This window comes from Streptomyces sp. NPDC050619 (assembly GCF_040654815.1).
GTDB lineage: Bacteria > Actinomycetota > Actinomycetes > Streptomycetales > Streptomycetaceae > Streptomyces.
Genome location: NZ_JBFAIR010000051.1, coordinates 1 through 57,671 on the forward strand (window position 1 = coordinate 1; position 57,671 = coordinate 57,671).

47 protein-coding genes and 3 pseudogenes (1 of these 50 running past the window's edge) are annotated in these 57,671 nt (G+C 71.4%); 31 read left to right on the forward strand and 19 right to left on the reverse strand.

The window, feature by feature from the left end; all coding sequences use genetic code 11:
• The 4 genes and pseudogenes from AB0I77_RS47740 to AB0I77_RS47755 all read left to right on the forward strand — a co-directional run.
• Positions 1-216 (forward strand): annotated as a pseudogene (locus AB0I77_RS47740) (hypothetical protein); the annotation flags it as partial.
• Between the two features lie 149 nt (positions 217-365).
• A pseudogene (locus tag AB0I77_RS47745) lies at positions 366-1,706 on the forward strand (aldehyde dehydrogenase family protein); the annotation flags it as partial.
• A gap of 688 nt (positions 1,707-2,394) precedes the next feature.
• Positions 2,395-2,679 (forward strand): annotated as a pseudogene (locus tag AB0I77_RS47750) (alcohol dehydrogenase catalytic domain-containing protein); the annotation flags it as partial.
• A gap of 59 nt (positions 2,680-2,738) precedes the next feature.
• Entirely contained in the window at positions 2,739-3,314 is a 576-nt protein-coding gene (locus AB0I77_RS47755) for a zinc-binding dehydrogenase (protein WP_363289237.1), read from the forward strand.
• A gap of 171 nt (positions 3,315-3,485) precedes the next feature.
• Here AB0I77_RS47755 and AB0I77_RS47760 read toward each other — a convergent pair whose 3' ends face one another.
• The 7 genes from AB0I77_RS47760 to AB0I77_RS47790 form a co-directional block, all read right to left on the reverse strand.
• The gene (locus AB0I77_RS47760) at positions 3,486-4,973 is read right to left on the reverse strand and encodes a UDP-N-acetylmuramoyl-L-alanyl-D-glutamate--2,6-diaminopimelate ligase (protein ID WP_363289283.1); all 1,488 of its coding nucleotides are present in this window, start codon (positions 4,971-4,973) and stop codon (positions 3,486-3,488) included.
• Positions 4,974-5,243: 270 nt separating this feature from the next.
• Complete coding sequence (locus tag AB0I77_RS47765) at positions 5,244-5,396, reverse strand: hypothetical protein (RefSeq protein WP_363289238.1); 153 nt, start codon at positions 5,394-5,396, stop codon at positions 5,244-5,246.
• A 143-nt stretch (positions 5,397-5,539) separates the two neighbouring features.
• Positions 5,540-6,406: a dioxygenase gene (locus AB0I77_RS47770; protein WP_363289239.1), complete on the reverse strand. Its 867-nt coding sequence runs from the start codon at positions 6,404-6,406 to the stop codon at positions 5,540-5,542.
• Positions 6,399-7,532: a maleylacetate reductase gene (locus AB0I77_RS47775; protein ID WP_363289240.1), complete on the reverse strand. Its 1,134-nt coding sequence runs from the start codon at positions 7,530-7,532 to the stop codon at positions 6,399-6,401. The genes AB0I77_RS47770 and AB0I77_RS47775 overlap by 8 nt, the downstream gene beginning before the upstream one ends.
• On the reverse strand, positions 7,529-8,821 hold the full coding sequence (locus AB0I77_RS47780) for an MFS transporter (RefSeq protein ID WP_363289241.1): 1,293 nt from the start codon (positions 8,819-8,821) through the stop codon (positions 7,529-7,531). Before AB0I77_RS47780 ends, AB0I77_RS47775 begins: the two co-directional genes overlap by 4 nt.
• Complete coding sequence (locus AB0I77_RS47785; RefSeq protein ID WP_363289242.1) at positions 8,818-10,368, reverse strand: bifunctional 3-(3-hydroxy-phenyl)propionate/3-hydroxycinnamic acid hydroxylase; 1,551 nt, start codon at positions 10,366-10,368, stop codon at positions 8,818-8,820. Before AB0I77_RS47785 ends, AB0I77_RS47780 begins: the two co-directional genes overlap by 4 nt.
• A 28-nt stretch (positions 10,369-10,396) precedes the next feature.
• On the reverse strand, positions 10,397-11,377 hold the full coding sequence (locus AB0I77_RS47790) for an amidohydrolase family protein (protein ID WP_363289243.1): 981 nt from the start codon (positions 11,375-11,377) through the stop codon (positions 10,397-10,399).
• Positions 11,378-11,583: 206 nt separating this feature from the next.
• On the opposite strand from AB0I77_RS47790, the gene AB0I77_RS47795 reads away from it, so the two are divergent.
• Positions 11,584-12,375: an IclR family transcriptional regulator gene (locus AB0I77_RS47795; RefSeq protein ID WP_363289244.1), complete on the forward strand. Its 792-nt coding sequence runs from the start codon at positions 11,584-11,586 to the stop codon at positions 12,373-12,375.
• Between the two features lie 5 nt (positions 12,376-12,380).
• Here the strand turns inward: AB0I77_RS47795 and AB0I77_RS47800 are convergent, their stop codons facing one another.
• Complete coding sequence (locus AB0I77_RS47800; RefSeq protein WP_363289245.1) at positions 12,381-13,190, reverse strand: PaaX family transcriptional regulator C-terminal domain-containing protein; 810 nt, start codon at positions 13,188-13,190, stop codon at positions 12,381-12,383.
• A 182-nt stretch (positions 13,191-13,372) separates the two neighbouring features.
• Between AB0I77_RS47800 and AB0I77_RS47805 the strand changes: the two genes are divergently transcribed.
• From AB0I77_RS47805 to AB0I77_RS47835, 7 genes are read left to right on the forward strand one after another with little or no spacing between them, the layout of a single operon-like run.
• Positions 13,373-14,908, forward strand: coding sequence for an FAD-dependent monooxygenase (locus AB0I77_RS47805; protein ID WP_363289246.1), 1,536 nt, complete (start codon positions 13,373-13,375; stop codon positions 14,906-14,908).
• A gap of 2 nt (positions 14,909-14,910) precedes the next feature.
• A complete protein-coding gene (locus AB0I77_RS47810; RefSeq protein ID WP_363289247.1) occupies positions 14,911-16,956 on the forward strand; it encodes an acetate--CoA ligase family protein in 2,046 nt (681 codons plus the stop codon).
• Positions 16,957-16,967: 11 nt separating this feature from the next.
• Positions 16,968-18,641 (forward strand): AMP-binding protein, encoded by a 1,674-nt coding sequence (locus tag AB0I77_RS47815; RefSeq protein WP_363289248.1) that lies wholly within the window; start codon positions 16,968-16,970, stop codon positions 18,639-18,641.
• On the forward strand, positions 18,631-19,755 hold the full coding sequence (locus tag AB0I77_RS47820; protein WP_363289249.1) for a cupin domain-containing protein: 1,125 nt from the start codon (positions 18,631-18,633) through the stop codon (positions 19,753-19,755). The genes AB0I77_RS47815 and AB0I77_RS47820 overlap by 11 nt, the downstream gene beginning before the upstream one ends.
• Complete coding sequence (locus AB0I77_RS47825; RefSeq protein ID WP_363289250.1) at positions 19,752-20,588, forward strand: fumarylacetoacetate hydrolase family protein; 837 nt, start codon at positions 19,752-19,754, stop codon at positions 20,586-20,588. Before AB0I77_RS47820 ends, AB0I77_RS47825 begins: the two co-directional genes overlap by 4 nt.
• Positions 20,585-21,283, forward strand: a complete 699-nt coding sequence (locus AB0I77_RS47830) for a maleylpyruvate isomerase family mycothiol-dependent enzyme (RefSeq protein WP_363289251.1) — start codon at positions 20,585-20,587, stop codon at positions 21,281-21,283. The genes AB0I77_RS47825 and AB0I77_RS47830 overlap by 4 nt, the downstream gene beginning before the upstream one ends.
• 34 nt (positions 21,284-21,317) lie before the next feature.
• A complete protein-coding gene (locus AB0I77_RS47835; protein ID WP_363289252.1) occupies positions 21,318-22,055 on the forward strand; it encodes an alpha/beta fold hydrolase in 738 nt (245 codons plus the stop codon).
• A gap of 38 nt (positions 22,056-22,093) precedes the next feature.
• Here AB0I77_RS47835 and AB0I77_RS47840 read toward each other — a convergent pair whose 3' ends face one another.
• From AB0I77_RS47840 to AB0I77_RS47855, 4 genes are all read right to left on the reverse strand, one after another.
• Positions 22,094-23,017 (reverse strand): proline/glycine betaine ABC transporter permease, encoded by a 924-nt coding sequence (locus tag AB0I77_RS47840; RefSeq protein WP_363289253.1) that lies wholly within the window; start codon positions 23,015-23,017, stop codon positions 22,094-22,096.
• On the reverse strand, positions 23,010-24,218 hold the full coding sequence (locus AB0I77_RS47845) for a betaine/proline/choline family ABC transporter ATP-binding protein (protein WP_363289254.1): 1,209 nt from the start codon (positions 24,216-24,218) through the stop codon (positions 23,010-23,012). The genes AB0I77_RS47840 and AB0I77_RS47845 overlap by 8 nt, the downstream gene beginning before the upstream one ends.
• 5 nt (positions 24,219-24,223) lie before the next feature.
• A complete protein-coding gene (locus AB0I77_RS47850) occupies positions 24,224-25,192 on the reverse strand; it encodes a glycine betaine ABC transporter substrate-binding protein (protein WP_363289255.1) in 969 nt (322 codons plus the stop codon).
• 72 nt (positions 25,193-25,264) lie between these two features.
• Positions 25,265-28,375 carry a DUF3604 domain-containing protein gene (locus AB0I77_RS47855; protein WP_363289256.1) on the reverse strand — a complete coding sequence of 1,037 codons (3,111 nt, stop codon included), beginning with the start codon at positions 28,373-28,375 and terminating at the stop codon, positions 25,265-25,267.
• A gap of 303 nt (positions 28,376-28,678) precedes the next feature.
• On the opposite strand from AB0I77_RS47855, the gene AB0I77_RS47860 reads away from it, so the two are divergent.
• From AB0I77_RS47860 to AB0I77_RS47915, 12 genes are all read left to right on the forward strand, one after another.
• Positions 28,679-29,650 (forward strand): LysR family transcriptional regulator, encoded by a 972-nt coding sequence (locus AB0I77_RS47860; protein ID WP_363289257.1) that lies wholly within the window; start codon positions 28,679-28,681, stop codon positions 29,648-29,650.
• Positions 29,651-29,919: 269 nt separating this feature from the next.
• Positions 29,920-30,318, forward strand: a complete 399-nt coding sequence (locus AB0I77_RS47865; RefSeq protein WP_363289258.1) for a cold shock domain-containing protein — start codon at positions 29,920-29,922, stop codon at positions 30,316-30,318.
• A 132-nt stretch (positions 30,319-30,450) separates the two neighbouring features.
• A complete protein-coding gene (locus AB0I77_RS47870) occupies positions 30,451-30,573 on the forward strand; it encodes a putative leader peptide (RefSeq protein ID WP_363289259.1) in 123 nt (40 codons plus the stop codon).
• A 77-nt stretch (positions 30,574-30,650) separates the two neighbouring features.
• Complete coding sequence (locus AB0I77_RS47875; RefSeq protein ID WP_363289260.1) at positions 30,651-31,520, forward strand: glutathione S-transferase C-terminal domain-containing protein; 870 nt, start codon at positions 30,651-30,653, stop codon at positions 31,518-31,520.
• 115 nt (positions 31,521-31,635) lie between these two features.
• Positions 31,636-31,785 (forward strand): hypothetical protein, encoded by a 150-nt coding sequence (locus AB0I77_RS47880; protein ID WP_363289261.1) that lies wholly within the window; start codon positions 31,636-31,638, stop codon positions 31,783-31,785.
• Positions 31,786-31,960: 175 nt separating this feature from the next.
• Positions 31,961-32,944, forward strand: coding sequence for an amino acid ABC transporter permease (locus tag AB0I77_RS47885; protein ID WP_363289262.1), 984 nt, complete (start codon positions 31,961-31,963; stop codon positions 32,942-32,944).
• The gene (locus AB0I77_RS47890) at positions 32,941-33,726 is read left to right on the forward strand and encodes an amino acid ABC transporter ATP-binding protein (protein ID WP_363289263.1); all 786 of its coding nucleotides are present in this window, start codon (positions 32,941-32,943) and stop codon (positions 33,724-33,726) included. The genes AB0I77_RS47885 and AB0I77_RS47890 overlap by 4 nt, the downstream gene beginning before the upstream one ends.
• Positions 33,727-33,798: 72 nt before the next feature.
• Entirely contained in the window at positions 33,799-34,821 is a 1,023-nt protein-coding gene (locus tag AB0I77_RS47895; RefSeq protein ID WP_363289264.1) for an ABC transporter substrate-binding protein, read from the forward strand.
• A gap of 41 nt (positions 34,822-34,862) precedes the next feature.
• The gene (locus AB0I77_RS47900; protein ID WP_363289265.1) at positions 34,863-35,573 is read left to right on the forward strand and encodes a GNAT family N-acetyltransferase; all 711 of its coding nucleotides are present in this window, start codon (positions 34,863-34,865) and stop codon (positions 35,571-35,573) included.
• The gene (locus AB0I77_RS47905) at positions 35,570-35,752 is read left to right on the forward strand and encodes a putative leader peptide (RefSeq protein WP_363289266.1); all 183 of its coding nucleotides are present in this window, start codon (positions 35,570-35,572) and stop codon (positions 35,750-35,752) included. The genes AB0I77_RS47900 and AB0I77_RS47905 overlap by 4 nt, the downstream gene beginning before the upstream one ends.
• 75 nt (positions 35,753-35,827) lie before the next feature.
• Positions 35,828-37,024: an LLM class flavin-dependent oxidoreductase gene (locus AB0I77_RS47910; RefSeq protein WP_363289267.1), complete on the forward strand. Its 1,197-nt coding sequence runs from the start codon at positions 35,828-35,830 to the stop codon at positions 37,022-37,024.
• Between the two features lie 20 nt (positions 37,025-37,044).
• A complete protein-coding gene (locus tag AB0I77_RS47915; protein ID WP_363289268.1) occupies positions 37,045-38,418 on the forward strand; it encodes an NtaA/DmoA family FMN-dependent monooxygenase in 1,374 nt (457 codons plus the stop codon).
• Positions 38,419-38,546: 128 nt separating this feature from the next.
• On the opposite strand, the gene AB0I77_RS47920 is transcribed toward AB0I77_RS47915, so the two are convergent.
• Complete coding sequence (locus AB0I77_RS47920; RefSeq protein WP_363289269.1) at positions 38,547-39,632, reverse strand: M12 family metallopeptidase; 1,086 nt, start codon at positions 39,630-39,632, stop codon at positions 38,547-38,549.
• A 99-nt stretch (positions 39,633-39,731) separates the two neighbouring features.
• Here AB0I77_RS47920 and AB0I77_RS47925 point away from each other — a divergent pair, with 99 nt between their 5' ends.
• Positions 39,732-41,483 (forward strand): LuxR C-terminal-related transcriptional regulator, encoded by a 1,752-nt coding sequence (locus AB0I77_RS47925; protein WP_363289270.1) that lies wholly within the window; start codon positions 39,732-39,734, stop codon positions 41,481-41,483.
• Positions 41,484-41,575: 92 nt separating this feature from the next.
• Here the strand turns inward: AB0I77_RS47925 and AB0I77_RS47930 are convergent, their stop codons facing one another.
• Positions 41,576-44,143, reverse strand: a complete 2,568-nt coding sequence (locus tag AB0I77_RS47930) for a CHAT domain-containing protein (protein WP_363289284.1) — start codon at positions 44,141-44,143, stop codon at positions 41,576-41,578.
• Between the two features lie 162 nt (positions 44,144-44,305).
• On the opposite strand from AB0I77_RS47930, the gene AB0I77_RS47935 reads away from it, so the two are divergent.
• The 3 genes from AB0I77_RS47935 to AB0I77_RS47945 are packed head-to-tail and all read left to right on the forward strand — an operon-like array spanning position 44,306 to position 46,892.
• Positions 44,306-45,736, forward strand: coding sequence for a S8/S53 family peptidase (locus tag AB0I77_RS47935; protein WP_363289271.1), 1,431 nt, complete (start codon positions 44,306-44,308; stop codon positions 45,734-45,736).
• A 59-nt stretch (positions 45,737-45,795) separates the two neighbouring features.
• Positions 45,796-46,371 carry a sigma-70 family RNA polymerase sigma factor gene (locus AB0I77_RS47940; protein ID WP_363289272.1) on the forward strand — a complete coding sequence of 192 codons (576 nt, stop codon included), beginning with the start codon at positions 45,796-45,798 and terminating at the stop codon, positions 46,369-46,371.
• Positions 46,372-46,376: 5 nt separating this feature from the next.
• A complete protein-coding gene (locus tag AB0I77_RS47945; protein ID WP_363289285.1) occupies positions 46,377-46,892 on the forward strand; it encodes a hypothetical protein in 516 nt (171 codons plus the stop codon).
• A gap of 62 nt (positions 46,893-46,954) precedes the next feature.
• Here AB0I77_RS47945 and AB0I77_RS47950 read toward each other — a convergent pair whose 3' ends face one another.
• The 5 genes from AB0I77_RS47950 to AB0I77_RS47970 form a co-directional block, all read right to left on the reverse strand.
• A complete protein-coding gene (locus tag AB0I77_RS47950) occupies positions 46,955-47,752 on the reverse strand; it encodes an N-formylglutamate amidohydrolase (RefSeq protein ID WP_363289273.1) in 798 nt (265 codons plus the stop codon).
• A 129-nt stretch (positions 47,753-47,881) separates the two neighbouring features.
• Positions 47,882-50,101 carry an NADP-dependent isocitrate dehydrogenase gene (locus AB0I77_RS47955; protein ID WP_363289274.1) on the reverse strand — a complete coding sequence of 740 codons (2,220 nt, stop codon included), beginning with the start codon at positions 50,099-50,101 and terminating at the stop codon, positions 47,882-47,884.
• Between the two features lie 86 nt (positions 50,102-50,187).
• On the reverse strand, positions 50,188-51,282 hold the full coding sequence (locus AB0I77_RS47960) for a mechanosensitive ion channel family protein (protein WP_363289275.1): 1,095 nt from the start codon (positions 51,280-51,282) through the stop codon (positions 50,188-50,190).
• A gap of 192 nt (positions 51,283-51,474) precedes the next feature.
• Entirely contained in the window at positions 51,475-53,004 is a 1,530-nt protein-coding gene (locus AB0I77_RS47965; protein WP_363289276.1) for an amino acid permease, read from the reverse strand.
• 99 nt (positions 53,005-53,103) lie between these two features.
• On the reverse strand, positions 53,104-54,099 hold the full coding sequence (locus tag AB0I77_RS47970; protein ID WP_363289277.1) for a hypothetical protein: 996 nt from the start codon (positions 54,097-54,099) through the stop codon (positions 53,104-53,106).
• A gap of 341 nt (positions 54,100-54,440) precedes the next feature.
• Here AB0I77_RS47970 and AB0I77_RS47975 point away from each other — a divergent pair, with 341 nt between their 5' ends.
• From AB0I77_RS47975 to AB0I77_RS47985, 3 genes are all read left to right on the forward strand, one after another.
• Positions 54,441-55,880, forward strand: coding sequence for an FGGY family carbohydrate kinase (locus tag AB0I77_RS47975; protein WP_363289278.1), 1,440 nt, complete (start codon positions 54,441-54,443; stop codon positions 55,878-55,880).
• Entirely contained in the window at positions 55,877-57,283 is a 1,407-nt protein-coding gene (locus tag AB0I77_RS47980) for an FAD-dependent oxidoreductase (RefSeq protein WP_363289279.1), read from the forward strand. The genes AB0I77_RS47975 and AB0I77_RS47980 overlap by 4 nt, the downstream gene beginning before the upstream one ends.
• A gap of 182 nt (positions 57,284-57,465) precedes the next feature.
• Positions 57,466-57,671, forward strand: partial view of an FAD-dependent oxidoreductase gene (locus AB0I77_RS47985; protein ID WP_363289280.1) — the start only. 1,021 nt of this gene lie beyond the right edge of the window; the window shows 206 of its 1,227 coding nt (coding positions 1-206); the start codon lies at positions 57,466-57,468; the stop codon falls past the right edge of the window.

The following is a 57,671-nucleotide window of genomic DNA, read 5'->3' on the forward strand; positions in this document are numbered from 1 at the left end:
AACATCCCCTGGGCGATGACGCCCGAGGACGTGGCGTCGGCCAGCCTGGCCGGGCTGCGCCTCGGTGAGACCGTCTGTGCCCCTGGTCTGGAGGGGCAGGACTCCGCACTGGATGCCTTGCTCACCGCGGAGACCGCTTTTGTCGCGGGCGGCAACCAGCCCACACTCGCGGCTCGTTACGCGGATCTGCCCTCAACTCTTGGCGCTGAGTCATGAGAGGGTCACCAGAGAGTCTGCGATTTCTTCCCGGTACCGGAGCCGAGTTCGCCCGGTACCCCGTGGCCGGCGAGGAAGAAGCGGCCGCAGCCGTCGCTGCCGCCCGTTCGGTCTCCGGGCCCTGGTGAGACCTCGGATTCGAGAGCCGCGCGGAGCGGCTGCGCGCGTGGCGGCGGGAGATGGCCGTGAGCGGTGAGGAGGGGGCCGCCCTCATTCACGCCGAGAACGGCAAGCCCCTGGACGACGCCCGCGTGGAGGTGCTCGGGATTCTGGAGCACGTGCAGTACGCCATCGAGAACGCCGAGCGCGTGCTGGGACGCCGGGAGGTACCCGGCAGCCCCACCGTGCCCAATCAGCGTGCGTGGGTCGAATACCAGCCCTACGGCGTCGTCGGTGTCATCGGCCCGTGGAACTTCCCCCTGCTCACGCCGGGGGCCATCCTGATCGAGGCGATCGCGGCCGGAAACGCCGCCATCCTCAAGCCCAGCCAGATCACGCCCGGTGTCGGGGAGTGGCTCGTCCGGGCCTGGCGGCGTGCGGTCCCCGACTTCCCGAACGCCCTCCAGTGCCTCAACGGGTTCGGGGCCACCGGCGGAGCGCTCATCGAGGCCGGCCTGAACAAGCTCGCGTTCACCGGCAGCGTCACCACCGGCAAGACGGTGGCCGCCCAGTGCGCGCAGACCCTCACCCCCGTTCTGCTGGAACTCGGCGGGAAGGACGGCGTCATCGTGGCCGAGGACGCCGACCTGGACGAAGCCGCCAAGCACGTCGTATGGGGCGCCCTGCAGAACACCGGGCACGGCTGCATCAGTCTCGAAGTGGCCTACGTCGTCAAGTCGGTTCACGACGCGTTCGTCGAGAAGGTCAGCGACCTTGCCCAGCAGGTACCCGTCGGAAGCGACGAGGACGCGGAGATCGGGCCGGTTCCCCTGCCCACCCAGATCCCGATCATCCGGGAGCACATCCAGGACGCTCTCGAGCGCGGCGCGACAGCCACCGTCGGTGGCGTCGAGGCAGTGGGGGAGCGCTATGTCACCCCCACCATCCTCGTCGGCGTGACTGCCGACTCCCTGGCGGCGACGGAGGAGACGTTCGGGCCCACGCTCGCCGTCGTCAAGGTCACCGACACCGATGAGGCCGTCGCGCACATCAACGCCGGCCGGTACGGGCTGGGCAGCGCCGTCTTCAGCCGCGACCGCGGCGAAGCCGTCGCCCGTCAACTCCGCGTCGGAATGACCAGCATCAACGACGCCCTGGTGTTCTCCATCAACCCCGCGGTGCCCTTCGGCGGTCGCGGCGACAGCGGTTACGGGCGCAAGCAGGGCGAGGACGGCTTACGGGAGTTCGCGTACCCGCACTCCTTCACCGCCAAGACCGGCCCCGCTCAGTTCTCGGCCACCACCTTCGGCAGGCCCGCGGGCGCGATGGCGGGAGCCCTCGCCGGCGTGCGCGACAGGATCCTGGCCGAGGGCGGCGAGAGGACCGACTGATCAAAGCCGCCGGACGTCGGCCGGCCGATGGTGCGAGCCGACCACAAGCAGCCGACCACCAGCAGCCGACGTCCTGACCGCCGCCATACCCCCGACGGCCGCGGCTCCAAGGGCCATCGGACCACTCGGGAACAACGCGCACCTTCGTGGAGTGCGACAGCCATGGGCAGGACCCCGGCAACCACCCGCGCACCATCGAGGGAGAGCGGACATGTCCGACGCACGTCCCTTCCAAGCCGTGACCCCACCCGGCGAGCCCCCGACCTCGGCCACCCGGCGAAGATTCATCGCCGCGATCGCCGCGACCGCCGCTGCCTCAGGAGTCGCCGTGGTTGGCGGCCTGGCCGCGGGACAGCCCGCGCTCGCGGCAGAGGCGGTGCTCGGCAGGCGTCCCGAGGCCGCAACGCCAAAAAGGAGAAGAAGATGCGCATCGTGGCCGTGGAAGAGGCGTTCTCCGTTCCCGGAGCCATCCGGCAGGAGGTAGCGATCCGTCAGCACATGGGTCCATCGACTACCCGTTCGAGTCCAGCGCGGAGGCGGTCGGATTCCTGCGCACCGCACCGTACGCACCCGCCGACCTCGCGCGCATCGCGCACGGCAATGCCGACCGCGTTCTGGGGCTGTGAACGACCGACAGCCCGCGTAATCCCGCTTTTTCCTCACCCACGGTTCGATCAGAGGAGTCACGATGCCGAAAGCAGTGCGATTCGCGGAGTACGGGGGCATCGACGTCCTGAACGTGGTCGACGTCGAACGGCCCGGGCCCAGCGAACGCCAAGTACTCGTCAAGGTGGTGGCCGCCGGGATCAACCCGGGCGAGGCCGTGATCCGGCAGGGGTTCTTCCACGACAGGTTTCCGGCGACGTTCCCGTCGGGTCAGGGCAGCGACCTCGCCGGGATCGTCGAGGAACTCGGCGCAGGAGTCACCGGATTCGACGTCGGTGACGAGGTGATCGGCTTCACCAACCAGCGGGCCAGCCACGCCGAGTACGTGATCGTGGAGGAGGACCAGCTCACCCCCGACCGGCGGGCGTGCCGTGGGAGCAGGCAGGTGCGCTGTTCATCGCCGGAACCACGGCATACGCGGCGGTCCACGCCGTCAGAGCCGGGCGTGGCGAGACCGTCGTCGTCTCCGGAGCCGCCGGCGGGGTGGGCTCTCTCGTCGTACAACTCGCGCGGCACACCGGGGCCACGGTCATCGGTCTGGCGAGCGAGCCCCACCACGCTTGGCTCACCCGGCAGGGAGCGATCCCGCTGACCTACGGAGAGGGCGTCGGCGAGCGCATCCGCGCCGCGGCCGACGGCTCGATCGACGCCTTCATCGACACCTTCGGCGCTCCCTACATCGAACTGGCGCTGGAACTCGGCGTGCCCAGTGAACGGGTCAACACGATCATCGACTTCGCGGGCGCGGCGAAGCACGGCACCAAGGCGGACGGCTGCGCGGAGGCGGCAAGCGCCGACGTCCTGCGGGAACTCGGCACACTGATCGCCGACGGTGATCTGGAAATCCCCATCGCCTGTGTCTACCGGCTCGACGAAGTCCGCGACGCCTTCCGGGAACTGGAACGCCGTCACACAAACGGCAAGATCGTTCTCAGGCCCTGACAGAACCTCATCCCTCCGTTCACCAGGCTCTCGAAGTCCTTTGGCGCCCTGGCCCGGTCCCCGGGGAGCCCGTTGGGGTAAGCGGCTGCCGTTGCCCTCGGAGCGCCAAGAGCACGGCCGCCTTCGAAGCAGCCGTGCACCAGTGCCCCGGCAGGATCCGTCAGAAGGGCCCTAGCCCCGGGTGAGTTCGAGCACGGTTGCCATGTCGCTGAAGGGGAGCAGTTCGTCGCCGACGATCTGGTGGGGCTCGCTGCCCTTGCCGGCGATCAGGACGATGTCGTCCGGGCGCGCGGCGGAGAGCGCGAAGGCGACAGCCTGACGGCGGTCGGTGAGCCGTTCGAACGGTGTACCGGTCGCCTCGATGCCGGGGGCGATCTGGTCCAGGATGGCCTGCGGGTCTTCGTTTCGGGGGTTGTCCGAGGTGAGGACGCACAGGTCGGAGTGGGTTCCGGCGATCCGGCCCATGTCCGCCCGCTTGGTGGTGTCCCGGTCCCCGCCGCAGCCGAAGACGGTGATCACCCGGCCACGTGCGAAGCCGCGGATGGTGGTCAGCACCTTGTCCAGGGAGTCCGGCGAGTGGGCGTAGTCCACGATCACCGACGTGCCGCGCGGCGTCAGGAAGCGCTCGAACCGGCCCGGGATCGCGGGCATCCGGTCGAGGGCGGCGACCAGCCCGCCCAGATCGTGGCCCAGCAGGTGACAGGCCGCCACTGTGGCCAGCGCGTTGGCCACCGAGAAGCGGCCCGGGACGGGGATCGCCGCCGGATACTTGCGGCCGTCGTGGTGCAGGATGAAACGCGTGCCGGAGGCGTCCACGGAGAGGTCGGTGGCCCGGTAGTCCGCCTCGGCGTCCAGGGCGTACGTGGTCACCGCGTCTGGCATCAGCGCCTGGATCCCGGCGCCCACCGGGTCGTCGGCGTTGACCACGGCGCGGCGGCACAGGCCCTGGAACAGACGCAGCTTGGCGTCCCGGTAGTTCGCCATCGTTCCGTGATCGTCCAGGTGGTCCTGCGTCAGGTTGGTGAAGATGCCGACGTCGATGAACGTACGGTCCACCCGGTGGGTCAGCAGCGCCATGGACGTGGCTTCCAGTACCGCGCTGCCGACTCCGCGGTCGCGCATGCACCCCAGCAGGTACTGGAGGTCCGGCGACTCCGGCGTGGTCAGCACCGACCTCGGCATCGGGATCAGCTCGTCGCCGATCCGGCTGCCGGCGGTCCCGATGACCCCCACCTTCGCGCCCTCGGAGATCCGCAGCACCGACTCGACCATGTACGACACCGACGTCTTGCCGTTGGTACCGGTGATCGCGACCATGTCCATCTGCCGGCCCGGCTCACCGAAGTAGCGCGAGGCGACGACCGCGGCCGCCGTCCGGGTGTCCGGCACCCGTACGACGCACACCTCGGGAGCCGACGCCCACACCGATGCCGCGGGCGCCGGCGTCGAGGCGTCGACGAGTACCGCCGCCGCGCCGCGGGCGAGGGCCGGGGCCACCGAGTCGGGGCCGCCTTCACGGTGGCCGGGCACGGCGATGAACAGCGAACCCGGCGTCACCCGGTCGGCGTCGAAGGTCGTTCCCGCGGTGATCTCCGTCCTCGCCGGGTCGCCCTGGAGAACGTCGTGCTCCTGCCCGGCCAGCAACTCGCGCAGCTTCACAGTGATCCCTTCGAAGGTGGCTCGGGCCCTCGTGAGGCCGTCGCCAGGCGGCAGCCCCGGCGGTGCGCCGTAGGCCGCGGTGGTGCGGTGGTGTGATGGAGCGGGTGCGCAGGTGTCGCGGACGCGGCCGATCAGAGCCGCATGCGGCGGCTCGGGCACGCGGTCAGAAGTCCTGCGGTGGTCCCTGCCGGTGGTCCCTGCGGTGTGTCTGCGAGAGCAGCGAGCCGAGGTGAGGCCAGGGCCCCGCCTCGGGTGGAGCGCGGAAAATCGCTAGCCGTGGCCGTGCAGCGCGATACGGCCGGTCTCGGGCGCTTCGTTGTCAGCCGCGGTCGCCGGGGCGAGGGCCGCCGATCCCACGGCAGCCGGGCGCAGCCGACAGCCGGCCTGCGGCAGGCTGTCCCTCACGGCATGTATGCGACCCATGCGCAGAGTGTACGTCCGCCCGGGCGGCCCGAAAGCCGCGCACGGCAAACGCATTGGCCGGACGCGGCGGGAGTCGGACGACACAGACGCGTGATCATCGCCTCCGAGGCAGGCCTTCCGAGGCAGGGCCTCCGAGGCAGGTCTCACTCCTTCCTGAGGACGATGTCGAAGACCGTGGAGGTCCACGGGCCCGCCGGTTCTCGTCCGTCCGGCGTCGGCGTTCCGGCCTTGTGACGGTCGAAGGGGCGGATGAGGGACGCCTTCACGCCGAAGACGGAATCGGCGTCCAGGCAGGGGTCGCCCGCGACGAAGATGTGGGTGATCAGACGCCGGAAGCCGGGCGCCGTCACCATGAAGTGCAGGTGCGGCGCGCGCATCGGCGAGCGGCCGGCGTGGTCCAGGAGCCGGCCGACGGGGCCGTCGTCCGGGATCGGGTACGGCGTGGGGGTGAGCCCCCAGAACCGGTAGCGGCCCTCGGCGTCAGTGAACAGGTGCGCGCGTCCGGCGAGGGTGCCGTCGTCGTACTGGACGTCGTACATGCCGTCGTCGTCGGCCTCCCACACCTCGACGCGGGCCCCGGCGACCGGGTTGCCGTCGGTGTCCGTGACCCGGCCGCTGACCCACGACGGCTCACCGCTCGCGCCGCCCGCGATGTCCCCGCCGAGCTTGATCTCGGGCGAGTCCTGGACGAAGAACGGGCCGAGGACGGTGGACTCCGTCGACTCGCCGAGGTCCGGTTCGTTGACGGCGACGGTGAGCATGGAGATGCCGAGGACGTCCGAGAGCAGGACGAACTCCTGGCGGGTGTCGGTCGTGATGTGACCGGCCGCGGTGAGGAACTCGATCGCCGCGCCCCATTCGGCGTCGGTGAGCCTGGTCTCGCGCACGAACGCGTGGGTGTGCCGTACGAGCGCCTGCATCACCTCGCGGAACCGTTCATCCTTCGCGGTGTCGAAGCTCGCGACGACCTTGTCGGTCAGTTCCTGTTCGGTCATCGACTGTTCAGTCATCCGTGTGCACCTCCGTTCGAGGGGTGGACGGTGGGACCCGCACCGGGGTGTCGCCGCGGTACGCGCGCCCCAGCAGCTCGCGCATCTCGTCGCGGGTCACCCGGCGCGGGTTGGAGTCCGGCACCTGAGCCATGACGAGGTCGGTGGCCCGGTCGAGTTCCTCTTCCGCGAGTCCCAACTCGCGCAAGGAGCAAGGGGGTTCGAGTCTCGCGTAGAGGGCGAGCAGGGCGCCGAAGGGGTCGGTGCGTTCGTCGAGCGCCGCACCGAGGTGGCGGGCCGCGTCGGGTGCGGCGGTCAGGTTGAGGCCGACCACGTGCGGCAGGACCACCGAGTGCAGGGCGGCGTGTTCGAGGTCGTACGCGCCGCCGAGGACGTGGCACACCTTGTGGTGCAGCCCGGAGCCGGCCCCGGCGAAGGCGACCGCCCCGAGGTAGGTGCCGAAGAGGATCTCGCGGCGGGCCGTCACGTCCTGGCCGTCGGCGACGATGCGCGGCAGCGACGACGCCAGCGACCGGACTCCCTCGACGGCCAGCGCGGAGCTGATCGGGTTGTGCCGCGGTGCCCACCACGCGTCGACGCAGTGGGCGAGCGCGTTGAGCCCCGACGTCACCGAAAGCCTGGTCGGCAGCGACAGCATCAGCGTGGCGTCGTAGACGACGACGCGGGGGAGCACCTTCGGGTCGACGCCGGTGCGCTTGTGGCCGTCCTCGGTGAGGCCCCAGACGGGGGTCGCCTCGGAGCCGGCGTACGTCGTGGGGACGGCGAGGACCGGCAGCCCGGTGGTGAGCGCCGCCGCCTTCGCGGTGCCCGTCGTCGATCCTCCGCCGACGCTCAGCAGCAGGTCGGCCGCGTGCTCGCGGGCGGCTGCCCGCACGGCCTGTGCCACGTCGACCGGAACATGCGGCCTGACTCCGCCGAAGATCGCCACGACCGGGACGTTCTTGCAGATGTCCTCGGCCAGGGCTCGTTCTCCCTCTGCCGCGATCACCAGGACCCGGCGCGCGCCGAGCCCGGTGACCTCGGCCGCCACGTCGTCGCGGGCGGTACCGGAGCCGAAGACGACCCGCTGGCCCCACGACTCGTAGACGACTCGCCGGCCCCAGGACTCGTTCACGATCCGCGTCATGCCGGCACCGCTCGTGCCCGGGGTACGGCGCCCGCCGCGAACGCCCCGATGAGCGCCGGTACGGCGAAGGCGTAGAAGGCCCACTCGACGCCGGCGCCCGAGCCGAGGACGAACGCGCCCAGCGAGGGGCCCACGATCGCGCCGAACCGTCCCACCGACAGGGCCCACGCGAGGCCGTTGCCCCGCAGGGCGTCCGGGTAGCGCGTCACGATGAACGCGTTGCCCAGGATCTGCGAGCCGATGAAGCCGAATCCGCTGATGAACATGAGCACGAACATGACGGCCGTCGGCGGGCGGGTGCTCATCGCGACCAGGCTCAGGGTGCCGACCAGGAACGCGACGACCACCACGCGCTTGGCGCCCAGCGCGTCCGCGACACGTCCACCGACGATGGCACCGACTCCGACGCCCAGCCACATGGCCGCCGTCTGCAACAGCGCCGAGCCCAGCGAGAAGCCCGCGGCCTGCATGATGCTGGGCAGCCAGGCGCTGATGCCGAAGACCAGCAAGAGACCGCAGAAGGACATCGCCCAGAACAGCACGGTCGACACCGCGAGCCCGCCCGTCAGCAGCGAATTCAGGCCGAGCCAGCGACCCGGGTCGGACGTCGGGGAGGCGTCCGACGCGGCGAGGCCGAGCTTCTCCTCCACCGCTCTCGCCTCGTCCGGCCGGCCCGTACGGCTGAGGTGGAACGGGCTCTCCGGGAGCCGCAGCACGAGCGGTATGGCCAGGAACACCGGGAGCACGCCGATGACGTACATCCAGCGGTACGAGACGTCCGGGAGCATGACCGTGCCGAGCAGCGGGGAGAGCAGGGCGCCGGCCGCGTAGCCGCTCATGATCAGGGTGATGTTGCGGCTGCGGCGGGCCGGCTCGCTGAGGTCGGCGACGAAGGCGTTGATCGTCGGCAGTACGACGCCCAGACCGAGGCCGACCACGAGGCGTCCGGCGCCGAAGGACGCGGCACCGCCGGCGACCGTGCAGACCGCCATGCCGATCGAGAACAGGGCGGTGCCGGCGAGCAGCAGCCGGCGCGGACCGGTGCGGTGGACGAAGGCGCCGGCGAAGGCCGCGCCGATCAGCATCCCGATGCCGACGAGCGAGCCGATGGTGCCGGCCTCGGCCTTGTCGATCCCCAGCGAGGGGTCGCCGAGCATGGCGGGGACGGTGACGCCGTACACGGCGAGGTCGTACCCCTCCAGGGACGCGACGACCCAGGCCGCGATCAGCATGAACGTGGTCGCGGGCGCTTGGCGGACGCGCGGGAGTGTCGCGGACGGTGCGGTCATGGCCGGATCCTTTCTCCGACGATGGCAGGAGCCTGTGCCGGCTCGACTGCCATGGCAAGTGTGTCCAGAAGTGCCGGGACGTCGGACGGGACGCCGGCGGTGCCGAGGATGTAGAAGTCGGGCCGCCACAGAACGGCCCAGCGGCCGGTCTCGTCGAACCAGCGTCCGTAGACGCCGCCGACATCGGTGATCCCCTCAGTGGTGAGACGGCGGTCCGTGAGGTGGTGAACGGCCACGCCGAGCCCGGTGGCCTGCTCGGTGGTCGAGGCGTCGAGCGAGGCGCCATCACGGCCGTCGACGAGGAGGACGAAGCCACGGCCGAGCACCTCGTCGAAGAGGCCCTCACAGCCGTGCGACTCGATCCGGCCGTGCGGCATCAGGTGCCCTGCCTGCGGGGACTCGTCGCGCAGCCCTGGGCCGAGGCCCGGGAAACGCATCTTGTCCGGGCGCCCGTTCGCCTCGCGCTGGGCGATCAGGCGGGCGTCGCGCTCGGCGGCGGCCACCGGGTCGCGCATGGTCTGTACGCGGCCGAGCTCGATGCCCTGGGCGATGATGGCCCGCACATGCGGCTCGCGTTCGCTCTGGTACGTGTCGAGCAGCGCGTCGTCGGCGCCCCGCAGCACGGCGTCGAGCTTGAACGCGATGTTCTGCGCGTCGCGGACGCCCGAGCACATGCCCTGCCCGAGGAAGGGCGGCATCTGGTGGGCCGCGTCCCCGGCGAGCAGGATCCGGCCACTGCGCCAGCGGTCCGCGACGAGCGAGCGGAACGTGTACGTGGCGACACGGACGAGCTCGGCCTGCCCGCGGCCGACGTAGGCGGCGACCCGCGCCCACACCCGGTAGGGCTCCCGCTCCACGGGGAAGTCCGCCTCGGAGCCGAGCATGAAGCTGAACCGGTGGTGCCGGGGGCCCAGCGAGATGATCGAGATCGGCTGCCCGGGGTCGCAGACCTGACGGGCCTTGGGGATGTCCGCGGCACCGGTCAGGCGGAAGTCGCAGACCATCCACGGCTCGGAGAACCCGTAGTCGTCCTGGTCGATGCCGAGCGCGCGGCGGGTGAAGCTGTTGCCGCCGTCGCAGGCCACGACATACCGGGCCGAGACGGCCGTGTCGCTTCCCTCGACCTGGACGTCCACGCCGTCGTGCGTGCTCCGCACCCCGGTGACCTGGGCGTCCATCCGGATCTCGACGTTCTCCAGACCGCGCACCACACCGTCGAGGGCGTCCTCCAGGTAGGGCTGGTACATCATGTACCACTCCGCCCAGCCCTGGCCGCCGACGGCGGCGAAGTCGTGCTCGATGAGCAGCTCGCCCGCGCCGTTGCGCCATTCGTAGTTCCGCTGGACGTGCAGCGTGGGCAGCAGGGCGCCGGAGATGCCGAGGCGGTCGAACGTCCGCATCGTCTCGTCGTCGAAGATGGCGGCGCGCGGCAGGTTGTAGAGGGTGGGGTAGCGCTCCAGGACGACCACGTCGTGGCCTGCCTCGCCGAGCAGCGCCGCGGTGACCATGCCCACGGGCCCGTACCCGATGACGGCGACGTCGTACATGTGCGTTGCTCCCTTCTGCCGCTTCTGCTCAGACACCGGCGTACGCGGGGGCGAGGCCGAGGAGTTTCTCGGCGTTCTGGTGGCCGATCTTGCGCCGGTCGGCGTCGCTGATCGGCGCGTCGCGCAGGAACGTCGTGGCCGTCCCCATGTCCTCGAAGGGGTAGTCGGTGCCGAACAGGATGTGGTCGGCGCCCATCGACAGCAGGGCGGTGAGCAGCGGGGCGGGGGAGCAGACGCCGCTGGTCGTGATGTAGAGGTTGTGCCGGATGTACTCCGAGGGGCGCTCGCGCTTGAGCTCGATGCCGTGGTGTGCGTGGAACTCCCAGCGGGAGTCCATGCGCCACATCACGTAGGGCAGTCCCTCTCCCATGTGGCCGAGGAGCAGCTTGGCGTTCGGGAAGTCGTCGAAGACGCCGCCGAAGATCAGGCGCAGGACGTGGGTGGCGGTGTCGACTCCCCAGCTCCACATCGGTCCGACGAGCTCGGGATGCCCGGACAGCACATGCGAGGTGTCGACGCCGTTGGCCGGGTGCAGATAGAGCGGTACGCCGAGGTGTTCGGCGCGCTCCCAGACGACGCGCAGGGCGGGGTCGTCCAGGTACATCCCGTGGGTGTGCGCGTTGACCAGGGCGCCGCGCAGGCCGAGCTGGGTGACCGCGCGTTCCAGTTCGTCGGCCGCGGCCTTGGGGTCCTGGAGGGGCAGGGCGCCGAAGCCCGAGAAGCGGTCAGGGTGCTCGGCGATGACGCCGGCGAGGAAGTCGTTGACCGTGGCCGCCTGGCGTACGGCGGCCTCCGGGTCCTTCTCCGCCTGGATGCCGGGGGAGTTCAGGGAAAGCACCTGCATGTCCAGGCCGGCGGCGTCCATGCCGTCGAGGCGTTCCTCGGTGAGGTCGAGGAGCCGTCGGGAGGCCTCGGCCCAGGCGCTCGGCTGGGCGATGGACGCGGTCGACGCGCCATGGCCCACCAGGTCGGGGGTCACGAAGTGTTCTTCGAGGGCGATCAGCTTCATTGCGGAGTTCTCCTCGGTGAGCTGGTGAGCTGGGGAGCTGGGGATCTGCGGGATCGGAATCTCGTATGCGATCCAGGTGCGCCGCAGTTCACCAGAACGTAATGCGTTCCGCAATAGTGAATGTAAGATCGCTTTGTAACGGAGACCGGTCGGCCGCCTCGATAGGCTGACCGCGTTCATGCACCGGCAGGGGAGAAGGCTGCGCTGTGACCACGACTGACCCCAGGGAGAACAGGGAGAACGGGGAGCGTCAGGGCATCCAGTCCGTCGAGATGGCTATGCGGGTCCTGCTGGCGCTGGAGACCGGCGGCGGGGCGCTGAGCCTGTCGGCGATCGCGCAGGCGAGCGGAATGCAGCCCAGCAAGGTGCACCGCTACCTCGTCAGCCTCGGCCGCATAGGGCTGACCTCGCAGGATCCCGCCTCGGGCCTCTACGACTTCGGGGCCGCGATGCGCCGCCTGGGCGCCGAGTCGCTGCGCCGCACCAACGAGGTGGCGGTGGCGAGCGGCCACGCGACGCGGCTGCGGGACCGCACGGGCCACTCCGTGAACCTCGCGGTCTGGGGGGACCGCGGCCCGATCGTGGTGAGCTGGGCCTACGGCACCCGCCCGCTGCCCCTGACGGTGCGCGTCGGCGCCACGCTTCCCCTGCTCACCTCATCCGTGGGCCAGGTCTTCCTGGCCCATCTGCCCGAGAGCCTCACCGACGAGGTGCTGGGCGGGGAGCTGCGCGGCAAGGAGGCCGACTGGCCGGCCGAGCGGCTCACGGCGACCCGGGCACAGATCCGGGAACAGGGGCATGTCGTGACGCACAGCGGGGTCATCCCGGGCATCGTCTCGGTCGCCGCTCCCGTCTTCGCGGCGAACGACCCGCTGCCGCTCGCGGTGTCTGTGGTCCTGCCCGAGAGCCTCGCCACCCCGGAGCACCTCGCCGAGGTGACCGGCGAGCTGCACGACACCGTGGCCGCGGCCTCGCACGAGCTGGGGCATCTGTCGTAAGCGCCCTACTCCACGGGGCGCGGACCGGCCACCTCGTCGTAGTAGGACTCGGCCGAGGGGCCGAGGATCTCGTGGGCCTCCAGGAACATCGCGTGCGCCTCGTGGCCCACCCAGCCCGCCGGGAGGAGTTCGGTCGGCAGGTCGGGGTCGCGGAAGGGGAACTTGCGGTAGTCGTACGTCAGCCGCATGCGCTCGACCAGCGCCTCCTCGGGGGTGAGGTGCCCGGCCCGGTACGACGGCATGCGGCTGCGGTAGGTGCGCAGCAGCTCGCGGTAGTCCTCGTTGAGGGCGGCGAGGTCCCAGCTGCGCGCCGCCATCTCACGGTCGACGGGCAGCCCGCCGGACTGGCAGCGCAGGGTGTCCAGGCGTACGGCCGGCTCGTCCGCGAACTTCTCGCGGACCTGCTGGAGGCGGTCGTGCGGGGAGACGTAGGTGGACGGAGCGAGCGGGCCGAAGCCCAGCCAGGCCAGGTCCTTGCGGATGCGGTCACGCATGCCGCGCTCTGTCTCCGGGACCGAGTAGATGACCATGTACCAGTGCCGGTCCCAGTCGGACGGCGCCCGGTCGAAGATGCGTGAGCGGCCCTCGTCGAGGAGCTGGAGGCTGCGCTTGTTGAGCGCGTAGAGCGTCTCCCGGCCCTCGCGCCGCACGTCGAACCAGCCCTCCTTGCGCAGGCGCGCGAGGACCACCCGCACCGTGCTCTCGCCGACACCGAAGCAGCCCATCAGAGTGCTGAGGGTGCGCAGCCGCGCGGTGCCGCCGCGGTAGCGGACGTAGTCGCCGAACAGGTCGAAGACGATCGATCGAGGCTTCACGAAACCGACTATGTCATACGGACGACCGTCGTGAAGATGGATCATCGAGGCACAAGAACCCGGGCCCGCACCGGGAAAACAGACTCGCTCATGCGCGACAAATTATTGACGTCCGTGGATCCATTGACACAAGACGCTCGCGGGCCGAGGCTGGGGCTGTACTCGACGTGGAGGCAGGAACCATGGTTTCTCGGATCGCTTGCGTGGGAGGCGGCCCCGGCGGGCTGTTCTTCGCCGCACTCATCAAGCAGGCCGATCCGTCGGTCGAGGTGACCGTCTTCGAGCGCAACCGCGCGGAGGACACCTTCGGCTTCGGTGTGGTGTTCTCGGACGCGACCCTGGCGGCCATCCACGCGGCGGACCCGGTGCTGCGCACGGCTCTCGCCGAGGACGGCCGGCACTGGGACGACATCGAGGTGCGGCTGAAGGGACAGCGGATCCGGTGCGGGGGCAACGGCATGGCCGCCATCACCCGCAAGACCCTCCTCCAGCTGCTGCGCCGGCGGGCCGAGGAGGTCGGCGTCGAGCTCCGGTTCAGCCACGAGGTCCCCGCGGATCCGGCGCAGCTGGCCGACTACGACCTGATCGTGGCCGCCGACGGGGCGAACTCCCGCTTCCGTGACCGTCTCGCCGACGTGCTCGTGCCGGAAGTGGAGGTGGCGACCGCCAAGTTCATCTGGTTCGGCACGGACTACCTCTTCGACGGACTGACCTTCGTCCACGAACAGGGCCCGCACGGCACCTTCGCCGTGCACGGCTACCCGATCGGCGGCGGCGTCAGCACCTTCATCGTGGAGACGGACGAGGAGTCCTGGCGGCGAGCCGGACTCGACGAGTTCGACACCGCGCAGCCGCCGGGCCCGAGCGACGACAAGAGCAAGCAGTACCTGGAGAAGCTCTTCGCCGAACAGATCGACGGGCACGAACTGCTGGTCAACAACTCGCGCTGGGGCAACTTCCGCACCCTGCGCACCCACCGCTGGCACAGCGGCAACGTCGTCCTCCTCGGCGACGCGGCGCACACCGCCCACTTCTCCGTCGGCTCCGGTACCAAGATGGCGATGGAGGACGCCGTGGCGCTCGCCGACAGCGTCCTCGCCCACCGCGACGACCTGCCGAGCGCCCTGGAGGCGTACGAGGCGGCGCGGCGGCCCTCGGTGGAGAAGATCCAGGGCTCCGCCCGGCCGAGCCTGTCCTGGTGGGAGAACTTCGGGCGCTATCACGACGCGTTCGATCCGAAGCGGTTCACCTTCCACTTCATCTCCCGCAGCATCGGCAAGGAGCGGATCGCGCGCCGCGACCCGGAGTTCGTCGACACGGTCGTACGGGACTGGCGGTCGGCGCACGACGGTCTCGATCCCCTGGACACGCCATTCAGGGAGTTCGACGGACGGCGGCTGACCGCGGCGGAGCTCGCGGCCCTGCGCACCGAAGGGTGCCTGTGGCTCACCGCACCGGAGGGCGAGGCTGAACTGCCGTACCTCTACGACGAGTTGGCCGACGACTTGAACGGTGACGCACCGCCGGACCTGGTCGCCGTACAGGGCGGAACCCCGCTCACCCGGTCGCTGCTCGCGGAGCAGTCCCGGCTGGTGCACGGCATACCCGTGCTGATCGTGGAGGACGGGATGGACGACGACCGGGCCGAGACGCTGCTGCTGTCCGGGCGCGCCGATCTGGTGGGGCGTGCCGATCTGGTGGGACGTGAGCAGGCGTGACCATGAACCTGACGCCGATGTTCGCGCCCGAGGGCGTGGTCGTGATCGGCGCCTCGCGGCAGAGCGGCAAGCTGGGCGCCGCCATGGCCCGGTCCCTGGCCGCCTTCCCCGGCGCCCGTGCCCTGGTCAATTCGCGCCGCCCCGACCCCGAGGCGGGCGTGTACGCCTCGGTCAGAGAAGCGGTCGCGCACACCGGCGGACGACTCGATCTGGCCGTCCTCTGCGTGCCCGCGGCCGGCAGCGCCGACGCGCTCGCCGAAGCGGCCGCCGCCGGCTGCCGTGCCGCGCTGGTCTGCGCCGGCGGTTTCGGCGAGGCGGGCCCGGAGGGCGAGGAGCACGCGGACGCACTGCGCCGCGTCGCCCAGCAGACGGGGATCCGGATTCTCGGCCCCAACACCTCCGGCTTCTTCGCCCCTCACCTGGGACTCACGGCCAGCTTCGTGCCCGCGGCGGGACAGGTCCCGGCCGGCGACATCGCGGTGGTCGCGGCCAGCGGCGGCGTCAACCACGCGCTCTCCTTCGACCTCGTCGCCGTCGGGAACGGGATCAGCCTCGGCGTCGGCATCGGGGCAGGCCTCGACGTCACCGCCGCGGACGTCCTCGAACACCTCGTGGGGGACGGTCGTACGACGGCCGTGGCACTGCATCTGGAGACGGTTCCGGACGGGCCACGGCTCGTGAACGCCGTACGCCTGCTGGCCGCCGTCAAGCCGGTCGTCGCGCTGGTCGTCGGGCGCAGCGACGTCGGCGACTTCGCCCGCTCGCACACCGGGGCGCTCGCCACCTCCTGGCGCACCACGCGGGCCGCGCTGCGGCAGGCCGGAGCGGTGGTCGTGGACGACGAACGGGAGATGGTGGACGCGCTCACCGCGCTCTCCCGCATCCAGCTGCGCCCCCACCCGGACCCGGGCCTCGGCATCGTGACCGCCCAGGCCGGGCCGGGACTGCTGCTCGCGGACCGCGCGGGGGCCGACGGCATCCGGATGCCGGAGCTGAGCGAGACCACCCAGGGCACGCTGAGCGAGCTGCTGCCCCCACTCACCTACCAGCGCAATCCGGTCGACACCGGCCGGCCCGCCGAGACCTTCGCCCGCGTCCTCGCCGCGACGGCCGCGGACGAGGCGGTGGACCTGCTCGCCGTCTACGCCCTGACCGAGCCCGACAGCGTCGACCTCGCCTCGGCCGCCCAGGCCGCCGGACTCGGGGCGGACTCCCCGGCCGTCGTGGTCGTCGGCGGCCTGCCCGAGGACGTCGCCGAGCAGCGGGCACGGCTGCACAAGGCGGGGATTCCGGCGCTGACCGGACCGGCTTCGGCCGCGGGCGCCGTACGGGCGCTGGTGACGCATGCGCGACAGCGGGCCGTGCGGGATGACGCGCCGTTGCGGGCGACGGCGGTCTCCGTGCCGTCCGGCCCGCTGGACGAGGACGCCGCCAAGACCTTCCTCGCCAGGCTGGGCATCCGCACCCCGGACCGCGTCGCCTGCGATTCCCGCGCCGACGCCCACTACGCCCTGGGCCGGCTGGGCGGGCCCGTCGCGGTCAAGGTGCTCGACGCCGCGATCCTGCACAAGACGGAGATCGGCGGGGTCCACCTCGGTGTCCGCACCCCCGACGAACTCGACGCGGCGCTCGACGCCATCGGCCCCGACCGCCGCTACCTGGTCGAGGCGATGGCTCCGGCAGGCGTCGACCTCGTGCTCGGCGTGCGCAGGGACCCCGTGTTCGGGCCGGTCGTCCTCGTGGGGCTGGGCGGCACGGCCGCCGAGGCGCTCGCCGACGTGGCGATCCGGCTCGCCCCGCTGTCCGTCGCCGAGGCCGCCTCGATGCCCGACGACCTGGGCGCCCGCGCCCTGCTCGACGGCTGGCGCGGGGGGCCGGGACTGGACCGGGCCGAGTTCGGGCGGGTCGCCGCCGCACTCGCCGCCGCCCTGGCCGCGAGCCCGGACACCGCCGAGATCGAGATCAACCCGCTGCGCCTCACCGCCGACGGACTGATCGCACTGGACGCCGTGATCGTCCCCGCCGCTCCACCCGCACAGGACCGCTAAGGAGAACGACGATGCCCAGGCCGAGCAGCAAAGGCGCTGTGCCCTGGCCCGCGGAGTACGCGAGGCGATACTCCGAACAGGGCTACTGGGAGGGCCAGTCGATCGGCGACCGGCTGCACGCCGCCGCCGACTCCGCTCCCGACGCGGTCGCACTCGTCGACGGCGACCGGCGGCTGACATACCGTCAACTCGCCGGGCACGCTGACGCCACCGCACTGCGCCTGGCCGCGCTCGGGCTGCGCCCGGACGACCGGCTCGTGGTGCAGCTGCCCAACACCGCCGAGTTCGCGATCCTCACGTACGCCTGTCTGCGCCTCGGCGTCATCCCGGTGATGGCGCTGCCCGGGCACCGCAGACACGAGGTCGGTCACCTGGTGGAGCAGAGCGAGGCGGTCGCCGTGGCCGTCCCCGACTTCCTCAAGGGCCACGACCATCAGGCGATGGCGTTCGAGATCGCCGAGGACTCGCCAACTCTGCGGCATGTTCTGGTCCTTGGCGAGAAGGTCGGCGAGGATGCCGTGGATCTGCGGGAGTTGTGCTCCGCCAAGGGCACCCCGGCGGACCGTGCTGCCATGGACGCGCAGCGCCCCGACAGCCGCTCGATCGCCGTCTTCCTGCTCTCCGGCGGCACCACCGGACTGCCGAAGCTCATCGCCCGTACGCACGACGACTACGTCTACAACGCCCGCCGCAGCGCCGAGGTCTGTGAATTCGGCCCGGACACGGTGTACTTCGCCGCCCTCCCCCTCGGGCACAATTTCCCGCTCGCCTGCCCGGGCCTGCTGGGCACGCTGCTGAACGGCGGCCGGGTGGCCCTCGGCTCCCCCAACCCGGAGAAGGCGTTCCCGGTCATCGAGCGCGAGGGCGTCACCGCGAGCGCCCTGGTCCCGGCCATCGCCCAGGCCTGGCTGGACCACCACCGGGACAACCCGGGGACCGACCTCGGCTCCCTGCGCGTCCTCCAGGTCGGCGGCTCCCGGCTGGCCGACCACGTCGCCCGCCGGGTCCGCCCGGAACTGGGCTGCACGCTCCAGCAGGTGTTCGGCATGGCCGAGGGACTGCTCAACTACACGCGCCTGGACGACCCGGAGGACGTCATCTGTACGACGCAGGGGCGCCCCATGTCCGAGGACGACGAACTCCTCGTCGTCGACGAACTGGGCGACCCGGTCCCCGACGGCACACCCGGTGTGCTCCTCACCCGGGGCCCGTACACCCCGCGCGGCTACTACCGCGCCGAGGAGCAGAACGCCCGCGCGTTCACCGAGGACGGCTGGTACCGCACCGGGGACATCGTGCGGCTGCGGCCCGACGGCAACCTGGTCGTCGAGGGCCGCGACAAGGACATGATCATCCGAGGCGGGGAGAACATCTCCGCGGAGGAGATCGAGAACTTCGCCTACCAGACCCCGGGGGTCGCGCGCGCCGCCGCCGTGGCGATGCCCGACGCCCGGCTCGGTGAGCGGGTCTGCCTCTACGTCGTACCGGAACCGGCGCACACGGTGACCCTCGACGACGTCCACCACGTCATGGAGCGCGCCGGTGTCGCCCGCTTCAAGTTCCCGGACCGGCTGGTGACGGTACCCGAACTCGTCGCCACCAAGGTCGGAAAGATCGACAAGAAAGCCCTGCGCGCCGACATCACGCGCCGACTCGACGCCGAAGGAACCCCCGATGACCAGTGACTCAGTCATAGCGCCGGAGGAGACGGACCCCGAACTCCGCAAGCTGTACGACGGCTTCACAGCGGCCGGGCTCATCCCCCTGTGGACAGAGATCGGCAACCTCATGCCGCTCACCCCGCAGCCCGAGGCCGTCCCGCACGTCTGGCCGTGGGACACGCTCCTTCCGCTCGCCCGCCGGGCCGGTGACCTGGTGCCGGTCGGGCGCGGCGGTGAGCGGCGTGCCATCGCGCTCGCCAACCCCGGCCTGCCCGGACGCCCGTACGCGACTCCCAACCTGTGGGCGGCCGTTCAGTACCTGGGCCCGCGCGAGGTGGCGCCCGCGCACCGCCACGCGCAGGGCGCCTTCCGGTTCATCCTGGAGGGCGAGGGCGTGTGGACGGTCGTCAACGGCGACGCGGTCGAGATGCGCCCCGGCGACCTGCTGCTCACCCCCTCCATGCACTGGCACGGCCACCACCACGTCGGCGACGAGCCGATGGTCTGGCTGGACGGCCTCGACATCCCGCTCGTGCACCGACTCGACGCCGGCTTCTTCGAGTTCGGCGAGAACAGCGTGTCGGACCGGTCCACCCCGTCCCGGTCGCGGAACGAGCGGCTGTGGGGGCACCCGGGACTACGTCCGATCGCGGCCCCGGACAGCCCCAACTCCCCCCTCATGGCCTACCGTTGGGCCGACACCGACGACGCCCTCACCGCCCAGCTGGAGCTGGAGGACGAGGGACACCCGGGCGTCATCGAGCCCGGCCACGCCGGGATCCGCTTCACCAACCCGGCCACCGGGCGCGACGCCCTCGCCAGCCTGCGTACCGAGATGCACCGGCTGCGGGCGGGTGCGCGGACCGCCACCCGGCGCACGGTCGGTTCTTCCGTCTGGCAGGTCTACCGAGGCAGCGGCACCGTCACCCTCGACGACCGGGTGATCGAGGTGAGCGCAGGCGACCTGATCGCCGTCCCCTCCTGGTGCGCCCTGACCATCGCCGCGAACACCGGGCTCAACCTGTTCACCTTCAACGACGCGCCCGTCTACGAGGCGCTCGACCTCGCCCGCACCGAAACGCTCGCCCCCACCGAAACACTCACCCGCACCGAAACGACCGGGAGTACCCGCGCATGAAGCTCGCCACCATCCGCACCGCCGACGGCACCGCGGCCGTCCGCCTCGACGGCGACCGTGCCGTGGAGACCGGCGCCACCGATGTCGCCGCCCTGCTGCGCCGCCCGGACTGGCGTACGCACGCGGCCGCCGCCGACGGTCCGACGCACGACGTGGCCGCCCTCGACCTGGCCCCGGTCGTCACGACCCCGGCCAAGATCTTCTGCGTGGGCCACAACTACCGCGCCCACATCGCGGAGATGGGCCGCGAGATGCCGTCATACCCCGCTCTCTTCGCCAAGTTCGCCAACGTCCTGCTCGGCGCCCACGACGACATCGCCCACCCGGGCGAGACGGAGCAACTGGACTGGGAGGCCGAACTCGGCTTCGTCATCGGCTCCCGGCTGCGCCGCCGGGCCACCAAGGAGGAGGCGGCGGCCGCGATCGCCGGCTACACGGTCGTCAACGACATCTCCATGCGGGACTGGCAGTGGCGTACCCCGCAGTGGCTCCAGGGCAAGGCGTGGGAGGCCAGCACTCCGGCCGGGCCCTGGCTGGTCACGGGCGACGAGATCGACGACGCCGCCGATCTGGAGATCCGCCTCGAGGTGGACGGCGAGATCATGCAGCGCTCGCGGACGTCCGACCTGCTCTTCACCCCGGCGGACATCGCCGCGTACCTCAGCACGTTCACGACGCTGGAGCCTGGTGACCTCGTTCTCACCGGTACGCCGGGCGGGGTGGGCGCGGGCCGCGATCCCAAGGTGTTCCTGAAGCCCGGGCAGGTCGTACGGACCGTGGTCGAGGGGATCGGGGAGTGCGTGAACACCGTCGTCGAGGACAAGCAGCCGTGACCCCGCCGGCCTGGGTGGAGGAGGGGCAGCTCGCGCTGGAGCAGGCGGTCGACGCGCTGCCCGCCGACGCGGTGACCGAGCCGTCCGCCCTGCCCGGCTGGACCCGCGGACACCTGCTCACCCACCTCGCCCGCAACGCCGACGCCCTGGTCAACCTGCTGACCTGGGCACGGACGGGCATCCGTACGCCCATGTACGACTCGCCGGACCAGCGCGTGACGGACATCGAGGCGGGCGCCGGACGGCCCCTGGCCGAACAGCAGGCCGACGTACGCGAGTCCGCCGCCCGCTTCCGGAAAGCCGCCGAGGCGCTCTCGCCCGAGGCCTGGTCGGCCACCGTCGTCAGCGCGCAGGGCCGCGAGATCCCGGCGTCGGAGGTGCCGTGGCTGCGGGCTCGCGAGGTCTGGATCCACCTGGCCGACCTCCGCGTGGGCATCGGCATGGACGCCCTGCCGCCCGACTTCGCCTGGGCCCTCGTACGCGAGGTGGCCGGGTGGATGTCGGCCCGTATCGCCCCGGGTGTCGGTGCCGAACTGTCGGTGGACGGCCACGGCACCGTCGTCCTGGGCGACCCCGCTCCCGGCGTCGCGGTCACCGGACCGCCGTACGCCCTGGCCGCCTGGCTCACTGGCCGCAGCGGTACCGACGACCTGCACATCACCGGTGAACTCCCGGAACTTCCACGCTGGCTGTGAGCCTGATGTGGCCGATCGATCAAAGGAGATCGACATGAGCGAGACCAGCGAGACCTTCGTCCTGGTGACCGGAGCCTGTCACGGCGGATGGGCCTGGCGCCCGGTCGCGGCCGAGTTGAGAGCGGCCGGGCACCAGGTGCACACCCCCACCCTGGCCGGGCTGGGCGCCGACGACGACCCGCGCGGCGTGACCCTCACCGACTGTGTGAACAGCCTCGTGGACTACGTCGAGCGTGCCGACCTGACCGACATCACCCTGCTCGGCCACAGCTGGGGCGGCTTCGTCCTGACCGGCGCGGCGCCGAAGCTCGCAGCCCGGACAAGACGCCTGGTCTTCTGGAACGCGTTCGTCCCGAACGACGGCGAGTCCCTGATCGACGCGTGCCCGCCGCACTACGGCGAGATGTTCCTCGCCGTGGCGGCCGCCTCCGGGAACGACACGGTGACCTTCCCCTTCGAGGTCTTCCAGCAGGCGTTCATGCAGGACGCCAGTGAGGAGACCCAGCGCCTGGTCCACTCCCTGCTCGTCCCGCAGCCCCTGGGCACCTTCACCGAGAAGGCGGACACGACGGCGTTCGCCGCACTCGACATCCCCACCGCCTACGTCCTGTGCACGGAAGACCTCGCCCTTCCCGGGGAGTGGGCCTGGGCCGACCGCTTCCTGCCACGGCTCAAGGACCCGCTGGTCATCGAGACCCCGGGCAGCCACGAGGCCCTCTTCACCCGCCCCGCCGAACTGGCCGACGCGTTCGTCCGGGCCTGCGCGGTATAGACCTCCCGGGCTTGCACGGGTGAGCGTTTCCGTCACGCTCACCCCACCGCGACGGCTTCGACATCGGCGCCCTCGGGTTCGCGGTCCTGCTCCACCGTTCGGCGGCGGGCGAAGCGGGACCGCAACCGCGTGGTGCGGGGCCGCGGCGTCCCGAGACCGCCGGTGACCCGGTCGAGGAAGATCGCGAGGATGACCACCGAGAGACCGCCCTCGAACCCGGCGCCGATGTCGAGCTGTGTCACGCCGCGGACCACGACCTCGCCGAGCCCGCCGGCGCCGACCATGCCCGCGATGACGACCATGGACAGGGCCAGCATGATCACCTGATTGACGCCGGCCATGATGGACGGCATCGCCAGCGGTACCTGGACCTGCCGCAGCACCTGCCGGGGCCGTGAGCCGAACGCGTGGGCCGCTTCGACGATCTCCCGGTCGACCTGCCGGATGCCGAGTTCGGTGAGACGGACCGCGGGCGGGATCGCGAAGACGATCGTCGACACGACGCCGGGCACGACGCCGATGCCGAAGAAGAAGACGGCGGGGATGAGGTAGACGAACACCGGCAGGGTCTGCATCAGGTCCAGCACCGGACGGGTCACCGAGCTGACCAGGGTGCTGGTGGCGGCCCAGATCCCGATCGGCACTCCGATCACGACGGCCGCGCCGGCGGCGATGAGGACCACGGTGAGCGTCTGCATCGCCTCGGTCCACAGTTCCATCGAGTCGACCAGCAAGAACGCCAGAACCGTGAAGACGACCAACTGCCAGCGGCGGGACGCGAACCACGCGATGACGGCGAAGACCGCGATCATGACCAGGTAGGCCGGGTTGTGCAGCACCGCGTAGACGGCGTTGACCAGTGTGGTCAGCAGCGAGGAGACACCGTCGAACAGCCCGCCGAAGTGGCGGAGCAGGAACTGGATGACGTTGTCGATGGAGCGGCCGACGGGGATCCTAGGCATGGGTGAGCCTCCGCGAGGACGCGAGGGCGGACAGGATGGCCGCGCGGGGCACGACGCCCAGCAGCCGGCCCTCGGCGACGACCGCGATCGGGACGGCGTGCTTGCCCGCGAGGTCGATGAATTCGACCAGCGGCTGGTCCGGTGGCACGGTGTGGTACTCGTCGATCACACAGCGGGCCAGATCCGGCTGCCCGGCACGCACGGCCGTGGCCAGATCACCGTCCCGGGCGATGCCGAGCAGCTGCTCGTCGTCGTCCAGTACGAAGACGCCGTTGGCCTCGGCGTTCCCCAACCGGTCCAGTACTCCCACGGGGGTGTCGCGGATGCTCGCGGTGAGCAGCGCGGGCCGCATCACGGCCGCGGCGGTCAGCACCCGGGAGCGGTCCACGTCGGAGACGAAGTCGCTGACGTAGCTGTCGGCCGGCGAGGAGAGGATCTCCGGCCCGGTGCCGCACTGCACGACCCGGCCGTCCCGCATCACCATGATCCGCTGCCCGATCCGCATGGCCTCGTTCAGGTCGTGCGTCACGAAGACGATCGTGCGCTGCCGGTCCTCCTGGAGATGCAGGAGCAGATCCTGCATGTCGCGGCGGATCAGCGGATCCAGCGCGCTGAACGGCTCGTCCATCAGCAGAATGTCCGCTTCGGTCGCCAGCGCGCGGGCCAGACCGACCCGTTGCTGCATTCCGCCGGACAACTGGTGCGGGTAGGCGTCGCCGCGATGGCCGAGGCCCACCTGGCGCAGTGCCAAGTCGGCGCGCTCCAGCCGCTCCTTGGCCGGGACGTAGCGGATCTGGAGCCCGTACGCCGCGTTCTCCCGGACGGAGAGGTGCGGGAGCAGTGCGAAGTGCTGGAACACCATGCTGATCCGGCGGTTGCGCAGGTCGCGCAGGTCGGCCGGGTTCATCCCGGTCACCTCGGTCCCGTCGATCCGCAGCGAGCCGGAGGACGGCTCCACGAGCCGGTTGATCATCCGAATGAGGGTGGACTTGCCCGAGCCCGACAGGCCCATGACGACGAACAGTTCGCCCTGCGCGATGCTGAGGGCGACGTCATGGACGGCCAGATTCCCGCCGGCCGCCGTGACGGCCGCGGCGAGGTCCCGCCCGGGATCCGCACCGGCGAGCAGAGCCGCCGTTTTACGGTCGGGCAGCCCGTACACCTTGTTCAGGCCCGAGCCTTCGATCATCGGGGTGGTCATGGCGCTCAGCCTCCGGTCACCGCGGCCGCGGCGTCCTTGCCGCCGACGGTCTTGACCCCGGAGAGCCAGGTGTTGACGGTCTCGGGGTTGGCGGCGATCCATTCCTTGGCGATGCTCTGAGCCGACTGCTTCTTGTTGTCGTAGGCGTCGATCCATGCGGACGCGGTCGGCGCGTCGGTGCGCATCTGTGAGAGGAAGCGGACCAGGTTGGGGTCCTCCTTCTTCAGTCCGGACCGGGTGAGCACCCTGATCCGACCGGCACCGGGCCAGACCTTCTCCGGGTCGGCGAGGAACGTCACCTTCCACTTGACGACCATCCAGTGCGGCTGCCAGGCCAGGAACACCACCGGTTGGTTCTTCGCCACCCGGCGCGTGACCTCGGCGAGCATGGCCTCCGTGCTGCTGGTGACCAGCTTCCACTTGCCGAGGCCGTACGCGTTCTTCTTGATCGCGTCGAGGATGTACTGATTGCCCGGTGAGCCCGGCTCGATGCCGAGGATCTCGTGGTCGAACAGGTCTCCGTAAGCGGCCAGATCCGCGAGCGAGTCGATCTTCAGCTTCTTCGCCATGGCACCCGGGATGCCCGGTGCGTACTGCGTACCGGTGAGCATCGTGCCGGACACCGAGACGGAACCGTCGTCGATCATCTTCCCGAACACCGGCTTCTGCGACGGCCACCAGTTGCCGAGATACGCGTCCGCCTTGCCGGTGGACAGCGCCTGGGCGGCCAGCGGGACCGAGACCTCCTGCACGGACGGGCTGTAGCCGAGTTTCTTGAGAATGTCGCTCGCTATCTGGTTCTCGACGACCAGGTCCTGCCAGGGCTGCTGGACGAAGCGGACCGGGTGGGAGCCGCCGTCGCTGCCGGAGCCGAAGGCGCTCGCGTTGTCGTCGCCGCCGCACCCGGAGAGCAGCAGGGGCAGTGTGACGGCCACGGAGGTGAGGCCGAGAAGTCGTCTTCGCGTGATGCGCATGGGTTTCTCCTGATTCCGAATTCCGAGGTTCCGACGTTCCGAGGTCCCGGGGGACGATGTGGGTGGAGCGGTTCAGCGCCCCGTCGGCTCTTCGGGGATGTTCGGGATGTTCGGGGTGTTCGGGGTGTTCACCCAGACGGGAGACGACCACGCCATCTCGCCGTCGATCTGAAGGACGCGTACGTAGTAGTAGGCGGCGCCGTCCGGTTCGTCGGTCCAGGTCAGCCGCTGCTCAGTGGTGCCGAGGGAGGTGAGGCCCCCGGTGCCGCGCTCCAGGAGCAGGCGCCCGCCGCGCGTGCCCGGGACTTCGACGGTCTCCTTCAGCAGGTGCTCCAGCGTGACGGTGACGCAGCCCTGCTCGGCCGTCAGTTCGACGGTCGCCTCGGGCGGGCCCACCAGCGTCAGCTCGATCCCGCCGCGCTGCGATCCGTAGGGTGCGCCGAAGGACTTGGTGGACGCGGTCCACCGCACCTCGTCCTTGCCCGCGGCGACCACCTCGGGACCCCAGAAGGGTGTCTGCACGATCTCGGCGCCACCCTCGGTCCGGATGCGTCCGCTCCAGTCGGTGGTGACGTCGCTCTGCCCGAACTCCACCCGCAGCGGCATCTCCACCCAGCCGTCCGGCAGGCCGAGATCCGGGGTGAGACTCTGGACGGTCTCTCCGTCGCGGACCAGTTCGACACGCGCCAGGTCCCTGAACCCCTGGGCGAAGACCTCGATCTCGACCGGTCCGACCGGCCCGTCGCCGAGCTCGACCTCGCTGCCCATGAAGGCGCCCGCCACCCGTACGTCGACGATGACGTCCCGGGTGGTCGCCCCGAACACCCGGCGCTGCTGGAGCGCCTCGAACACGCCCTGACGGTCGAGACGTTCGGCGAACGCGCCGACGTAACTGGCTCCGTTGCCGTGGTCGGAACTGGCGATCAGCCCGAAGCGGTGGCCCCGGCGCAGTCCGTCCAGGACGAACGTGCCGTCGAGCGTTCCGTCGGAGTACTGGCGGAAGCACCCCTGCTGCTCGTAGTTGCCGCGACAGGCCTGGAACACCTCGACCAGGCGCAGGTATTCGGGGTCGTAGTAGTCCCAGTCGTACGGGATCATCGCCGAACCCGGGTGATGCGGAATGGTGAGCGCCGGGTAGTCCGGGTGCCGGCGCAGGCTCGCCCACAGCTCGTCCGGCGTCTGCGAACCGGCCGCGAAGGACGAGTAGATCGGCGCCCCGCGCTCCTCGGAGCCGTAGATGACGTTCTGGTGGCCGGTGTTGCCCGTCCATTCGAAGCCGTACAGCGGCACGAACCGGCCGTCGACCCGGAACAGGTCGGCGATCTTCTGGATGGACCACCACTGGTACGCGCTGCTGTTCTCCGAATGGTCGGTGACCGCCCAGAAGTCGTAGTCGCAGACGTCCCAGCCGTAGCGGTAGAAGTCCTCCAGCGACGGTTCATCGCCGGAGGTGCACCTGCTGACCAGCGAGTGACGGTGCAAGTCGCCCCAGTAGAGGGTGAGTTCACGGCCGTCGACGTCCGTGCGGTAACGCGGGCTGTCCTCGGCCGCCCACCCGCGAACCTCGCGGCGGTCGCTGCTCGCCACGACCTCGATGCGGTGACCGGCGTGCGCGGGACCGCCGTCGGCCGGGATGACCGCCGACATGATCGCGCCGACTCCGTGCATGCCGTGCCAGACCACCGACCCGAGGTGCTCAAGGAGCTTCGGGCACTCCCGGCCGCCGAACCCCTCCGTCCAGGTGAGGCTGCGGTCCAGCCGTCCGTCGGTCTGCCAGGCGAGCAGGGTGCCGCCCGCGACCGGGGTCACCGCGACCTCTTCGAGGGTCCCGTCGCTGTTGGTGAAGGTGGTGGGCTTGGACCAGCCGTCCGGACCGAGCGTCTGCGCGGCGACTTCCCAGTAGTACGTCATGAGCGGGAGCCTGCGGTGGATGCGGTAGGTGACCGTGAGGCCGCCGTGCGCGTCCGCGGCCAGCCGGGGCAGCCCGCCCGGCACGACGTCCAGGTCCGGTGCCAGGATCCCCTCGGCTTCGAGCAGGCCGTCGTCCGTCACCTTCACCACCCGCAAGGACGCGGTCACTTCGGGCAGCAGCTCCGAAGGCACCGCGTCACCGCTGTCCCGTACGCCGGTGATGTGCGGGGCCTCGTCGAGTTCGCTCGCGGGCCGCAGCCGCGTGGGGCCCGAACCGCCGTGTCCATGCACGGCGATGAGGTCGAAGGCGCACCAGATCCCGCCGTCGGCGGTCACCGCGAGGCTCGGGTGCAGCGCGTAGTCGGTCCCCGAGCTCACCGGACGCACCGGCCCCAGCAGACCCGCGCTGTCGGCGGTGCACATGACGATCCGGTACGAGCCGCCCACGTACTCCGACCAGGCGTACGCGCTGCCGCCCTCCGGCCGCGCCGCCACCGTGGGGTCCCAGGCGTTGCCGGCCGCGCCCTTGCTGACGAGCCGGGCTTCGTCCCACGTCCCGCCCTGCCAGCGCCGGGACCAGATGCCGAAGCCGGAGTCGTACGGCCCCTGCCACACCACTTCGACGCTGCCGTCCTGGTGGGCCACGATCTCCTGGTTGAAGGAAGGGTGACCGGTACCGCTGACGCACTGCGCCGGTCCCCACCCGGACGCGGAGTCGAAGCGGTGGGCCCAGACGTCCACCCGGCCGTCCGCCGCCGCCCGCCCGTAGCAGACCCAGGGCACGCCCTCGGCGTCGAACACCGCGGAAGGCCGGAAGCAGTCGGACGGGCCATCGTCCAGCGCGACGGGTGTCGCGTCGGCCGTCGGGCTGTCCGCGAGGGCCGCGACGACGCGCTCCCCGACCCCTTCCTCCCATTCGATCCACACGTGCAGCACCCGGCCGTCGGCCGCCGCCGCGACCGCGGGGCGGGCCGCCGACCGGGGCTCGCAGACGGCCCGGGCCGCGACCCGCCGGTGCCCGAGGAGACGGGGGGCGGTGCTCAACGCCTCGTCGGCGGTGGCCAGATACTCCGTGAGGCGGCCACCGCCCTCGTCGACCCACATGTAGCGCATGGGGTCGGGATCCAGCACGGCTTCGACGGCCGAGAGGTCGACACAATTCTCCATCGCCGTGGCCAGGCGGCGGTTGAACGCGAGTACCCGGTCGAGGTCCAGCCGTTGGCGTGCGGTGTAGCCCGCCTCGTGGTGATCCAGGCCGCAGCAACTCGTCATGGGCAGGCGTCCTTTCGGAGAGATGGATATTCGCGGGGAAGCAGACGGGAAAGTAGACGGGGAAGTAGACGGGGAAGCAGACGGGGGAGTGGCGGTGGAGTCGCGGAGGTGAGAAAAAAGGGGGGCACGGCAGCGCGAAATGACGCACGCGTTTCCGTCTGATTTCCATGCGCGGCGCCGGCTGGGCCACATGCACACCGGCGCCTCGTGCGATGCCACGATCCTGCGCATGAGCCTTTCCCGACAATGGGGTTGGGCCACTCGACGAAGACCGATTCTCGACTTGTGCGATAGGGTTTCCCTATGGAGCGTCGCCAGCTGGAGTACTTCCTCGCGATCGTTCAGTACGGTGGCTTCACCAATGCCAGTCGGCGCCTTCGCGTGGCGCAGCCGTCCCTGTCGCAGGCGATCCGCGCCCTTGAGCGCGATCTCGGCGCACCCCTGTTCAACCGGCTCGGCCGGGGCGTGGGCCTCACGGCGGCAGGTCAGGCGCTGGTCCGGCCGGCACAGCAGACGCTGCGGGACTTCACCACGGCCCGGGTGTCCGTGGAGCAGGTCATCGGCCTGACCGGTGGCCGGCTCGACATCGTCGCGCTCACCACTCTCGCCGTCGACCCATTGGCCGGTCTGATCGGCCGCTTCCGTGAATTGCACCCGCTGGTGGACATCAGGGTCGCCGATCCGGAACACGACAATGCCGTCACCGGAATGGTCCGCACGGGGGAATGCGAACTCGGCCTCGCGGAATCCCCCGCAAATCTCGGCGGCCTGGACCATTTCAAGCTTCCGGATCAGGAATTCCTGGCCGTACTTCCGCCGGGCAGCAGGCCGCCCCGGTCAACCGCGCTGCCCCTCGCCGAGTTGGCCGAACTGCCCCTGGTGTCGAGTCCGGAAGGCACCGCGATGCGCACCCTGGCCGACCGTGTCCTGACCGTGCGCGGGGCGCGGCCCCGGGTCGCGGTCGAGACCACTCACCGAGCTGCCATCGTCCCGCTCGTACTGTCCGGTGCCGGGGCCGCGCTGCTGCCGCGCTGGCTCGCCGAGGACGCCGGGCGGCGCGGGGCGCTGGTCATGCCCACCACGCCCCGGCTGGTGCACAACGCCGTGATGATGTGGCGCAGCCAGCAGCTCTCCACGGCAGCGGCGGCCTTCCTCGACCTCGTCCGGAAGGACTCCGGCACTGCCGCCGGCGAGTTGCCGGAATTACCCGTCCGGCCTCTTGAGGGATGCGAACGGCGAATGCGTCCCGAAAGCAAGCTGGCCACAGGGGACTGAGAGCGCTGGGACCTTGCTCAGCAGGGTGCGGTGGTCGGTGGCGAGGGCCGCGACCAGGTCGCGGCCTTGACCGCGAAGGGGAGAACGAGGTGGAGCTTGATCTCTCCGGGACCTGCGGGGGAGTGGTCCAGGAGCCCCGGTACTGAAGGGGCTCAGGGCTCCGCACGGGCGGGCCTCGCGAGATTCGGCGGAGGCCGGTACATTTCGCGTCGGTGTGTACTGCGGGGGGAGTCCCCGGAAGTTGTTGCTGTGTCGCGGAGGTGTGGGCTGTGTTGATGACTGGCAAGGTTCTGCGTTTCGACGAGGTCCGTGGTTACGGATTTATCGCCCCCTCGGAAGCGGGCGAGGACGTCTTCATGCACGCGAACGACCTGCTCGACGAGAAGTACCTCTACCACGAGGGCAGCGAAGTCGAGTTCTTCATGGAGATGGGGGAGAAGGGGCCCAAGGCATCGGAGATCCGCCTGGTCTACCAGCCCTCCGCCAACCGGATCCCCGCCACGCGTCCGGCCGCGCCGGGCGAGGCCCCGGGGATCGGGCAGTTCCGCACCGAACTGACCGAGGCGCTGGTGGGTTCGGTCGACTCGCTCACCGCGGCGCAGATCAGGCAGGTCCGCAATTGCGTCGTCGACCTGGCCCGGTCGAAGGGTTGGCTCACCACGTCATAAGGGATCGCACATATGGGGCCGTCACCGGTGTGGCGGCCCCACACGCATGCCCGCGGCGTGGACGCCCCCTTGACGTCACGCGGAGGCCGATCGACACTCCAGTGGGGAATCCTAGTGAACAGGTAGGGAAACATGGGGCGCCTTGGTCCGGTCACCAGCCGCGTGAGCCGCACGTCTCGGCCGTCCCCTCTTCTGACCTCCCGTCGTCACATCGATCTGCTGCGCGTCTGCAGCGCGATCAGCCCCCTGGGCTGAGCCGGCTCTCCTGCCCGCTCCTCGCCCGACGTCGCCTCCGCCGCACGTACGTCCGCGCACCCACCCCGGGGAGACCCATGTCCGTGACACCGCTCGCCCTCCTTCACTCCGAGCAGTCCGCCCCCGCCTTCCGCGGGCGGATCGGCAGCGACGCGCGCAGCGGGCACTACGCCGTGCCGCGCCGCTACCGGATCCATCTGTCGCCCGGCTGTCCGCACTGTCTGCGCATCGCCGTCGTCCACGGCCTGCTCGGTCTCGACGACGTCTGTCCGGTGACGTTCCTGGACGCCGTGCCCGACTGCCCCGACGGCGGTCACTCCGCGCTGCGCCCGCTGTACGACGCGAGCGCGCACCGCTACGGCGGCGCGGCCCTGGCGCCGGTGCTCAGCGACGACTGGTCGGGACGGATCGTCAGCACCCACGCCCCGGACATCATGCGCGACCTGGCCCGGCACTTCGGCACCGGGCGCCCCGCGCTGTACCCGTGCGGGGCGGAGGCGGAGATCGAGGCCGTCGAGCGGCTGTGCGGACAGGACATCGAGCAGGCCGCGCAGCGGGCCGGCGCGCCGGGCACCGAGCCGGCCGAGCGTGCCGCGGCGCTCGACAAGCTGCTGGAGACGCTGGGGGCGCTGGAGCGGTGGCTCGTCAGTCGTGAGTATCTGATCCGGGATCAGATCAATGCGGCCGACGTCGAGTTGTGGGTCACCCTGGTCCAACTCGACACCGTGCACCGGCACCACCTGGACGCCGCCGCGGTGCACCGCATCGCCGGCCATCCCACCCTGTGGGCTTACGCCCGCCGCCTGGCCGCCCACCCGGCCTTCGGTGGCCGACTCGACCTCGACGGTATCGCGCGCCGGCACCACGCCCACTGCCGGGGCCTGGAGGCCGCCGGTGCGGCGGTGCAGATCCTGGACTGGGCTGCCCACGCGGCTCAAGGACGCTGAGCGCTGCTGAGACGTTCCAACTGATGGACCGGCGTTGACACATGTCCGGACAGCTGCCTTAGCCTACGGACCACAAGAGCCCCCCGGACCTCCGAGATCAGTGACGGTGACGGACATGTACGCAGTACCCAGGACGGCCGCGCGCCGCGCCCAGGGCTGCGTACTGCCGTACGCCAACCCGCTCGTCGCTGACCGGGCCGTCGATCTGCTCCGCGTGAGCAGCGCACTGTGTACCGCACCGGGCCGTGCCCGCTGTCGGGGCTGACGTCCTTTCCAGCCCCCGCGTTCCTGACGAACACCGCCCCCGCGGTGTGCCGTTGTCCGCCCAGCCCCCGGTTCCCGTGCGTCCCCGTGTGCCACGTTCTGCCGCCGTAGAGCGGCCGCCGTAGGGGCACCACGTTCGCCGTGTCCGGGGGGTCCGACTCCGCCGGAGCCCTTTCATGAGTGAACCCCCAGGCGCCGCCATGTCCCTCGCCGAGGCACCGCCGCCCGCCGACGCGCCGTCAAAGCAGCTCGCCGCCCAGCGAGTTCTGCCGCTGCGGCGTCCCGGCCGCTGGATCGCCACCGCGGTCGTCCTGGTCCTGGCGGCCCAGTTCGTCCACGGTCTGGTGTCCAACCCCTTCTACCAGTGGGACCGTTTCGGCTACTGGTTCCTGCGGCCGACCATTCTCGACGGTCTCCTCATCACCCTCGAAGTCACCGCCTACAGTGCGGTGCTGGGACTTCTCGGTGGCATTCTGCTCGCCGTGGCCCGGCTCTCGAAGAGCCCGGTGCTGCGTGCGGTCAGCTGGACCTACATCTGGGCACTGCGTTCGATCCCGCTGATCGTGGTGCTGCTGTTCCTCTACAACTTCAGTGCCCTCTACCAGACGCTCAGCGTCGGCGTGCCCTTCGGGCCGGCCTTCTTCACCTTCGACGAGTCCCGGCTCGCCACCGACATGGTCGTCGCCGTCATCGGCCTCAGCCTCAATGAGGCGGCGTACGCGGCCGAGGTCGTCCGCGGCGGAATCCTCTCCGTCGACCAGGGCCAGCACGAGGCGGCCTCCGCGCTCGGCCTGCCGAAGGGCTACCAGTTCAGGAAGATCGTCTTCCCGCAGGCGCTGCGCTCCATCACCCCGAACTACGTCAACCAGCTGATCGGCCTCATCAAGGCCACCTCGCTGGTCTTCTACGTGTCCCTGCTCGACCTGTTCGGCACCGCGCAGACCATGGGCGCCACCTACCCCGGCGACATCGTGCCGCTGCTGCTGGTCGTGACCGTCTGGTACCTGATCCTCACCAGCGTCGTGTCCGTCGTCCAGTTCTACGTCGAGCGGTACTACGCCCGGGGCGCCACACGGACCCTGCCGCCGACGCCGTTGCGGAAACTGCGGACCACTCTCGCCGATCTGCGGGCCCGCATGCGTCGGGAGGCCGGCGTATGACTGCCGAGGTGCTTCAGAACGCGGCCGCCGCCATCGAGGTGCACGACGTGCACAAGTGGTACGGCACTCACCGGGTGCTGGACGGCGTCGACCTGACCGTGCGGCCCGGTGAAGTCACCGTGATTCTCGGCCCGTCCGGCTCCGGGAAGTCCACCCTGCTGCGGGTCATCAACCACCTGGAGAAGCCGGAGATCGGCTACGTCAGCATCAACGGCGAGCTCATCGGTGTACGCCGGCAGGGCGAACGTCTGAAGGAGCTGAGCGAGCGGGCCATCCTGACGCAGCGCAGCCGCATCGGCTTCGTCTTCCAGAACTTCAATCTCTTCCCGCACCTCACCGTGGTGGACAACGTGGCCGCCGCCCCGGCGGCGACCGGGAAGCTCGGCAAGGCCGAGTCCCAGGCACTCGCCCGGGAACTCCTTGACCGGGTCGGTCTGGCCGACAAGGCCGCCGCCTACCCACGGCAGTTGTCGGGCGGCCAGCAGCAGCGCGTGGCCATCGCACGCGCCCTGGCGCTGCGTCCCGGCGTCATCCTCTTCGACGAGCCGACCTCCGCGCTCGATCCCGAACTCGTCGGTGAGGTCCTCGCCGTCATCAAGGACCTGGCGAGGAGCGGCACCACCCTGGTGATCGTCACCCACGAGATCGGCTTCGCCCATGAGATCGCCGACCGGGTCGTCTTCATCGACGGAGGCCGGATCGTCGAACAGGGCCCGCCCTCCGAGGTCCTGGACAAGCCGCGGCACGAACGGACCCGGGACTTCCTGAGCAAGGTGCTCTGACCCGGCCGGCGCCCGGAACCCCGCTTCCCCACCCACGCCACCTTCACGACCCTCTGAATGACAAGGACAGCCATGCCCACCCAGCTCTCCCGACGCAGCCTGATACGCGGCATCACCGCGGCGACCGCCGTCACCGCCCTGGCCACCGGGCTCGCCGCCTGCGGGGGCGACAGCGACGCCGCCACCAAGACCGACACCGCCGGCACGGTCACCGTGGGGCAGCTGTCCAACGGCGCCGCGAAGGAGACCACCCTGAAGGTCTCCGAGGTGAAGTCCATCAGCGCCGAGCTGCCCGCCGCCCTCAAGAAGAGCGGCAAGCTGGTGATCGGATCCGGCACGCTGCCCTCCGGCAGTCCGCCGCTCGGCTTCGTGGGAGACGACCAGAAGACGATCACGGGCTCCGAGCCCGACCTCGGCCGGCTGGTGGCCGCCGTCCTCGGCCTCGAGCCCGAGGTGCGCCGGTCGACCTGGGAGAACCTGTTCATCGGCCTCGACAGCGGAAAGGTCGATGTGGCCTTCTCCAACGTCACCGACACCGAGGAGCGCAAGCAGAAGTACGAGTTCGCCTCCTACCGCAAGGACGATCTCGCCTTCGAGGTGAAGAAGGACAACACCTGGAACTTCGACGGCGACTACGAGAGCCTCGCCGGCAAGACGGTCTCCGTCGCCAACGGCACCAACCAGGAGAAGCTCCTCCTGGAGTGGAAGGCGAAGCTGGCCAAGGAGGGCAAGAAACCCCTCACCGTCAAGTACTTCCAGGAGACCAACAGCATCTATCTGGCGCTGAGCAGCGGCAAGATCGACGCCTACTTCGGCCCCAGCCCGAATCTCGCCTACCACGCGGCGAAGACCGCCAGGACGCCTCAGGCGACCCGTATCGCGGGCCAGTTCTCCGGTGCCGGTGAGTCGCTCCAAGGCCTGATCGCCGCGACGGCGAAGAAGGACAGCGGCCTTGCCAAGCCCCTCGCCGACGCCATCAACTACCTGATCGAGAACGGCCAGTACGCCAAGTGGCTCGCCGCCTGGAATCTCTCCAACGAGGCCGTCGCCAAGTCCGAGGTCAACCCGCCCGGACTGCCACTGACCAATTCCTGACGGGCCGTCATCGTACGGCGCATGGAGAGGACTTCGTCACAGTGATCCATCAGCTCGACCTCCGCGGTGACGGAGGCCTCGACAGCCGCGTGCTGAACAACCCCGTCTGGTCCGCACTGGACGGCCCGCACGCCGGCTTCGCCGAACGGAACGGACAGGCGGCGCGCTACCCGGTGGACGTGTACGCGTTCGCCGCCCTCGCCGATCCCGGGGATCCGGCCGCCTGGGCCGACCTGCACACGCTCGTCGGCCCGGCAACCGTCGTACGGATCAAGCCTGCCGAGCAGGTCCCCGACGGCTGGGAGGTGGTCGGCGGCGGGGTCGGCGTGCAGTTGGTCGACACCGCGCTGCGGGCCGAGCCCGCCCCCGAGGCGGTACGGCTCGGCCCCGACGACGTACCCGAGATGCTCGACCTGGTTGCCCGCACCGAGCCGGGCCCGTTCCTCAAGCGGACCATCGAACTCGGCACCTACCTCGGCATTCGCGAACGAGGACGGTTGATCGCCATGGCCGGAGAGCGACTGCGCCCGCAGGGCTGGACGGAGATCAGCGCCGTCTGCACGGACCCGGAGCACCGCGGCCGGGGCCTGGCCACCCGGCTGATCCGCGCGGTCGCCGCGGGCATCCGCGAACGTGGCGACACCCCGTTCCTGCACGCCGCCGCGGACAACACCCCCGCGATCCGGCTGTACGAGTCGATCGGCTTCACCCTGCGCCGCCGGTCCACCATTCTCCTGGTGCGCACACCATGAACGGGAACACAGCGCGAGGCCGCGGCGTTGTGACCCACGACGAGATCTGCGCGGCGCCGCCGCGCGCGCCCAGATGCAAGGAGGTGACGGCCGTGACACGCACACTCCACGCCGTCCACCTCCACTCCCGGCCCCACATCGATCTCCAGCGCGTAGCCGGCGCGCTCTGTTGCTCCTGACCCCGTTGCCCCTGCACCTGCCCTGCCTCCCGCGGGCCGGTGATCTCGTACGGACCTCCAGGAAGGCACCCACCCGTGTCCCCTTCTCCTTTGCTGCACCTCGCCGTCGCCCTGGACGGCACCGGCTGGCATCCCGCCTCCTGGCGCGAGCCAGTGGCCCGCCCCCGCGACCTGTTCACCGCCGGATACTGGGCCGACCTGGTCGCCGAGGCCGAACGCGGTCTGCTCGATTTCGTCACCATCGAGGACGGCCTCGGCCCGCAGTCCTCCCACTTCCTCGACCCGGACGAGCGCACCGACCAGGTGCGCGGCCGCCTGGACTCCGTCCTGATCGCGGCCCGCATCGCCCCGCTGTCCCGGCACATAGGCCTGGTCCCGACCGCGGTGGTCACCCACACGGAGCCCTTCCACATCTCCAAGGCCATCGCCACCCTCGACTACGTCAGCACGGGACGCGCGGGCCTCAGGGTGCAGGTCAGCGCCCGCCCGAACGAGGCCGCGCACTTCGGCCGCCGCACCATCCCGCGCATCGAGGCCTACGACAGCCCGGACATCCGGGAACTGGTGACCGACCTCTTGGACGAGACCGCCGACTACGTCGAGGTCGTGCGCCGGCTCTGGGACAGCTGGGAGGACGACGCGGAGATCCGGGATGTCGTCACCGGCCGCTTCATCGACCGGGACAAGTTGCACTACATCGACTTCGAGGGCAGCCACTTCAGCGTCAAGGGCCCCTCCATCACGCCCCGCCCGCCGCAGGGCCAGCCCCTCGTCAGCGTCCTCGCTCACGACACCGTCCCGTACCGTCTGGTGGCCCGCGCGACCGACGTCGGCTACACCACCCCGCACGACGCCGACCAGGCCCGCGCGATCGTCGCGGAGATCCGCGCCGAGCAGGAGACGGCAGGGCGTGCCGGCGAACCCCTGCACGTCTTCGGTGACTTGGTGGTCTTCCTCGACGAGGACCCGGCCGAGGCCGCCGCTCGCCGGGACCGGCTCGACACCCTCGCGGGGGAGCCGTACACCAGCGACGCCCGCATCTTCGCCGGTACGCCCGCCCAACTCGCCGATCTCCTCGGCGAGTTGCAGGCGGCCGGGCTCACCGGCTTCCGGCTGCGTCCCGCCGTCCTCGGCCACGACCTGCCGGCGATCACCCGGGGCCTGGTCCCCGAACTCCAGCGCCGCGGTGCCTTCCGCCGCGCCTACGAGGCCGACACCCTGCGCGGACTGCTGGGCCTGCCCCGCCCCGCCAACCGCTACGCCGCCGCCTGAGCCGGAAGGACCGCAGAACCATGAGCAAGCCGCTGAAGCAGATCCACCTGGCCGCGCACTTCCCCGGCGTCAACAACACCACCGTGTGGAGCGACCCCGCGGCCGGCAGCCACATCGAGTTCAGCTCCTTCGCGCACTTCGCACAGACCGCCGAACGCGCCAAGTTCGACTTCCTGTTCCTCGCTGAAGGGCTCAGGCTGCGTGAACAGGGCGGAAAAATCTACGACTTGGACGTCGTCGGCCGCCCCGACACCTTCACCGTCCTCGCCGCGCTCGCCGCCGTCACCGAACACCTCGGGCTGGCCGGCACCATCAACTCCACCTTCAACGAGCCCTACGAGGTCGCTCGCCAGTTCGCCAGCCTCGACCACCTCTCCGGCGGCCGCTCCGCCTGGAACGTCGTCACCTCCTGGGACGCCTTCACCGGCGAGAACTTCCGCCGCGGCGGCTTCCTCCCGCAGGACGAGCGCTACTCCCGCGCCGAGGAGTTCCTCGCCACCACGAACGAACTCTTCGACTCCTGGCACGGCGACGAGATCCTCGCCGACCAGGCCACCGGCACCTTCCTGCGCGACGCGAAGGCCGGATCCTTCGTCCACACCGGACAGCACTTCGACATCCAGGGCCAGTTCAACGTCCCGCGCTCCCCGCAGGGCCGCCCCGTCATCTTCCAGGCCGGTGACTCCGACGAGGGCCGCGAGTTCGCCGCCGCCGGCGCCGACGCGATCTTCAGCCGTTACGCCACTCTGAAGGAAGGCCAGGCCTTCTACACGGACGTCAAGAACCGCCTCGCCAAGTACGGCCGCGGCCACGACCAGCTCAAGATCCTGCCCGCCGCGACCTTCGTGCTCGGCGACACCGACGCCGAGGCGGAGGAGCTCGCCAAGGAGGTGCGCCGCCAGCAGGTCAGCGGGGCCACCGCCCTCAAACACCTGGAGTTCGTCTGGAACCGGGACCTCTCCTCGTACGACCCGGAGGGCCCGCTGCCCGACATCGACCCGTCGGTGAGCGAGGAGCACATCTCCCGGGGCCGCGCCCAGGTGCGCATGTACCGAGACCCGTTGGCCACCGCCCGCGAGTGGCGCGAACTCGCCGCCGCCAACAACTGGTCCATCCGCGACCTGGTCATCGAGACCGGCAACCGGCAGAACTTCGTCGGCGCCCCGGCCACCGTCGCCCGGACCATCAACGACTACGTCCAGGCCGATGCCAGCGACGGCTTCATCCTCGTCCCGCACATCACCCCGACCGGCCTCGACATCTTCGCGGACAAGGTCGTCCCGCTGCTCCAGGAGCAGGGCGTGTTCCGCACCGAGTACGAGGGCCCGACCCTCCGCGACCACCTGGGCCTGACCCACCCGGACGACGTACGGAGCGAACGCGTGGCCTCGTGATGCCCCTCGGGGCGGCCCGGCATGGCGTGGTCGCGGACGTCACCCTCCCCCGAAGGTGACGTCCGCGACCGCTTCCCCCGGCGCCGGACAGTGGTCCAGCCTCGCCCGTGTGCGGCCTGCTCGTGCTGTTACCAGCACATGACAGCTGTTTCCCCCGAACCCCAGCTGGAGTACAGGCGCACACGGACGAAGTAGCGGCGGCCCTTGACGAGATGGGCCTTGATCGTGGCGTTGCGCGTGGTGCCCCCGTCGTCCTGGCCGGTGAGGTAGCGGGGCTCGCCGTCCCGCTCCTCGAAGACCACGACGAGGGCGTCGCTCTCGCCGAAGATGCCCACGGTGTACTCGCGGGTCTCCGGCGGCTCGACGGTGAAGTCCGCCTGCTCGCCCGGGCCGAGGGCGAGCGGCGCCGAGCGGAAGGGCACCAGCGCCGCCGGCCGCGGCAGGGCGGCGGGCGGGTACCAGCGCAGGACGTACTCCTTGTCGGCGGGGGAGACGGTGCCGGGCGGGTTCAGGCCCGCGCGGTACTGCTCCGGCTCCAGGATCAGCCCCGCCTCGAAGGGATACTCCATGATCGACTGCGGATCCCAGACGGAGCCGTTGACCTCGTCCGGGTCCAGCTTGCGCAGGATGTTGAAGAACGTCCTGTCCCGGCTCCAGAAGTTCGGCGGGCCCGCCAGATCGGCGTAGACGGCCTCGTCGTCCCAGTGGATGCCGGCGAACGGGCTCTGGTGCTCGTGCAGCATGCCGAGCGCGTGCCCGATCTCGTGCAGGGCCGTCCCGCGCTCCCCGGGCGCGGTGAGGTCCCAGCCGAAGTTCATGGTGCGTTCGTGCAGGCCGACCTGGAGGGCGTCCTTGCCCACGGTCGACCAGGAGCCGTCGCCGAGCTGGAACCCGATCCGCAGCTCGGCCTCCGAGCGGTCCCCGACCTCGGCGAACGACACGCCGATGCCGAGGTTCTGCCACTCCTGGAAGCACTCGCGTACGACGTCCCGCTGATCCTTGGCGCCGACCCACGACACCCGCCGGGTCGCCCCGGTCCCCGGTACCGGAATGACGGACGCGTCGGTGTCGTCGTCGAAGAAGTAGTAGTGCAGCACGGTGTTGTTGACCCACATCCGGCTTCCGCCGATGAGCGCACTGAGCCGCTCGGCGGCCAGCCCCGGCGCGAAGGCGGGGGCAGGCTGCTGCGCGAGGGAGCAGTAGCGTGCGGTCATGGCGCCAAGACTGCCGTCCGCGCCCCCCGGGCACCTGAGTCGGGGGCTACTCAAGTCCCCCTGTATCAAACGTGAGTATGGGCGCTCTTGTTAGTCGTGATGACATTCGAACGGGACGCCAAGACCCTGGAGCTGCCCTGGCCCTTCACCGGCCGGGAGGACGAACTCGCCCTGGTCCGCCGGGCCATGGCCGCCGCCCGCCCCGGCATCGTGGTGACCGGCCCGGCGGGCAGCGGCAAGACCAGGCTCGTCACGGAAGCCGTCCGCGGCACCGACTGCGTCAAGGCGGCCGGGACCCCCGAGACACAGCGGATCCCCTTCGCCGCGTTCGCGCACCTGCTGCCCGAGTCGGTCACGCTGCATCGCGCCGTCCAACTGCTGTCCGGCACCCGGCTGTTGCTGGTCGACGACGCCCACCTGCTGGACGACGCCTCGGCCGCCCTGGTCCACCAGCTGGCCGTGCACGGACGCACCCGCCTGCTGGTCGTGGCCACCGACGGCGTTCCGGTGCCGAGTGCGGTGTCCCGGCTGTGGACCGGGGAGCTGCTGCCGCGTCTCGCCCTGGAACCGCTGCCCCGGGAGGAGACGGCGCAGCTGCTGGCGGCCGGCGCCGCCGACGGCCCGGAGCCGCTCACCGTCAACCGGCTGTACCGCCTGTGCCAGGGGGACCTGCGCCTGCTGCGCGACCTGCTGGGCGCGGTGCGCGGGCGCGGACTGCTCACCCGGGTCCCCGGCTGCGACGCCCACGCCTGGCGCGGACCGGTCCCGCTCACCGCGACCGTTCGCGAACGGACCGCGCACGTCCTCGACCGCCCCTGCCCCGAGGAGCGCGAGACCCTGGAACGGCTGGCCTTCGCCGAGCCCCTCCCGCTCCACATGGACGACCTCGCCCTGCACGCTCTCGAACACCTGGAGGCCGAGGGCCTGGTCCGGGTCGACGACCACGGCGCCGTACACCTCGCCCATCCCCTCTACGGCCCCGTACTGCGGGCCGCCGCCGGAAAGCTGCGGGCCCGGCGGCTGGCCCGCACGCCGGACAGCTGCGCCCCCGCCCTGGCGGCGGAGTCGGCCGCGCTGACGACCGGGATCGAGCGGGCCGACGTACGGGCGATTCCCACGCCCGTGGGGGAGTGGCTCGCGCAGGAGGGCCTTACGGTGCCGGCCCGGTACGCGGCCGTACGGGCGCGGTTCTCGCGGTTGCGGGGGGAGCTGCGGGAGGCGGCGGCCTGGGCGCGGGAGGGGCTGCGCGAGGCTCCCGAGGATCCGACCTGCCGTCTCGAACTCGCCCTCGCCACTGCCCAGTCAGGTGAGGTGACGGTTCTCCAGGAGTCCAGTGGCGGGGCCCTGGAAGCGATCACTGACGATCCCTACGACGCCGTCCGCCGCGGCGCACCCGAGCAGGCCGCCGGCCGGCTGACCGGGGTCTTCGCCGCCCACGCCGAGGCTCTCGCCCGCGGCGACGGCCCGGCCCTGGACCGGGCGGCGGTACGGCTGGAGGAGCGGGGCTTCCTGCTCTTCGCGGCGGAGGCGTACGCCCAGGCCGTACGCGCCCACCGCGACCCGCGCGCCGCGCGCACCTCACGCACCCGCGCCGTCGCGCTGGCCCGGCGCTGCCAGGGCGCCCGCACACCGGCACTGGCGGGGCTCGTCCTGGGCGAACTGACCGCCCGGCAGCGGCAGATCGTCACCCTCGCGGCCGCCGGCCTCAGCAACCGGCAGATCGCGGAGAAGCTCACCCTGTCGATCCGCACCGTCGGCAACCACCTCTACAGCGCGTACGCCCGGCTCGGTGCCAGTGACCGCGGCGCGCTCCCGTGGCTCATGGAACTGCCCGAAGCGCAGCCGGCCTGAGCCGCACCCCCGGACCGGCGGTCTGACCCCCTGTTATCGGGGGTGGGGTCAGGCCGCCACGAACGTCGCGCAGGATGGGCGGGGCATGCCCGTCATGCCGCCCCGAACGCCGAGAACGCCCACCCTGTCGCCTGGTGCACCGCGTCGCCCGGCACCGCGGCCCGCGCGTCGCGCAGCGCCTCGGCCAGTGACAGGCCGCAGCTGAGTCCCTTGTGCAGCGCGAGCATCAGCGGCACCACCGCGGCGTCGTTGACGGGCGCGGTGCACGCCACCACCCCGGCCGTGCCCAGCGGCAGCAACGCGGTGACCAGGCCGAGCAGTTCGTCGGCGCCCACCGACGCGAACCGGGCCGTGTCGCAGCAGGACAGGATGATCCGGTACGGGCTGCGGTCCAGGCGCTCGAAGTCGTGGACGATGAGCGGGCCGTCGGCCATCCGCAGTGCCGAGAACAGCGGACTGTCCGCGCGGAACGTGCCATGCGCGGCGATGTGCGCGAGCGCCGAGCCGTCGAGCTCCTCCAGCACGCGCGGAACACGCGCGTCCTCGTGCTCCAGCACCGTCGATCCGCCGTACCGGTCGGCGAGTTCGGGCACCTCCGCGCCGCCGGTGGCCAGGCCCGGGCCGCGTACCAGCACCTGCCGGCCGCAGGGCGGCGGCGCCGTCTCCCGGGCGCGCAGCCAGCTGCTCGCCGACGGCGACACGCTGAACACCCGCTCCCGCAGCGAGGGCAGCAGCGCCCAGGGCACCCGGTGCAGCCGGCCCGGAGGCACCACCACGACCGGACCGGTGCCCAGATGGGCCGCGGCCGGGCCGAGCAGCAGCTCCTCCAGGCGGCGGCCCGCCGCCTCCACCACCGGAAGCCGGGCCTCCGCGCCCGGGTGGGCCAGCCGCCGCAGCCCGGCCTGCACATGCTCCGCCTCGGTCTCCGCCTCGGCCAGCAGCCCGGCCTCGAACCGCCGCACCCGCCCCCGGCCGCACAGCAGCACGTGCACCCGCCCGTCGAGCACGGCCAGCTCAACCAGCCGGACGTCGTCGCCCAGCCGCTTCAGCAGCCCGGCGGGGTCGAACCGGTCGCCGTCGCCGGGCGCGTCGCCGCGCATGTGCAGGGTCCGGGAGCGGATCTCCCGCTCCAGGCGCCGCTGATCCCGCTCCAGCGCCGGCACCGGACGGCCCTCCCTCCGGGCGGCCTCGGCGCGGGCCGCGATCTCCCGGAAGGCGGTGAGGCCGCTGAGCAGCGAGGGATCGGCGGGCGGGCGGGTCGGCGGCGCGGACAGGACGGTGGCCCGCCAGCGCTCGCTCCACACCAGCAGCCGTCGCGGACCGCCCGAGACGAGACTGGCCTGCTGGGCCAGCGCGGCGAGCTCCGCGCCCTGAGCGGTCGCCCGGGCCCTGAGCTCCGAGGCGCCCAGCGTCATCCGGTGGTCGTCGAGCACGTCGAGACCACGCCGGCAGGCCTCCAGGACCCCGCGTCCGGAACCGGCCGCCCGGGCGCGCAGCGCCTGCGCCGCCCAGCCCGTCATCCGCGCCAGCGGCGGCCCGCTGTGCCTGCCGCGGGCGGCGACGGCCAAGTGCCGCTCCGCGTCCGCCGTCCAGCCCAGGTCGAGGGCGATCCGGCCCGCCAGCAGCGAGGCCTCCGGCGCGGCCGGCGCACCGAACGCGGCCAGCCGGTCGGCCACCGCGGCGGCGTCCGCGACCAGCCGCCCCGAACCCCGTCCGGTGGCGACCCGGGCCTCGATCAGCACCAGCCGGGCGTGCGTCTCGAACCAGGTGCGCCGCTGCCCGGCGAACAGCCGTACGGCGACGGCCGCGCGCGCGATAGCCGTGTGCGGATCGTCCGCCAGCCGTGCGGCGCGCGCGGCGGCCAGCAGAAGTTCGGCCTTGCGGGTGGACTGCCCGCCGATGCCGTCGAGGACGCCGATCGCCGCGTCCGCCTCGGCGAGCGCCTCGGGGGCGAGCCCGGCGGCCATCAGGACCTCGCAGCGCCGGATGTTCAGCATGAAGGTCGGCGTGCCGAGCTTGGCGTACCGCTCCTCGGCCTCGTCAAGGAGCCGCAGGGCGGCCGGGATGTCGCCCGAACGGAACGCGGCGAGTCCCCGGCTCTCCACCGCGTCGGCTTTGTCGTGTTCCTGGCCGGTGGTGTCCCACAGCGCCTCGGCCGCGGTGAAGTCGGCGTCCGCGCGGTCCACCGCGCCGACCGCGAGATGCACGGTCGCGCGCAGGGTCAGCGCGCGCGCCGTCCAGATGACGTCCTCCGCCTGCCGCAGCACGGGGATCGACCGGCGCACGTCGTCCAGCGCCTCCCGGTGACGCCCCAGCACCCACGACGCGTAGGCCCGCCGGAACAGGACACGCGCGCGGGTGAGTCCGCTGCTCACCGCGACCCCCCGCTCCAGCGCCGCCAGGCCCTGCCGGGTGCGGCCCGCGTGCACCAACGCCACACCGAGGGCGGCCAGGACGTCCGCCTCCCGGTCGGCCGACTCCGCGCGCGCCGCCAGATCGCGGGCGCGGCGCAGATGGTGCAGCGCGATCCGCAGATCGCCCCAGTCCCGCTGCCAGATGCCGATCACCTGGTGGGCGACGGAGGCGTGCAGCGGTGAGGGATCGGCGTCGAGCACCTCCGCCGCCCTCGCCAGAGCCTCGCCCGGGGCGGCGAACACCATCGGCAGCAGTTCGAGAACCGAGTCGCTTCCCGCTGTCACCCCATGGATGGTAGTGGCCCCGGATGCACACGAAACAGGTTTGGCGCCACAGGTTCGGCGCTGTATCAATCGGCGGGCACGCCGCTCTGACTGACGACCGCCGTCTCAACGGGAGGACACGCCATGGCACCTCAGCGTTTTCACGAGCAGTTCGACCAGATCCAGCGTTCGATGCCCGACGTCCCCCTGGCCATGGGACCCGACGACGCGTCGGAGTTCCTCTACGAGAAGGGCGTGGTCCTCGCCCGCGACGGTGAGGAGGCGCGGCTCGTCGAGGACAGCGTGCGCACGCACTTCACCGCGGCGCCCGACCTGACCCCCGACCACGTGCGGCGGGCGAGCCCGGAGACCAACCGCTCGGGCATCACCCGCATCCAGGTCGGCGACCCGGGCCAGGGCGACCGGCGCGGCGACCAGGCCGTCGCACATGCCCTGCGGGCCGTGCGCGAGCGCGAGGGACGGGCCGGACACCGACTGGTCAGCCGCAATCACGTGGTGTCGATCGCCGTCAACTCCTGCCCGGGCGACGAGCCCGTGCCCGCCCCGCTCACCCCGGGCACCAACCCGGCCCCGGCCGAGGCCGCCTACGACGCGGACACCGCCGTGGGCGTCCTCGTCATCGACAACGGCCTCACGCACGACCACGCGACCCTCCCGCTGCTCGCCCACGTCCAGGGCGAACTCCACGGCACCGAGAGCGACAGCCAGGGCAACCTCCTTCAGTACGTCGGCCACGGCACGTTCATCGCCGGGCTCCTCGCCGCGGTGGCGCCGAACACGGACGTCACCGTCGACAACGCCCTCACGGACGCGGGTGCCATCCTGGAGTCCGACTTCGGCGTCAGGCTCTTCGAGGCCGTCGACCAGCACGGCTGGCCCGACCTCATCAGCCTCTCCGCCGGCACCTCCAACGGCCGCACCGACGGCCTGCTCGGCGTGGACGCCTTCATGCGGGAACTGCGCACCCAGCGCACCCTGTTGGTCGCGGCGGCAGGCAACAACTCCAGCGCCACCCCGTTCTGGCCCGCCGCCTACGCGGCGCTGCCCGACTACGAGAACGTGGTCCTGTCGGTCGGCGCGCTGCGCGGCGACGGCGAGCACGGCGCCTGCTTCAGCAACCACGGCCCCTGGGTGAACGCCTACGCCCCCGGCGAGCGCCTCACCAGCGCCCTCACCGGCTTCGACACGCCTGTCCCGTACGTGTACCAGCACTCCACGTACGACGACTGCCGCTACGGCTTCACCTACCAGTGCACCTGCCAGTCGCCCCGCCACACCGGCGCCTTGAGCGAGGCGAACGGCTCCGCCAAGCCCGACCAGGTGATGTTCGAGGGGTTCGCGCACTGGAGCGGCACCTCGTTCGCCACCCCCGTCGTCGCCGGCATGATCGCCGCCCACATGGTCGCGCACAAGGAGACCGACCCGCGCGCCGCCCGTGGGCAACTGCTCGCCGCGAACGCCGCCTTCGCGGAGGTGCGCGGCGTGCACGTCCCAGCGTTGCGGCCGGCCACCTGGCGCCCGGCCGTGGTCGAGCAGCGCCCGGCAGGCGCATGAGGGCCGGAACCACCCCCTCCACGGCGTACGATGACAGGTCGTACTCGAGGGGTGGGGCCGTGGACCGTACAGATGTCGGCGCGCTCGTCCAGTCCGCCGTCGACGGCGACGCGGCGGCCTGGAAGGCGCTGGTGGAAGGGCTGAGCCCGCTGGTGTGGTCCGTCGTGCGCGCACACCGGCTGTCCGACGCCGACGCGCACGAGGTGTACCAGACCGTGTGGTTCCGCTTCGCCCAGAACCTGGGGCGGATCCGCGAACCGGAGAAGGCGGGCTCCTGGCTGGCGAGCACCGCCCGGCACGAGTGCCTGAAGGTGCTCAAGAGCCTGAAGCGGATGACGCCGACCGACGACGCCCAGCTGCTGGACCGGGTCAGTGAGGACCGTACGCCCGAGCAGTCGTACCTCGACTCGGAGGAGGCCGCCGCCCAGAGCGAGCGGATCCGCTGCGTGTGGCAGGAGTTCGAGGAACTCGGCGACCGGTGCAGGCAGTTGCTGCGGGTGCTGATGGCCTCGCCGCCGCCCAGCTACCAGGAGGTGTCCGCCGCGCTGGGCATCGCCGTGGGCAGCATCGGGCCGCTGCGCCAGCGCTGTCTGCGCCGCCTGAGGGCCCGACTCGACGCACGGGGAGCGCTGTGAACGACATGAGTGGCATGTTCGACCTGAACGACGACCCCTTCGCCGACGAAGGCATCGACGACGAGGAGCTCGACGACGGACCCGGCACGGTGCTCGACGACGGACTGCTGGGGGAACTCCAGCAGGCCGCCGGCATCCTGGACCCGGTGCCGGCCGAGCTGCGGCAGATGGCCGTGGAGGCCTACGCGTTGCACGATCTCGACGCCCGGCTCGCCGGGCTGACCTTCGACTCGCTCGTCGACGCGATCCCGGTCAGGGGAGCGACGGACGCCCCCCGGATGCTGACCTTCCACTCGGGGGACGTCACGGTCGACGTCGAGGTGACCGCACAGGGACTGATGGGGCAGGTGCTGCCGCCTCAGCCGGCCCGTATCGAGGTGCTCAAAGGCCCGCAGTCGGGCGCGACGCTCGTGGCCGACGACCTGGGGCGTTTCAGCTCCGACGTGGCCCCCGTCGGCCCTTTCGCACTGCGGTTGCGGACCGCCGGGGAGGTGGTGGTCACCGAGTGGCTGCGAGCCTGACCCGTCACCGCCGTCGGGCCGCCTGCCGTGCGGGAGTGCTTCGAACGGTCTGAGGGAGTACTTCAGCCGGCCGCGGCGGCCACGACGGCGGCCAGCGCCTCGGCGAGACGGCCGAGGCCCGTACCGGCGGGGCCGCCCGGCTCGCTCATGTACGTGTCCCGGCGGATTTCGACCATCAGGGCGCTCACCCGGGGATCCTTGCCGTAGAAGTCGAGCGGCACGTACGTACCCCCGAACGGACTGTCGAGCCCCGTCTCGCCGAACTCCGCGAAGGCGTCCCGCGCGGCGTCCAGCAGGTACGGCGGGGTGTGGAAGGAATCGGTGCCCAGGCAGACCGGCGGTCGCGGCCCCTGACCGTGCAGTTCGTAGGGCAGCGCCTGGGTCGGATAGGAGTGCACGTCGATGATCACGGCCCGCCCGGCGGCGGCCAGCCGGTCGGCCACGGCGTCGGTCATCGCCCGCGCGTAGGGCCGGAAGTACCGGTCGAGCAGCGGCTCGGGATCGGCGTCGGCGGGCCGCAGCGGCGCACGGTGGGTGGTGCGCGTGTATACGGCGCCCATCCCCACGGCGAGCATCTCCTCCCGCTCGTCCGGGAACCGCTCCGGGTCGACGACCAGCCGGGACAGCCGGTTGACGAACCGCCAGGGGGCGACCGGGGACAGCTTCGCCGCTTCGGCGGCGATCCGATCCGTGTGCGCGTCGGTGATGTGGTCCAGCTCCCGCTCGAGCGCCTCGTCGTCCAGGAGGATGCCCGCGCGGACCGACGGCGGTATGTCCCGCGCCGAGTGCGGCACATGAAGGACGACCGGCGAGCCTTCGGCGCCGGGCAGGACCGCGAAGGACGGTGCGGCGGTGGTCATGTGGCTGCTCCCCCGTGCGTTGTCGGTGACGTGCTGCATGACCAAGGTGCCACGCGGACAAGGCTCCGCCCCGGCCGGGCAGCTGCCGACCGGGGCGGAGTCACGCGGGGGCCCCGAGAGGCCGTCGCGTCAGCTCAGGGACGCGAGCGCCGCGTTCCAGGTGGCCGACGGGCGCATGACCGCGTCGGCCTTGGCCGGGTCCGGGTGGTAGTAGCCGCCGATGTCGGCCGGCTTGCCCTGGACGGCGTTCAGCTCGTCGACGATCTTCTGCTCGTTCGCGGCGAGCGTCTCGGCGAGCGGGGCGAAGACCTTCGCCAGGTCCGCGTCGTCGCTCTGCCGGGCCAGCTCCTGCGCCCAGTACAGGGACAGGTAGAAGTGGCTGCCGCGGTTGTCGATGCCGCCGACGCGACGGGTCGGGGACTTGTCCTCGTTGAGGAAGGTCGCCGTGGCGCGGTCGAGGGCGTCGGCGAGGACCTGGGCGCGGGCGTTGTCGTCGGCCTTCGCCAGGTGCTCCAGGGACGGGACCAGGGCGAAGAACTCACCCAGGCTGTCCCAGCGCAGGTAGTTCTCCTTGACCAACTGCTGCACGTGCTTCGGCGCGCTGCCGCCGGCGCCCGTCTCGAACAGGCCGCCGCCCGCCATCAGCGGGACGACCGACAGCATCTTGGCGCTGGTGCCGACCTCCAGGATCGGGAACAGGTCGGTGAGGTAGTCGCGCAGCACGTTGCCGGTGACGGAGATGGTGTCCTCGCCGCGGCGGATGCGCTCCACCGACAGCTTGGTCGCCTCGACCGGGTTCAGGATCCGGATGTCCAGGCCCTCGGTGTCGTACTCCGGCAGGTACTGCTTGACCTTGGCGATCAGGTTGGCGTCGTGGGCGCGGGTCTCGTCCAGCCAGAACACGGCCGGGTTGCCGGTGGCGCGGGCGCGGGTGACGGCCAGCTTCACCCAGTCCCGGATCGGGGCGTCCTTGGTCTGGCAGGCGCGGAAGATGTCGCCGGCCGAGACGGTCTGCTCCAGGACGACGTTCCCGGCCTGGTCGACCAGCCGGACCGTGCCGGTGACCGGGATCTCGAACGTCTTGTCGTGGCTGCCGTACTCCTCGGCCTTCTGCGCCATCAGGCCGACGTTCGGGACGGAGCCCATGGTGGACGGGTCGTAGGCGCCGTGGGCGCGGCAGTCGTCGAGTACGGCCTGGTAGACGCCGGAGTAGCTGGAGTCCGGCAGGACCGCGAGGGTGTCGTGCTCCTGGCCGTCCGGGCCCCACATGTGGCCGGAGGTGCGGATCATGGCCGGCATCGAGGCGTCGACGATCACGTCCGACGGCACGTGCAGGTTGGTGATGCCCTTGTCGGAGTCGACCATCGCCAGTTCGGGACCCTCGGCGAGCTCGGCGTCGAAGGAGGCCTTGATCTCGGCGCCCTCGGGCAGCGACTCCAGACCCTTGTAGATGCCGCCGAGACCGTCGTTCGGGGTCAGGCCGGCCGCTGCGAGGGTCTCGCCGTACTTCGCGAAGGTCTTCGGGAAGAAGGCGCGCACGACGTGACCGAAGACGATCGGGTCGGAGACCTTCATCATCGTGGCCTTGAGGTGCACGGAGAACAGCACGCCCTCGGCCTTGGCCCGGGCCACCTGCGCCGTGAGGAACTCGCGCAGCGCGGCCACGCGCATCACGGAGGCGTCGACGACCTCGTCCCCCAGGACGGGTACGGACTCGCGCAGCACGGTGGTGGAGCCGTCGTCGCCCACCAGCTCGATGCGCAGGGCGCCGTCCTCGGCGATGACCGCGGACTTCTCGGTGGAGCGGAAGTCGTTCTCGCCCATGGTCGCCACGTTCGTCCTGGACTCGGCCGTCCAGACGCCCATGCGGTGCGGGTGGGTCTTGGCGTAGTTCTTGACCGACGCGGGGGCGCGGCGGTCGGAGTTGCCCTCACGCAGGACCGGGTTGACCGCGGAGCCCTTGACCTTGTCGTAGCGGGCGCGGATCTCGCGCTCCTCGTCGGTCTTCGGGTCGTCCGGGTACTCCGGCAGCGCGTAGCCCTGGCTCTTCAGCTCGGCGATCGCGGCCTTGAGCTGCGGGATGGAGGCCGAGACGTTCGGCAGCTTGATGATGTTGGCCTCGGGCGTCTTGGCGAGGGCGCCGAGCTCCCCGAGGTCGTCCGGGATGCGCTGCCCCTCCGCCAGGTACTCCGGGAACAGGGCGATGATGCGCCCGGCCAGCGAGATGTCACGCGTCTCCACGGCGACACCCGCCTGCGAGGCGTACGCCCGGACCACCGGCAGGAAGGAATACGTCGCCAGGGCCGGGGCCTCGTCAGTGTGCGTATAGATGATGGTCGAGTCAGTCACCGGGTGCTCCGCTCCACGTCTGCAACATTGCTCGACATCAAGATATCTCCTGATCGGCCCCGACTCGACAGGGGTCCGTACCTGGGTCAGTCGAAGTGCCCCGACGGCACCCCGTCCGCCTCTTCGACGCCCCGCTGCTGCGGGATCAGCACCGAACCCTGCTGCAACGCCACCGTCCGCGCGGGCGCCGGAATCCGGATGCCCTCCGCGCGGTAGCGCTTGTGCAGGCGCTTGATGAACTCGTGCTTGATCCGGTACTGGTCGCTGAACTCGCCGACGCCCAGGATGACCGTGAAGCCGATCCGGGAGTCGCCGAAGGTGTGGAAGCGGACCAGCGGCTCGTGCTCGGGGAGGGCGCCGGTGATCTCGGTCATCACCTCGGCGACGACCTCGCAGGTGACCCGCTCGACCTGCTCCAGGTCGCTGTCGTAGGCCACTCCGGCCTGGACCAGGATCGTCAGCTCCTGCTCGGGACGCATGAAGTTGGTCATGTTCGCCTTCGCGAGCTCCCCGTTGGGGATGACCACCAGGTTGTTGGAGAGCGAGCGGACCGTCGTCTGACGCCAGTTGATGTCCTCGACGTAGCCCTCCTCGCCGCTGCTCAGCCGGATGTAGTCGCCGGGCTGGACGGTCTTGGAGGCAAGGATGTGGATGCCCGCGAAGAGGTTGGCCAGGGTGTCCTGGAGGGCGAGCGCGACGGCCAGACCGCCGACCCCCAGGGCGGTGAGCATGGGCGCTATGGAGATGCCCAGCGTCTGGAGCACCACCAGGAAGCCGATCGCCAGGATCAGCACGCGGGTGATGTTGACGAAGATCGTGGCCGATCCGGCGACCCCGGAGCGGGACTGGGTGACCGTCCGCATCAGGCCGGCGACGACCCGGGCCACGGCCACTGTCACGACGAAGATCAGCAGGACGGTCAGTACCTGGTTGACGTTGTGCTGGACCGTCGGGGTCAGCGGCAGCGCCGCCGCCGCGCTCGCCGCACCGCCCGTGATCGCGGCCCACGGGATCGCGGTCCGCAGCGCGGCCACGATGACGTCGTCGCCGCTCCAGCGGGTGCGGTCGGCGTGCTTGCCCAGCCAGCGCAGCAGCATCCGCAGCAAGAACGCCGCGAGCAGGCCCGCGATCAGGGCGATTCCGGCGATGACCAGGTCGTCCATGGTGAGGTCGCGCTTCACCGGTCACCTCCGGGAAGAAGCGCCGCGAAGGCCTTTGCCGACGGCCGGATGTGAAGTTGCGTCACGTTGTCCCCTGTTTGATTCCGGGATGAGAGGTCGCGCCGGCCAGGAGCCCCCCATGGTCGGCGCGACCGCTTATCCTGCCGCATTCAGCACAGGAGTTCGACTTGGCCGGTAGTCGGTTGCCGGCGCTCAGACGATGCCCTCGGCCAGTTCAGCCTGTTCCCGGTCGGAGTACGCGGCCGTCGTGGGCGTTCCGTACGAACGGCGGGCGACGAACCACCACACCGTGGCGAGGACGAGTACGACGGCGAGGGCGATGGACGCGTAGTTCATCGTCTCCGCCGTCACCGGCGACGACTGGGGCAGACAGAACAGGACCGTCACACACGCCACCCACGTCACCGCGATCCAGCCGATCGGCCTGCTCCACCGGCCCAGGTTCCAGGGACCCGGCTGGAAACGGTCGCCCGCGCGCAGCCGCAGCAGCACCGGGATGGCGTACGCGGGTGTGATGCCGATGACGTTGATGGCGGTGACCGCGCCGTAGGCGGTCGCCGAGTACAGGGACGGCAGCGCGAGGACACAGGCGACGACCACCGACAGCCAGACGGCGGCGACCGGGGTCTGGGTGCGGGGGCTGACCTTGCGCCACAGCGCCGAGCCCGGCAGGGCCTTGTCCCGGCTGAACGCGAACACCATGCGGCTGGCCGCGGCCACCTCGGCGTTGCCGCAGAACAACTGGGCCACGATCACCACCAGCATCAGCGCGCTCGCCCCGTCCGTGCCCAGGCCGTCGACCAGGATCTGCGCGGGCGGCACCCCGGTGTCGCTGGCCCGCGTGGCGGCGTAGTCCTGGATCGCGAAGGTGAGCCCCGCCAGCAGCACGAAGCCCGCGAGCCACGACACCCAGATGGAGCGCACGATGCCGCGCGCCGCCGACACCGACGCGTTGGAGGTCTCCTCGGAGAGGTGGGCGGAGGCGTCGTAGCCGGAGAAGGTGTACTGGGCGAGCAGCAGGCCGATCGCGGCCACGTAGACGGGGTTGTCCCAGCCGGTGTCGTTGACGAACTCGGTGAAGACGAAGGACGGCGACTGGTGGCTGTCGGGCACGATCGCCAGCGCGCCGACGATGACCGCGACGCCGGCCAGATGCCACCAGACGGATATCGAGTTGAGCACGCTGACCAGCCGCACGCCGAAGAGGTTCAGTACGGCGTGCAGCAGCAGGATCGCCATGAAGATCAGCATCGTCTTCTCCGGCGTCGGCTCGAAGCCCCACTGGAGGTTCATGAACGCGCCGGTGAACAGGGCGGCGCCGTAGTCGATGCCGGCGATCGCGCCGAGCAGACCGAGCAGATTCAGCCAGCCCGTGTACCAGCCCCAGCGGCGCCCGCCGAGCCGGTCGGCCATGTAGTACAGGGCGCCGGACGTCGGATACGCGCTGGTGACCTCCGCCAGCGCGAGTCCCACGCACAGCACGAACAGACCGACGCCCGCCCAGCCCCACAGCATCACGGCGGGGCCGCCCGTGCCCATGCCGAAGCCGTACAGGGTCATGCAGCCGGACAGGATCGAGATCACCGAGAAGCTGATCGCGAAGTTGCCGAAGCCGCCCATGCGGCGGGCGAGCACCGGCCGGTAGCCGAGTTCGCGCAGGCGCCGCTCCTCGTCGTGCTGTGGCACGCCCGGGGACGTCGACGGATCGGGGCTGGGGGACATGTGGACCTCCGATGGGGACAGACGAGGGGGGTAGGTGGGGGACAGACGAGGGGATAGACGAGGGGGCAGGTGAGGGGACGGGGGAAACGAGGGGAAGCGTCAGGCGTCGGGGCCGCGCGCCGCCGACCGGCTGCGCGCACGGGCCTGGAGGAAGACCCGTACGGCCCGGGACTGATCCCCCGGATCCGAGCTGCGGTAGCCCCAGGGCACGGGGGTGTAGTACGGGCCGATCGCCTCGAACACCCGGGCCGCCTCCTCGAACCGCAGCGCTCCCCACAGCGCGTGGGCCAGGTGGTTGAGGTCGAGCGGGGAGCGTTCGACGGGACGGGAGTGTTCGAACCAGGAGTCGTAGGCATGGCGGGCCTCGCGGGTGGCCTCCTCGGCCACCCAGTGCAGGTCGAGGCCGATGGAGTGCCCGCCGGAGCGCCGGTAGCGCTCGACCCGTACGTAGAGCGGCAGGACGTGCAGGGCGGAGCCCACGGGTGCCGTGTCGGTCACCCAGTGCCCGTAGCGGATCGCTTCCGCGAGCCGTTCCGAGGACGTGCGCGCGTACAGGAACTGCGCCATGCGGTGGTGGGCCTCGCGGTTGTACGGGTCGCGCTTGTCGGCCTCGGTCAACAGCCCCCACGGGCCGGGCGGCAGCATCGGTTCGGGCGGCGGCGCCCGGTGCTCCTCCCACAGCTGTCGGCGGTCCAGCTGGGCGAGGGCCAGCAGGCACACCCAGGGCACCGGATCCTGGGGCGCGGCACGCGTGGCCGCGTCGCTCAGGTCCCAGGCCTCGATCCACAGTTGGTGGGTGCGCCGGTGTTCCTCGCGCCGGGCCCGTAACGCGCGTTCCACGGCGACCCGGGCCCGCATCACCGCGGCCGGAACGCTGTCCGGCTCCTCGGCGAGCCAGGCCCGCACCACATCGGTGCCGGCGGCCGCGGCGGCCAGGACCTGCGTGCGCTGCGTCCACTGCCACCAGGTCGCGGTCCGGTCCAGCAAGGCGCGCATCGACATCCAGCGCCCCGCGCGCACCTCTTGCAGGGCCGCGCTCAGTTCGGTGTCGTGACCTGCGGGATCGTAGGCGGGGCGGGCTCCGTCTCTGGCCATCAGCCGACCGCCCCGGGTAACGGGACCAGGTCGGGCAGGACGGCAGGGTGGAGTAACAACAGCCCTCCTCTGGGCGGCGGTTGAGGAGATCGCCTTGGTCGGCGGTCACTATAGGGGGCGTGCGTTCCGCGGCACCTCCAGTTTGGCGATCCTTTCGAACTCAGGTCCAGAGCAGAGAAATTGACTGATGATCAGCCAGCCATCGACCGCGGGCGCCGGGAAGCCGCCCCCCTGATCGGCACCGCTTGACGCGATGCGGGCGGCGGCGGCAGGCTGTCGGGCTGTGATCACCGAGGGAGGGACGTTCACGAGGGAGGGACGTTCACTGAGGGAGGGACGTGATGACAGGTCCGGTGCTTGCGGTCGACCAGGGCACGTCCGGCACCAAGGCCCTGGTGATCTGTCCCGAACGCGGCGTCCTGGGCGCCGGGTTCGCCCCCGTCCGGCCCCGCCATCTGCCCGGCGGACTGGTGGAGGTCGACCCGGCTGAGCTGTACGACTCGGTGGTCGACGCCGGCCGAGCGGCGCTGGCCGAGGCGGGCGAACCAGTCGTCGCGCTGGGCCTCGCCAACCAGGGCGAGACGGTGCTCGCCTGGGACCCGGCGACGGGCCGGCCAGTCACCGACGCCCTCGTCTGGCAGGACCGCCGCGCCGAGAGCGTGTGCGCCGAACTCGCCGAGCACGCCGACGAGTTGCGGCAGCTGACGGGCCTGCCGCTCGACCCGTATTTCGCCGCGCCCAAGATGGCCTGGATACGACGGCACCTCACCACCGAGGGAGTCGTCACCACCAGCGACGCCTGGCTGGTCCACCGTCTCACCGGCGCCTACGTCACCGACGCCGCCACCGCGGGCCGTACCCAGCTGCTGGACCTCGACGAGGCGGAATGGTCGCCGCGCGCACTCGACGTCTACGGCCTGTCCGGCGAACATCTCCCGGAGGTCGTCGACACCGCCGCGCCGGTCGGCACCACCACCGTCTTCGGCGCCGAGATCCCCCTCACCGGGCTCGTCGTCGACCAGCAGGCCGCGCTGCTCGCCCAGCGGATCACCGCACCCGGCGGCGCCAAGTGCACCTACGGGACGGGCGCGTTCCTCCTCGCCCACACCGGCGACACCCCTCGGCGCGGCAGCTCCGGACTGGTCAGCTGCGTCGCCTGGCGGCTCGGCGGACGCACCAGCTACTGCCTCGACGGCCAGGTGTACACGGCCGCCTCCGCGGTGCGCTGGCTCACCGACCTCGGCGTCATCCGGGGCGCCGCCGACCTCGACGCCGTGGGCGGTGCCGTGCCCGACAGCGGCGGCGTCACCTTCGTCCCGGCCCTCGCCGGACTCGCCGCCCCCTGGTGGCGCGGAGACCTGCGCGGCTCGCTCACGGGGCTGGGCCTGGACACCGGGCCTGGACACCTGGTGCGCGCGCTCTGCGAGGGTCTGGCCGCGCAGGTGGTGTTGCTCGCCGAGGCCGCCGCAGCCGACCTCGGCGAGCCGCTCGACGTCCTGCGCGTCGACGGCGGTCTGACCCGCTCCGCCCTCCTCATGCAGACCCAGGCCGACCTGCTGCGACGCCCCGTCGAGGTGTCCGCGCTGCCCGACGTGACCGCCCTCGGCGTGGGCGCCCTGGCCCGGCTCGGCGCGGAACCCGGGCTGAGCGTCACCGACGCGCTGCCGGACTGGAAGCCGGCCGCGGTGTACGAGCCGCGGGTGTCGGCCGACGAGGCCGAGGAACGCCTCGGCCGCTTCCGGGCGGCCGTGACCGCCCTGCTCGACGGGCCGCCCGCATGACGGTCACCAGTGCCGGACCGCTGCCTTCGGCGGCGTACGACGTGGTGGTCGTCGGTGCCGGAGTCGTCGGCTGCGCGATCGCCCGCGCCCTCGCCCGGCGCCGAGGACTGCGCGTCGCTCTCGTCGAGGCGCAGGGCGACGTCGGCGAGGGCACCTCGAAGGCCAACACCGCGATCCTGCACACCGGTTTCGACGCGGTGCCCGGCTCCCTGGAGGCCCGCCTGGTCCGTGAGGGCGCGCGGCTGCTGGCCGCGTACGCCGCCGAGTCCGGCATCCCCGTCGAACCGGTCGGCGCCCTCCTGGTCGCCTGGGACGAGGAACAGCTCGCCGCGCTGCCCCGCCTCGCCGAGAAGGCCGAGCGCAACGAGTACCCGGACACGCGACTGATCGAGCCCGCCGAACTGTACGAGCGTGAACCGCACCTCGGCCCCGGCGCGCTCGGCGCCCTGCACGTGCCGGGCGAGAGCATCATCTGCCCCTGGACCACGACCCTGGCGTACGCCACCCAGGCGGTCCGCCACGGAGTCGACCTCCACCTCAACTGCCGTGTGGAGCAGGCGAGTCGGCAGGACGGGACGCATGTGCTGCGAACCGCCCGGGGCCCCCTGCACGCCCGTTGGCTGGTCAACGCGGCCGGCCTGCACGCCGACACGCTCGACCGGCGGCTCGGCCACGACGACTTCACCGTCACCCCGCGCCGGGGCCAGCTCCTCGTCTTCGACAAACTCGCCCGCGACCTCGTCCGCCACATCCTGCTGCCCGTCCCCACGGCTCTCGGCAAGGGCGTCCTGGTCGCCCCGACCGTGTACGGCAACGTCCTGCTCGGCCCCACCGCCGAGGACCTGGACGACAAACAGGCCACCGGCACGACCGCCGACGGCCTGGCCCTCCTCCGGGAGAAGGGCCGCCACATCCTGCCCGGCCTGCTCGACGAGGAGGTCACCGCCGTCTACGCGGGCCTGCGCGCCGCCACCGAGCACGAGGACTACCGCATCTCCGCGCACCCCGAGCAGGCGTACGTCACCGTCGGCGGCATCCGCTCCACCGGCCTGACCGCGTCCCTCGCCATCGCCGACCACGTGACAGGGCTGCTCACCGAGGCCGGGCTGGAGGGGGGACCGGCGGCGCGAGAGCTGGAGCCGGTCCGCATGCCGAACCTCGGCGAGGCCTTCCCGCGCCCGTACCAGCGGCCCGAACTCATCGCGGCCGACCCGGAGTACGGCACCCTCGTCTGCCACTGCGAGCGCGTCTCGCGCGGCGAGATCCGCGACGCCCTCGCCAGTACGATCCCCCCGGCCGGCCTCGACGGACTGCGCCGCCGGACCCGGGCCCGGGCGGGGCGCTGTCAGGGGTTCTACTGCGGTGCGGCGGTGCGGGATCTGTTTGAGGGGGCTGGGGCGTGAGGGTGTGGGTGCTGGTCTGTGGCGTGGCGGTGCGGGATCTGTTTGAGGGGGCTGGGGCGTGAGAATGTGCGTGCTGGTCTGTGGCGTGGCGGTGCGGGATCTGCTTGAGGGGGCTGGGGCGTGAGAATGTGCGTGCTGGTCCGTGGCGTGGCGGTGCGGGGTTTGTTCGAGCGGGCCTTGGCATGAGCCCGGAACGTGAGGTCGACGTGCTGGTGGTCGGTGCCGGTCCCGCCGGGCTCGCCGCCGCCGCCCGGTTGGCCGCGGCGGGCGTGGGCCGGGTGGAGGTGCTGGACCGGGAGCGGCAGGCCGGGGGAGTACCGCGGCACTGCGCGCACGGTGGCTACGGCACCTGGCCGCACCCGCTGACCGGCCCGGCGTACGCCCACCT

Coding starts and splice junctions, on each gene's coding strand:
- AB0I77_RS47765 (WP_363289238.1), bottom strand. CDS start 5,396: ATGGGTCGCATACATGCCGTGAGGGACAGCCTGCCGCAGGCCGGCTGT.
- AB0I77_RS47770 (WP_363289239.1), bottom strand. CDS start 6,406: ATGACTGAACAGTCGATGACCGAACAGGAACTGACCGACAAGGTCGTC.
- AB0I77_RS47775 (WP_363289240.1), bottom strand. CDS start 7,532: ATGACGCGGATCGTGAACGAGTCCTGGGGCCGGCGAGTCGTCTACGAG.
- AB0I77_RS47780 (WP_363289241.1), bottom strand. CDS start 8,821: ATGACCGCACCGTCCGCGACACTCCCGCGCGTCCGCCAAGCGCCCGCG.
- AB0I77_RS47785 (WP_363289242.1), bottom strand. CDS start 10,368: ATGTACGACGTCGCCGTCATCGGGTACGGGCCCGTGGGCATGGTCACC.
- AB0I77_RS47790 (WP_363289243.1), bottom strand. CDS start 11,377: ATGAAGCTGATCGCCCTCGAAGAACACTTCGTGACCCCCGACCTGGTG.
- AB0I77_RS47805 (WP_363289246.1), top strand. CDS start 13,373: ATGGTTTCTCGGATCGCTTGCGTGGGAGGCGGCCCCGGCGGGCTGTTC.
- AB0I77_RS47810 (WP_363289247.1), top strand. CDS start 14,911: ATGAACCTGACGCCGATGTTCGCGCCCGAGGGCGTGGTCGTGATCGGC.
- AB0I77_RS47815 (WP_363289248.1), top strand. CDS start 16,968: ATGCCCAGGCCGAGCAGCAAAGGCGCTGTGCCCTGGCCCGCGGAGTAC.
- AB0I77_RS47820 (WP_363289249.1), top strand. CDS start 18,631: ATGACCAGTGACTCAGTCATAGCGCCGGAGGAGACGGACCCCGAACTC.
- AB0I77_RS47825 (WP_363289250.1), top strand. CDS start 19,752: ATGAAGCTCGCCACCATCCGCACCGCCGACGGCACCGCGGCCGTCCGC.
- AB0I77_RS47835 (WP_363289252.1), top strand. CDS start 21,318: ATGAGCGAGACCAGCGAGACCTTCGTCCTGGTGACCGGAGCCTGTCAC.
- AB0I77_RS47840 (WP_363289253.1), bottom strand. CDS start 23,017: ATGCCTAGGATCCCCGTCGGCCGCTCCATCGACAACGTCATCCAGTTC.
- AB0I77_RS47845 (WP_363289254.1), bottom strand. CDS start 24,218: ATGACCACCCCGATGATCGAAGGCTCGGGCCTGAACAAGGTGTACGGG.
- AB0I77_RS47850 (WP_363289255.1), bottom strand. CDS start 25,192: ATGCGCATCACGCGAAGACGACTTCTCGGCCTCACCTCCGTGGCCGTC.
- AB0I77_RS47855 (WP_363289256.1), bottom strand. CDS start 28,375: ATGACGAGTTGCTGCGGCCTGGATCACCACGAGGCGGGCTACACCGCA.
- AB0I77_RS47860 (WP_363289257.1), top strand. CDS start 28,679: ATGGAGCGTCGCCAGCTGGAGTACTTCCTCGCGATCGTTCAGTACGGT.
- AB0I77_RS47870 (WP_363289259.1), top strand. CDS start 30,451: ATGGGGCGCCTTGGTCCGGTCACCAGCCGCGTGAGCCGCACGTCTCGG.
- AB0I77_RS47875 (WP_363289260.1), top strand. CDS start 30,651: ATGTCCGTGACACCGCTCGCCCTCCTTCACTCCGAGCAGTCCGCCCCC.
- AB0I77_RS47880 (WP_363289261.1), top strand. CDS start 31,636: ATGTACGCAGTACCCAGGACGGCCGCGCGCCGCGCCCAGGGCTGCGTA.
- AB0I77_RS47885 (WP_363289262.1), top strand. CDS start 31,961: ATGAGTGAACCCCCAGGCGCCGCCATGTCCCTCGCCGAGGCACCGCCG.
- AB0I77_RS47890 (WP_363289263.1), top strand. CDS start 32,941: ATGACTGCCGAGGTGCTTCAGAACGCGGCCGCCGCCATCGAGGTGCAC.
- AB0I77_RS47895 (WP_363289264.1), top strand. CDS start 33,799: ATGCCCACCCAGCTCTCCCGACGCAGCCTGATACGCGGCATCACCGCG.
- AB0I77_RS47905 (WP_363289266.1), top strand. CDS start 35,570: ATGAACGGGAACACAGCGCGAGGCCGCGGCGTTGTGACCCACGACGAG.
- AB0I77_RS47915 (WP_363289268.1), top strand. CDS start 37,045: ATGAGCAAGCCGCTGAAGCAGATCCACCTGGCCGCGCACTTCCCCGGC.
- AB0I77_RS47920 (WP_363289269.1), bottom strand. CDS start 39,632: ATGACCGCACGCTACTGCTCCCTCGCGCAGCAGCCTGCCCCCGCCTTC.
- AB0I77_RS47925 (WP_363289270.1), top strand. CDS start 39,732: ATGACATTCGAACGGGACGCCAAGACCCTGGAGCTGCCCTGGCCCTTC.
- AB0I77_RS47930 (WP_363289284.1), bottom strand. CDS start 44,143: ATGGTGTTCGCCGCCCCGGGCGAGGCTCTGGCGAGGGCGGCGGAGGTG.
- AB0I77_RS47935 (WP_363289271.1), top strand. CDS start 44,306: ATGGCACCTCAGCGTTTTCACGAGCAGTTCGACCAGATCCAGCGTTCG.
- AB0I77_RS47945 (WP_363289285.1), top strand. CDS start 46,377: ATGAGTGGCATGTTCGACCTGAACGACGACCCCTTCGCCGACGAAGGC.
- AB0I77_RS47950 (WP_363289273.1), bottom strand. CDS start 47,752: ATGACCACCGCCGCACCGTCCTTCGCGGTCCTGCCCGGCGCCGAAGGC.
- AB0I77_RS47965 (WP_363289276.1), bottom strand. CDS start 53,004: ATGTCCCCCAGCCCCGATCCGTCGACGTCCCCGGGCGTGCCACAGCAC.
- AB0I77_RS47970 (WP_363289277.1), bottom strand. CDS start 54,099: ATGGCCAGAGACGGAGCCCGCCCCGCCTACGATCCCGCAGGTCACGAC.
- AB0I77_RS47975 (WP_363289278.1), top strand. CDS start 54,441: ATGACAGGTCCGGTGCTTGCGGTCGACCAGGGCACGTCCGGCACCAAG.
- AB0I77_RS47980 (WP_363289279.1), top strand. CDS start 55,877: ATGACGGTCACCAGTGCCGGACCGCTGCCTTCGGCGGCGTACGACGTG.